This window comes from Colwellia sp. RSH04, from assembly GCF_003545765.1.
In the GTDB taxonomy this organism is placed as follows: domain Bacteria; phylum Pseudomonadota; class Gammaproteobacteria; order Enterobacterales; family Alteromonadaceae; genus Colwellia.
The window spans coordinates 1-57,671 of the sequence record NZ_QXIO01000015.1; the positions used below are offsets into that span (position 1 = coordinate 1).

The window sequence follows — 57,671 nt, forward strand, 5'->3', positions numbered from 1 at the left end:
TAACATAAAATATACTATTGATATCCAGCGCTATTAGCGCTTGGCCATTTGGAGAAAACTTCAAATCGAAGTAGTGATTTTGGTTATCAAAGTTAGTTAGCTTTAAGCGCTTTTCTGTCACAACATCATAAAGCCATATTTGTTCACTGCCTGTAGCTTCACTTATATAAGCTACTGCTTTACCGTTTGGAGAAAATGCTGGTAGCCTGTCACTAACACTAGCATTTGCAATAGTTTTGCTGTTCCCATTAATTAGATCTACAAGTTTAATATCTTTGTTATGCCTACCTGCAACATATAAATAGTCCTTGCCGTTACTATGTCTGTAGGGTCTTACGATTTGTTCACTGGCAGAAAAAATAATTTCTTTTTCCTTACCTGATAAATCATAGCTAGCCAATTGATATGATGGGAAACCATCCATAAGGACCATTCTGTCTCCTTGATGAGACCATATTCCGCAGCAAATATAAGCATTTTGCTTGAACAGTAAATTAAGTTTTTCACTATCTAAATCAAGAGAGTAAAACCCTACCCACTGCTTTTCATCAGGCGATGAAATGAGAAGCTTGTTTTTTGTTTGGTGGAGATCAAATTGACTATTTCCTGCAAGATGAACACTCGGCTGATTTAATCGTGTTTTTATTTTGTGTGTAAAGCACGAAAATCACCCTAACCATTTAATAAGTTATTTTTTTGCCAATGCCTAGGTTCTTTGAGCATTTAAATACAGTATTCAAATTTTATAGTCTGACTTATGATGTTAATTATCAAAAAAAGGAAAATATGAAACTTTTGACTCCCTTAAAGTCATATTGGTGGAAGTTACTAGCATTTCTATTTACCTCTTCGCCTTCTATAGCCTCAGAAAAAGTAAAAGTTAAAATTGCTGCCGTTGATTGGTGTCCTCAATTATGTCCAAGAGGGAACGTATCTGGTTATATAAATGAGATATTGTCATCAATATATCCTTCGGAGCTGTTTACTTTAGATATTGATTACCTCCCTTGGTCACGAGCGATTAAGCTTGTAAATAAAGGTGATTACCAAATGTTGTTAGCTCCTACAAAAGAAGAAGCGCCTGATTTGAAATACCCTTTATACCCTATCGGCATTCAACAAATGTGTTTCTTTACACTAACCGATTCTAATTGGAGTTATATAAATACCGACTCATTAAAAGGTTTAAGTGAACCAAGTAAACATATTGATTTTAATCTTTAAATAATAATATACTGTTATGTGCCTATTGTCTGAGGTCTAATCTAACAAAGGCAATATTATAATGAGGATCATATGAAAATTTTTGAATGGGATGACAATAGAAAAACGCTTTTATCGATGCTTTGGGTTTTTCTTACTGTTAACTATATTTTCTGCGATGTTTTTACTCTTCATCATGCTGAATCACTGCAATCATTTTTAACGGGTGAAGCTGGGGGGATGAAAATAACAGAAGAGTTTCTTTTGTATTTTGCATTTATCATGCAAATTCCGATGATTATGATTCTTCTTTCTAGATATTTAGTATATCGACCAAATAAATATCTAAATATCATCGCAGCAATCATAACCGGTACAATCCAAAGCGTTACACTCTATATGGGGGGTACTCTGCACTACATTTTTTTTAGCATGATTGAGATAAGTGTCGCAGTATTAATAATTTACATCGCAGTTACTTGGAAGGAAAAAATTGTTTCCTCGCAATAGTCCAGCACATAACAAGTCACTCAAAAGGACAAAAAACAGTTGGTTTTTGCTCCTTCGTCGCTTATTTTAACCAACTATTTCTTGCCTCTTAGTGAGGCGTTGAGGCTGTATAATTACTCATTTTTAAGAAAAACAGCCTGTTTTATGGGTTCCAAATACATTACCTAATGCTTTAAAAACGCTTAGAGTTAATTACAGGAGCTCGTTTTTTAATTGAATTTGGCTGTTAGAGTTATTCTACAGTCTCGTTATATGCAATTCAGATTTATGAGTATTATTCAAAGGTTCGTATGGAAAATTTAGTTGTCATTAGGGAAGCGAAAAAAAGTGATCACCCATTTATTTTTGAACTTTCACCTTACTTAGTTGAAGTTGCTCAGCTAGATTGGCATAGTGACGAAGCTATTCAAAAAATGCAAGATGATTACATTTCTAAAATGCTTGAAGAAACACCGAAACCAAACATCACCTTTATCGCTGAGATCAATAATATTTCATTGGGTTTTATTCATGTACGAACACAAAAGGATGGAATTTCAGGTGAAACTTGTGGAACTATACCGCTTCTTGCCGTATCACCTAAATCGCAAGGTTTGGGCTTAGGTAAACTTTTAATTGAACACGGTGAAAAGTGGGCTAAAAACTTAGGCTGTAGGTTGTTACATCTAGAGGTCTTTGCAAATAATAAGAAAGCGGATAGCTTTTATCAAAATATAGGTTTTAAGCCTGAAACTGTTCATATGATAAAACCAATATAGAGTAATTTGCATATAAGCATTTAAAGCGGGACTGCTAACAGTTTGCTCGGTTTCGCTTCGCTACACATTTTAGCAAACAATTATCAGCCCCTTAAATGGGCTACATGGACTCCCCTTTGTCAAGCAATAGCATCTCTTACAACAAGAAGATCTGACAGCAGCTCTACATTCGGCGTTTATTAGCTTTGTTACGCTATCGCCCTGATGATTTGCGCTTGAGCAATGCCTCATTCGTTAAACAGAGTCTTCTCTTTAGAGAAACTCTTCCCGATTAAACAGGCTTTCTTGCTCTCGGTCTGACCGTGTTATCGTCAATTGCTAATGCACAGACTCGGTGGGGTTAACCGTTTGGTTTAACCTCTTACTTCATAAGAAATTATTTTACATAATCTACCTGATATTCTTTTTCTGAGTGTAACAGTGCCCAAATTAGTCGGGCGTTTTTAGCCGCTAATGCGACCGTTGCTCGTTTAAAACCTCGTCGCTGTACAAGATCTTTTACCCAAAGGCTAGTGCGGTCAGTTTTATTTTTACAGTTAGCAATAACGGCTCTTGCACCATGAATGAGTGAGGTACGAATATGTTTCTCGCCTCGCTTGCTAATTCTGCCTAAGCGAGCAACCCCGCCAGTTGAGTACTACCTTGGTACTAAGCCTATCCATGCGGCAAAGGAACGACTACTGTCAAAATGTTTTGCATCATTGACGGTAGCAACGACAGCGGTTGCTGTGATTTCACCAATACCCGGAATACTCATTAAGCGTTTAGCGTCTTTCATTTTATTCGCTAGCGCGTATAGTTTTCTATCATATTTGAGTACTTCTTCATTCAAGGCTTTAATGCTTTGCCATAAATCATTGAGTAATTCACGAGCAAGGAAGGGTAAATTGTTTTCAGCATCTTCCAAAATACCTACAATGGCTTTTTGTGCAGGATAACGGCCTTTAGGCATGATAATGCCAAATTCGGCGAGTAGGCCTCGCAAACGGTTTATCCGTGCGGTTCTATCTTTGATAGCGCCTTGGCGAATACGATGCAAACATAATACGGCTTGTTGCTCTTCGCTTTTGATACTGACAAAACGTGTCTTTGGTCTGGTGGCTGCTTCACAAATAGCTTCGGCATCATTGGCGTCATTCTTTTCGTTTTGACGATAAGGAATAACAAATTTAGATGCTATGATGCGAACATCATGGCCAAGTTTCTTGAATTCCCTTGCCCAGTAATGTGCTCCCGAGCATGCTTCCATGGCAATAATGCACTTTGGTAGCTTTGCTATTTCTGCTAACAGTTTGTTTCTTTTGACAGTTTTTCTTAATTTACACTTGCCATGTTGGTCAACACCATGAATACTAAAAACAAGTTTGGCTAAATCGATGCCAACGACTTTAATTAAGGACATATGGACTCTCCTTTATTGAATGTATTTAACACCTTTCAATATGGCACATAGATGCCGATTAGTAGGGGAGTCCATATCATTCGTTAGGCAACTATCATGATTTCCGAGCCAGATTGGTCACAACATGCGATAAGTTCGGCAATTTCGCCAAAGTTTTTACAACTTTTCGCATCAATAATTATGCAGCAGACTATCAATGAATATGAATTACAAATGTGTATAGCTATGCTACTCAAGCTGGATTACGAAAAGGTTCAAATTCTTACAGCAGAGTTGTCATATCGTCAACTTATAGCATTATTGTCGTCGTCAATGCTGAAGCTAAGCGATTCAGAAAGTGAGAACTTTAAAGAGTTTAAATACGCATTAAAAAAGGTAGATGAATTCGAACAACTCAGAAATAATTTAGCGCACTCGATTTGGATGCACTCTCCAGAAGGTATTGCTAAGCCGGGAGCAAAAAGAATGAAAACCACCTCAAAGAGAAAAGCAGGGTTAAAGCTTATTGAAGAGGAGTTTTCAGAAGAACATATAGAACTGCAATGGAAAAAAGGTAACTTTTTCATTAAAGAGTTAAAGAAAAGAGTGGTAGCAGTAGTTGCCTAACACATATGAGCCTTATTCCCGTCAATAGGCAATAGGGTTTTATTTAGCTGCCGTTAGGCAGCTAATTGTTCAGTCAATTCACAAGTTCATCTACTTCGCTATGTCAATTAGCCATTAAACAACGGTTTACGGCAAACACATATAGAGGCTCTCTTATTGTGATCTCATCACTGCCTACTCTGTCTATCCATAGGTTAAGTAGGGGCACTAGACATTTATCGGTTAACCTTACGCTGGTACTATTCAAGCATGATGACTCAGTGCCTTTGGGCGCAGTTCAGTTAGTTTAAGACTCAGTTAAGGTGTAAACGCGCTTGCTCATTGCAACTTTTAACGTTAATGCGCACCAATGGCGAGTCTAATCAAGCGAAGTGGCTTGGACTACTCGGCATAATAATCATCAACTTTCAGTTAACGGACGCGATGATTAATCAGATGCTCTTACTCATCCAGTTAGGTGTTCAGCTCTCGCCATTGTGCGACTTAACGGTTTAAAAACTTATCTTCATCAAAAACCTGCCTATCTCGAAGCATGAAGTAAACACAGCGACCAATTTTATAACGCTTTACCTTTACTCATGCGTTTTTGTAATTTAGCTAAATAGCGTTTAGCGTTGTCATTACCGCGAAGATAAAGCACTGCGGCTTCACTAAAAGCCCATTTCAGATAACCATTACCAATTTTATTACCGCTAGTACCATAGGTTTTCCCAGCTGACTCTGCTTTGCATTTCACTAATCGTGAATAAGAGGCAAACTGTTGAACGGTGGGAAAACGGTTGATATCACCAATTTCATATAAAATGGTTAATGCTAAAGTTTGACCAATACCCGGGAATGTTCGGACGATATTGAGTAGTGCACCATAATGTTCTTTGGCTTTTCCTTCGATAAATGACTCAACATGCTTTAGCTCTCGGATGTAGCAATCTAGGATGTTCATGTCGAGTGCTATCATCCGTTGTACAACAGGATCATCATAATAATGTCGCAGTCCGTCACGGGCACTGACATTTTTTAAATTAAGTGATTGAGCGGGTAAGTTATATTGACTGTCTGTGTTAACAACGTGAGCTTTTAATTCACTTCCATGTCGCATAACGTAGGTGCGCCTTCTGAGTAAATCTCTGGTTGCACGAGTCTCTGCTGGGTAATTGTAGGCGAGTGGAAAATTTCCCCCACGCATTAGGCTAGCAATTTTATAGGAGTCTATCTTATCGTTTTTAGCTTTTCCGCCATGGATAGCCTTCATATAAAGCGCATGACCTAAAATAAACTCAACATTCATTTCACGACAAAAGTCACTGACCCAATACCAGCAATGCATACACTCAACCCCAACCACCACCTGTCCAATATAGGGTTTGAGTAGCTTGTGTAACTGATGAGGATCGGCTTTTATTTTCTGATGAACGACTTTATTACCATGTTCATCAAGTATGCAAACATATAAAAGTCGTGCATGTAGATCGATTCCGCAATAATATTTATGTAAAGTAGTATAGAATTTCATTGAGCTTTCTCCTTTTGGTTTGGTCGCCTTGAAGTTTAGCTCAGTGCTAGACTTCGGGGAGAAGGCTCAATTAGTATCAAGGCGCTGCTGTCGGACAAATTTGCTGCAGAGCGCGGCGTTATCGATACAAAAACTAATCTGAATTCAATTCTAGCCAGTAAGTGCAGATGTCCGCTTTGTGGCAAAAGTAGAATTTACAAATGCACTAATATTGACGCTTGGTCTTTCTTGGTCATTTTACTCACCACCAAGTTAAATGAGTTACCGGTCATGCGTTCAATTTCACCTTAGGGAATTGAACCATCTAAAATAACGATATTTCATTGTGTTTTAAGCATATAACATTAATGCTACTGAAATAATTATGGGTAGAATTTCAGACCTTAGCGACTAGTCGTTCTTTAGGTCAATTGATAGCCCAGCCTGTGTTAAAACTCCCAAAGTAAAATTTTTATGCGACGCTACGTAAATTAATAGGTAGCTTTAAATCAAATGTAATACAGAATTTAATATAAAGAACATTTTTCGTTGGTTTTAACCAATTGCTCAAGTTTGAAATAGTTTTCACACAGCCTGAGCCAATAGCTGACGTTAGCTTTTGTGCACATTTCATAAATAATGATCTGAAATTTTTAGTGTTTATCTAAGTCATCTCTATATCCCTGAGTTGAGCTAAACATTTCGACAGGTGAGTCAAATATCTTCGACTTAGCTGATATTGATTAAATCGTTTTTTAGACTGACTTCATATAATCATATAATCATATAATCATATTGATGATTGATGATTGATGATTGATGATTGATGATTGATACCCCCTTAGAATTAAAAACATGATCCTATTTATTTTATTGTCAGGCTTACTTGACAGTGTCATTATTTGTCGACATAATGTAATGGCAACCTTACACTAAGTCAGGTTTTCAAGTCATCAATTCACTGGCCTCGCCAATTGCCGGGTTAGTATTTTTAGGAAAATATTATGAAAATGTCTAAGCAAGAAGTTTTTTTCGTGAAACGTTTTATGTCCGCAATGTTTTTATTTCTCATCTTGATTGCAGTACAAACGTTTTCTATAGAATTGTTAGAACTGTCAACTTGGCAAAAAGTTATTTTCACTCTTCTACCAGTATTGCCACTAATATGGGCATTTCTAATTTATAGAGCTAAATATAGAGCGCTGGATGAATACATGAAAGCACTAACCGGAGAAGCGTTTTTATGGATGATTGGCCTTCTTTGTTTTTCATCATTTATTTACGGCATGTTAGCGATGAAATTCCCAATGCCTCCGGTAGAACTAGCATTGGTAATGCCAATTGTATTTGGTGGTCACGTTCTGATACTGCAACTACTAATATGGAAAGATAATGAATAATCGAATTAAGGTATTACGCGCTGAACAAGACTTGTCACAACAAAAACTTGCAGAAAGAATAGGAGTTTCTCGACAAGCTATTAATGCTGTAGAGAGGGGTAAACATGATCCTTCATTGCAGTTGGCATTTGATATCGCCAACCAGTTTAATAAGCGCATTGAAGAGGTTTTTTTCCCTGAGAAAAAATCAGAGTTTAAAGATAACGAATGAAATAGATAATTTAATTAGGAAGTATTATGAGTTATAAATGTTGCATTAGTTTGTTATTAAGCATTACCCTTTATTCTGTGATTTGTGCGCCAAGCGGAAGCTATCTGTGACGAAATTAGTACTTCCGCTTACACCAAAACCTGAAATTATTGACTGAGTGGAAAGTTAACTGCGTTCACAAACAAACAAACAATAAAATCTAATTGATTATTTGTCCGCTAACTTTGTTAACACGAACCAAAGAACATAAGAGTACTTAAATAATCATTTAAGGATTATTTAATATTGATAATATATTTGCCAAATTTTTATCAAATGACATACTATTTTTTTAAATCATTTTTGTTTTTTATTTAAAGGATTAATATGAAAATAGAGGAATTTAAAAAGAAAGCTAAAGCACTAGGTTAAAGTAGTTTTGAAGGGGTTCCAATGTTTAAAGGTGAGATTGTACCCAAAGGTAAACTAGCCTTCGATTTTAGTTATAATGTGCTCACAACTTGTTTTGATAGATTAGTTGATATAGAAAACACTTCTGGTTTATATCAAATATTTACTTTAGATGGTCTACCTCTCAAGGTTGGGATTGCTAAAAGTTTACGCAGCAGACTAAATCAACATTTAAAATCCTCACAAAAAAGACTGAAATCTACTATTGACGGTGAAGTACTTGAACCAAGCCATCTTCAATCTACACAATCTATCTTAGCAAAGCATTTGTATTTCGATAGCTCACTAACAAATGACAACGATTTAAAAACAGAATGTGGAAGACGTAACTTTCTAATAAAAGAAACCTACTTGCTTATTACCTATACGTGCGACAGAGAAGAAGCCAAACGTTTAGAAAAAATCGCTGAAAGTTCAGATATGTGGCGTTACAAAGGAATGGTAAAGATAATTTAAATCAGAGGTATAACAATACTTTTACTTAATAAATTTATTTTATCATAGTGATTCATGTTTTGCGGATTCGGATACTAAAAAAGATCAAAAACTATGAATGTAATTGATTACAATGTCGGAATACTTGCTGCTAGATAAAGCTAAGCTAACTTCAGCTTCCGTATCTTAGTTAACATCGAGCCAGTTAGAATTTGAATATTCTCCAGCTAGCCAAAAGCAGAAATTGCCGCTAAGACCCAAACAATCACTTTAACCCTGTTGATTCTAAGCAGGCTTATTGACCGTCATATTTGGCCTTGAATAACCTATTGTCGACACTTGATGCTCATTAAAGCTGAATATTTAATTATCAAAGCAACTGTAACTACATATTGTCGACAATATGTGTTTTAATAGCCTCACTTAGATATTGGAGGTAACTATGAGTGTTTATGATTTTTTTGGAACTGTTAATACTGTTTTTATTTTTGTAAGTTTGTATGGTGTCTTGTCGCAAGTAAGAACTATTTGGCGTAGAAAGAAAGAAGAGGTAGGCACTGGTTCTACAGAGTTATTATCTATTAATCAGTTTACTGTTAGTTACTTAGCGTACTTTTCGTTTTTTATTTATGGTTACTCTATAGAGCCTTTTAATCATTATATTGTGTGGCCTCGTTTAATCGCAACATTACTGGTAGGCGTTATTTTGTATGAAATATGGCTTGATAGAAAAACAAAGGAATCTACTTATGTTCTCCTAATTGCTTTATTTTCTTTGATATTAGGAATAGTGGGGCTGCTTTATGGTGATACATTTGTTGATGAAGGACGTAATGTGTCGACAGCTATTATTCTCGTTATATCTCTATTAATCGCGCAAGGTTATTACCATCAAATAATGTTAATTATAAGATCTGGTGCTACAGGTGCAATCGACTTAAAAATGAGTCAATTTATTTTTATGATGGATATTTCAACTATCGCTTTTGCTTTGAGTATGGGAATTGAAAGCGGCTGGCCACTAATGGTACTTGCTATAACGAGTGGTATAACAAAAATAATCATAATGTATTTGTTTAAATGGGTTAAGTTAAGCCCTGTGGCTATAGAACGTAGAAAAGAATACAACAGTTAATATGATAAATCGTAATGATTTACCGTGTGTTCATTTAATGAACACACGGTAAATTCTTTTTATAGGGGGTATTTTCCACCTGCAATGTCAATGAACGAGCCAGTGACATAAGAGGCTTCATCAGATAATAACCATACTATTGAGTTCGCAACTTCTTCGGGAGTTTCGCCACGTTGTAATAGTATTTGTGAACTTAACCGAAGGCTAAGGTCAACTTTCATATCTTAACAGTCCATTCTGATGTCTTTTTTTTCGTTCAGAAAATGGTCGGTTTTGTCGTAAAAATGATCCTAAGTTATATCTCGGAAAGAGGCACAAACCGAGATAAGAAAAATGTCCGATCTGTTCGCAAAATGGAAGTTTCCCGTGACTTAATCTATATTTCAGCTCCTAACCAATAGCGGATATTGAACTTCTTTGTTACCAACGGCAGCTTAAAGCGAAAAGCGGAAGTTTACTCGAACACACTTTTGGACAAAAATGCGTTAGTACGAATACGTGCTTTGTGCCAATAAGAGACGTTTTACTCCAAATCAAAACTCTAAAATAAAGCTTTAAAGTTTAAGGTCTTTCAGTTTCAAATTAACTCGTTTCGCTAATTTTTTTATGCTTTCTTGATGCTCCAGTAATACAGTAGTAAATTCAGCTTGATGCTGAATAGGCTTCAATAAGTGATCGTCTTGCAAAGTCCACCATTCTCGATCAAAGGTTTCAAGCCAGCCATGATTTAATGCCTTACGCAAATGCTCTGTAGCCTTGCTAGGTAGATTCAATTGGGCATTTACTTGAGCTAATGCCATTTCTGCTTGTGCTTTGTCATGAACCTTATCCAAAAGAAGAAATTGCCCTACATTATTTAATACAACATTGGCATATTCTTGTTCATTCAACTTCAATTTGGTTGCGCCATAAAGTATCAACGCTAAATAGTTGTCAGTTGTCACGTCAACTACGCCGGCATTATGCCAATCTGGATAAAGGTGTAACAATGAAGTTTGGGCTTGCTCATACAGAGCTGCTCTATATTGCGCAATAGCTAAACTGTAATTGTACTTATAGCTATTTGGTCGAGTGTCACTTAGTTGCTTTAATAAGGAAACTGCGTTAATTAGCTCACCTTTTAGGCCGTAATCTATTAGCTTTAGAGAGTTTTTAAAATGTTCGTGTTTTGATGCCATGCGAGCCAATATTTTATTGGCTTCTTTATCCTGCCCAATACTTAAGTACGAAAAAATAACCTGCTCACAATATTCGTCACTAGAGCAATATTCAAGCAGTTCGCTATTGTTTAAGTGCCATTCAGCGATGGCTATAATTGCGTTTGCTGTGTTGCGAAATAAATGGGTGGATTCAATAATACTGGCATTTTTATCCGGCTCCAAAATTTGGGCTCTATTAAACAATTTTTGTGCTGTATCTAGTTTACCTCTGATTGCTAAATACTGGCTGTATATGATTTTTAGTGACGCAGAGAGTGGATTCAAAGCAATGGCATGCTCCATATGCTTAATGACTAACGCATCTTTTCCCATCTTATTTAGTAATGAACTGTACCAATGGTGAGTCGTTGCATTGTCTTCTAACGCTAAGGAACGTTCAAACTTTTCTTGTGCTTCATTCAAGATAGTTAAAGGGGCTTCGGCGTAACTTGCATTGAGAGTCAATAGCACCCCTTTAGTTGCAAGTGCAGTTGGCGAGTCTGGCTCTAAAGCTAATGCTTGCTCTATATGAGGAAGTCCTTTATTTACCGATTTTTTCGCACTCCAATTCGCGTAATAATGAAATTGGCTGTAAGTGATGGCTAGTCCAACGTGTGCGTTCACGTAATAAGGCTCTAATTCGAGACTATGTTTAAAATAGGTCTCTGCCTTTGATAATGAGGTTGGCGTTCTTTGTCGCCAATGATATTGACCCATTAAGAACCATTCGTATGCTTGGCTGTCGACTTTCTTTTTAGTCGCAATTTGGGCCTGTGAGCTTGGCTGAATAGCTTGCCTAATTTCACGGCTTATTTTATCCTGCAAACTGAATAAGTTTGATTTTTGACTGTCAAAACTTTTTGCCCAAAGCAATCGTCCATCAAATGTTCTAATTATTTGAACATTTACTCTTACTTGATCAGCTGATTTTTGGACGCTACCGTCTAATAAAGCTTCTACCTTAAGGGCGTTACCAATTATGGATGGGTCCCTATTTTCTCTGAAGTTGAAAGAAGACTCACGAGAAATTACCTTTAAAGGTTTTGATTGTGAAAGTTGGTTAATGATTGCGTCAGAAAGTCCCTCTGTAAAATGTACATTGTCTTCATTATCATTTAGGTCTTCGAAGGGTAATACGGCAATTGAGCTAATAGCTACATAATTGTCATCCTCAGGCTCTTGATATATTCGAAAGAAAATAACGAGAATAATGACGGCAATTAATAACAATAAGAGCGAACTTCCGATAAAATTAGGTTTACGATAGTTCGTTTGTAAATTAAGCGTATTTGAAGGCGCTTCTATTAGTTGCGTGTTTTCTACTAGTGGTTTTACGGCTGCAACTAAATAATAGCCAACATTAGGTATCGTTTTGATAAATGTTGGTTGGCGAGCGTTGTCTCCTAATGCTTTTCTAATTTTACTAATAGCTACTGATAATATCTCCTCATTGACAATACTCTCTTGCCAAACATGCTCAATAATTTGTTTTTTGGTTACACTTTGCTCTGCATTTTGAATGAGAAATAAAAGCACTTGCATACTCTTATTATCAATTGACTTTTGTTCGTCAGTGTCTTGAAACGTATTAGTGATTGGACAGACAATCCATCGTCCTAATTGATATTTTTGACTGTTTTGCAAAGACATATCCGAAAAGTAATTTCTTCTGAAGTGTATTATAACTGAACAATGCTGATTAACCTTTACTTTTTATCTTATGTAAACGACGCCTTGTCTTATTTCGATTTAAAAAATAAAGCCTAATAAATTCAGATCTTTAACGATTAATTTCAGAACATTTAATATAATTTAAGTTGGATAAGGTGCAGTTCAAATATACCTTATGTGTACTTAATTTACGTTTTGGTAACGAGGATTTTAAGTCATTTATGACTGCCAAAACGAGAGACGATTTACTATTTAATAGGAGTTAACATGTTCGCAAATTATCGTACCAAGTTACTAACTGCATTGGTTCTACTTATTTCGTTTGAGGGGTTTTCAAAAGAAACTGAGCTTAAGGCACCAAGAGCCTCAGCAGAAGAGGTTAAAATAGACTTTTGGGACATGGCTCCACTAGAAAAGGCCTTTATCAACATTGCACCAGAAAAGTTAACAGACAATTTAAAAGTAGGAAAACTAGGTATTGATGGAGGTAACAAACCCTCTATTTTAACGTTAGCTAAAGCGTTAGCTGAAAATAAGTATGGGAAATATGACAGTTTACTTATCAGCCACAAAGATAAATTATTGTTTGAGTCTTATTATAAGCGTGGACGAATCGATTTACCTCATTTCCAGTTTTCTGCCACCAAAGGATACACTAGTTTAATTATAGCTAGAGCCGTTCAATTAGGTTATATCACAATGGCTGACTTGAATAAGCCTTTGGTGAGTTTTTTCAAAGAACTAGATAACAATAAGTTGGCAGATGGTATAGAAAAAGTCACTTTACATCACGTGCTTTCAATGAATTCTGGCCTTAGATTTACTGATGAACAACTTAAAGACTTTAGAGGAAACCGTGAGAAGTATTCAGGCGTTGCTGAAGTGCAAGCTTTTCTGGAATTCACTAAGCCAATAACCAAAGAGTCTCAGGTTTACAAATACCAAGCACCCGATCCCATTTTGGTAATGCACGTTTTAAACGCGGTTGTGCCAGGAACAGCTAAAGACTTTGTTGAGAAAGAGTTCTTAAACAAAATGGGGATATATAACTATAAGTGGAAGCTAGACCCTAAAGCACTTCCAAAGGCAGAAAGTGGCCTGAATTTAACCCCTCGTGACATGCTCAAAATAGGAGAAATGGTTATCAATAAAGGGAGGTGGGAAAATGAGCAACTTATATCAGAAAACTATTTAATGGCTGCTTTTAAAGCAGTTACCAAGCCAACCCAAAGTTGGATACCAGAGAGTTTTAATTATGGCTATTTATGGTACCAGACTGATATCGCTTTAAATAATAAAAACTACAACGTTAATTTTGCTTGGGGAGCGGGTGGAAACCGAATAATTGTAGTTAATGAGCTTGATTTAGTAATAGTCGTTACCGGTCATGACGAAGAAGATGTCGTTTTTGAGCCGCTAATTAAAGCAATATTGCCTGCATTCATTAAGAGCTAAAACTAAATGGCAGCTAACCAAGTATAGCTGTGGTTAGTTGCCTGCAATCAATTGTCAGAAAGAAATCAGATCAATATCAGGTTTTTTTATGACTCATATTTCCCTTCCTTGCAAAAGTGGCAATAGATAGCTTTTCTATTGGGTGATATAACGAGTTTAAATTAAGGCTTTTAAGGAGTAACTAATGAAAAAGTATTAATTTCGACGGTATTTTTATAGTTACAGCATTCCAGCATACATTTGAATTTCCGATGTGCTATTGAATCGTCTACGGTTTCCCCCTATGCCTAATAGTAATCTAGACGCTAAAAACGGGCCAGTAACAAGTAAAGGTTTGTAAAGCTCTACGTCAGGAAAAGCATTAAACAACTCACTAATTTCTCTATCAAAGACCTTAATAACCTTCACCGCAACAACTTAAAAGGCTATTCTAAAAATACTGATACTGCTTTTGAATTGCTACGCAAAAGGCGTCAGTTAGCAAAACTTTACATTAAAGACAGGCACTTGTATTACCTGAGTTTGGATATCAGAGGTATTCATGAAAATTGTTCAAATCATTTTTACATCAGAAAGTACTAGTTTTTAGCTATTGTACTTTTAAAGGTTGCGTTAGAATGACTAATAATCAGTTTGTAAACGGCCTAAACATAGGGGGTAAGTAGTTTGTCTAACCAATTACTATTTTTTTTTAGTACATTAGGTGCATTTAATGGCCTGCTATTAACAGGATATATACTCTTTTCAAAACCAGCTAGCCTCGAACGTCACCTGCTAGCATTCCTTTTATTTGCTATCAGTATTCGTATATCTAAGTCTATTTGGTTTTATTTTGATCCTGGTGTCGGTAAGCAGTTTTTGCAACTTGGCTTATCAGCTTGTTTCTTTGTTGGTCCACTATTGTACTTTTACATTGCGAGTGCTTTTGGGGTGCTCGATAAATTACGTATTAAGTGGTCATGGCATCTTGGATCACTACTATTGCTTGCGGTAGGTATTGGAATTGTTTACCCCTATCAATTTAATCCAGAACTTTGGGGGATATTTTATCGTATTATAAACTATAGTTGGGCGCTCTATATTATCAGTGCAGCCTTTATAATGTTCCCTAAATTAGTCGTTTGGGTGGGTGATCAGGCGCAATTGTCATTAAAAGAAAAATTAGCAGTGAATGTATTTTCCGGTACCGCACTGATATGGCTCGCCTATTTTACCGCTTCATATACCTCTTATATTGTTGGCGCTTTGTCGTTTACTTTTATTCTCTATTTATCTGTTTTACATTGGCAAATAGCTAAACATAGTAAAAAAGAAGATTTACCCGTTAAAACCAATCCGTCCTATGTCGCTAATAAAATAGAGGAAAATAAAGCAGCTGGTTTAATACAAAAACTGACAAATTTAGTGCAGCAAGAGCGGCTCTATACCAATGCTAATTTGACGCTGCCGCAATTAGCAAAGAAATTACAACTGTCGGTACCGCAACTATCTCAGTTACTAAACGACAATATGAAAAAGTCATTCTCAGTCTTTATCAACGAGTTTCGAATTAATGAAGCAAAGCGGCTTTTAATTGAGTCACCTAAGATGACGGTCGATGTTGTGGCTGAGGAATCAGGCTACAATTCACAATCAACTTTTTATACTGCCTTTAAACAATTTGAGCACACAACTCCTGCAAAATACCGTCAAAGCCAGTTAAATAGTTAATATTATTTTCCTATATTATAATTTCGGTATTCGGAATTATTGTATTGCAATGTTTTTAAAAGCTTTTTCTCTTATCTTAGTGTTGTTCTAAAATATAGGAGAATAAGTATGAAAGAACTACTATGTGCTTTTCTTGTACTCACGAGTTTGTGTGCACAAGGCCAAGAGCAAACAATAGAAAACATTACTAAAACATTACATCAATATATTCAAGGCACATCATCTAACGATCCCTCTTTGATAAAAAGTGCGTTTGCAGATGATGCTCAGTTATTTCTTGATAAAAAAGGACAAGACCTTTGGCAAGTAAGTATTAATGAGTACGCGTCTTGGTTTAATAATAAAGGCCAGTCCAGTGGGCGAATAGGAGAAGTGATATCGATTGATGTTGAGGACAATATCGCAACAGCCAAAGTCGAAATAGTGCAACCCACCAAAGGAAAGCGTTATATCGATATGTTTCTACTGAAAAAGCTATCGAATGGTTGGAAAGTTATCAGTAAAAGTGCGACGAGTGAAGAAGCCAATAATAGCGGTAAACGTATTTTATTTATCGTGTCTAATGTCCACTTTCACGGTGATTCTACTTTGCCTACAGGAGTGAGCTTTTCAGAGATAGTTAAAGCTTATGATACCTTCAAAAAGGCTGGCTATACCGTTGATTTTGTCAGCCCTAAAGGGGGAGCTATTCCGTTAGCTTATATTAATACCTCTGAAACTATTCATAAACAGTATTTATATAACAATGACTTTATGTATGCGATAAAGCATACAAAAACGCCAAATCAGATAAAGCCTGAGAACTATCTGGCTGTTCATTATGTTGGTGGTGGAAATGCTATGTATGGCGTTTCCGAAAATCAAGACATTCAACATATCGCCATGACGATATATGAAAAACATAATGGCATTATTTCTTCCGTTTGCCATGGAACTGCAGGAATTGTTAACTTAAAAACTAAAGATGGAAAGTACTTAGTTGATGGTAAACGTATTTCGGGTTACCCAGATTCCTATGAAAATCAAACCAAAGCTTATTTTAAAGAATTTCCCTTTTTAATTCAGAAAACCATTGAGCGCCATGGTGGAAGTTTCCATTTCGCAAAACGAAATCAGCCCCATGTTGAGGTAGATGGACGAATTATCACAGGCCAAAACCATTTATCTTCTCCTTTGGTGGCGGAAAAAATGGTAGAACTATTAAACCAATATTAATTAAATCGAAGCGAGCGGTTAGCTCGCTTCTTTCTTGTTAGACACGCCTTAGACGGTTCTTCAGTTGAGCTAAATTGTCGTGTACCATTTTTCTTACTGTATACGCCTATTCCCTTAGTGCAATATCATTCTATATTTCTTTTTTTATTCATTTTAAATTAATTGTTATAAGGTTAGAAAGCTATGAAACCATCTTCAGAGGGAAAGGTTAAATTGAATTGTGCTTAAATTAGCGCGAGTTATTCATTCATTTATCGCACATTAATTTATTAATCAATCAAGGGATCTCATGTACAAGAAGTATAATTATTTGTGTCAAACCTTTTGGGTTTTATTTTTGCTAACTTGTGCATATCAGATAAGAGCTGAGTCTACATATCAAATAGCAGAGATAGACTGGTGCCCACAAATTTGCTCCAATAATAATACTCAAAGTGGCTATGTGTCAGAAATTATCGAGCTGATTACTGCTGAAGTTCCAGGAAATTTTAAACGAATGGATTTTCCTTGGTCTCATGCAATAAAATTGGTTCATGAAGGCCGAGCTTTTGCTTTATCAGCTCCCGCCAAAAAAGAAGCGCCAGAGTTATTTTATCCTAATATTCCTGTAGGTATTCAAAAAATGTGCTTCTTTGTTAGAAAGGATTCTCAATGGTTTTATAAAGGTCCGTTATCATTAACAAACTTACAAATAGGTGTAGCGAAAGATGCATCTTTAGAAGAGTTAAATGGTTATATGCATGAGCATCCGGAGCAGTTTCAGCTACAGCCTTATCATGGCAGGTTTTTAAAGCAGAACATCAATAAACTGATAAAAAGGCGTTATGACGCTTTTGTTTTTTCTATAAATTCGACATTGCTTGAATTAAAGCGGCTTAATTTATTAGGCAAAATAAAGTCGGCCGGTTGTATATCTGAAGCGCCAGTATATGTTGCTTGTTCCTCAGCGGTTAATTATCTACAAACCGCCAAATATATATCTAAAAAATTTGATATTGAGATGCTTAAGTTAGCAGAATCTGGCCAACTCGATACTATTTTGAATAAATACAATGCAGGCTTTACTGCAGCTGAACTCATCGATTATGGCAACATGAAGGTTGAAATTCATTAATAGTAAAAAACTAGCACTTATCGACATTATCGCTTAATAGCTGGTAATGTGTATTTTATTACTTGTCATTTAACCGGACGGATCGCTAAACCTATTAAGATCAGAACATTATAGTGAAGTTTTTTGGTACACTGTTTAATTCACTATAGCCAACTCAACTTAATCAAATTTAGGTAATTCCAAGGATTAAATATCTTTATAGACGCTTGAGTGTTTTTTTAGACTCCCTAAACGGTTAGAGGTAAAGGAAATATGCTTTACATTCTACAACTGAAATAACGAGTTATTACTATCTGCGTACCCTTCCTAGTATTTGTTTTGATGGTTAGAACAACATTTATTGCTACTACATTAAAGGGGCAGTTTAAATCAAGAGTGCTGTTTACAGTGAAAAAGTACATCACGTCTTAACAAATACCGATGAGCTTACGCAATGGTACATTCATTATGCTTTTCAAAAAATATAGATATATTCTTATGTCAAAATGGAAAAAAATTACACTTAAAGCACTAATTGCATTGTCACTGACGACTGTCAGTATTTATTATTTTTCCCCGTGGGAGTATGGTCTTTATTATTTAAAACCTATCCCTAATAGTATAGAAAAAGAAATACAGCAGGCTAATGATTATGGCCTAGTTGGCATGATTGTATACGTTGATGGTGCTAACAAAGTCTCGCAATTATATGCAAGCGGCTGGCACAATAGGGAACAAAAGCGACCAGCATATGGAAAGGCATTATTCAAAATAGCGAGTATAGCTAAACTATATGAGGCAAGCGCTGTGGCTAAGCTGACAGCAGCAAAGGTACTGAATTTAGATAATACGCTTGCAAGCTATTTGCCTGAGTTGTCATCTCGTATCGCTTATGCAGATAAAATAACATTACGAATGATGGTGCAGCATCGTAGCGGCATACCAAGTTTCACTGACCAAGCAGGTTTTGATTGGGCTTCAGATTCATTGGATGGCATTAGATTAGTGTTAGATAAACCTGCGGACTTTTTGCCAGGCGAAGACTACGCGTATTCAAATACTAATTATCTCTTGTTGCAAAAAGTGATGACGAGAACATTAGGGTATGATTATACGGACTACATCAAAAATGAAATTTTAATACCTTTAGGCTTGCACGACACCTACTTTTCTATCCACGAAGCGCCAACTAATGAAATCATGAGCGGCTATTATGTCGGTTATAAGGAAGACTTCAAACATCTAGACCAAGGTTATGTGGCTAGTGCGCATAACGTAGGAGTATTTCTGCGGGCTCTAAACAATGGGACTTTATTTACTGAGCAAGAAAGGCAAATATACAGTAGCATTTATGAATACAACCATACTGGTTGGGTGTTGGGTTACTCCAGCATCGCCTGTTATCATAAAGACATCGATACTGTTGTTGTTCAACTTACCAATATTACGGGCAACGATAAAGTCCTACTTACGCAAATTGTATATGCACGTATTATGAGTATTTTGCGTAATGAGTAAGCAAGTAGGAGAAGTTAGAGTCTACCGTTAGCTTTTCCTATGGCTATATTTGGGTTGATTACCTAATTAAAGTCTATTAAATACAAGTGTCCACTTCAGTTTTAATGGACAGTTTCGGACAAAAGCGCTGTCCGAACGGACACTTGCTTAAATTTTTGGAATATAAATCCTTTTAAATACAGTTGGTTAAAATAAAGTTGAACTTGGCATCATAGCTGCTCTATAACGATTAAGAATCAGTTTAGAGAATAAATTTATGATTGAAGGAACACAAAGCCAAGATGAAAGTATTAATGTGGTTAAAAAGGCTATGCCTAAACAGCTTATTGTTATTATCGTCGTTTTAGCTTTCATTACATACGCTACGCTGCCCTCTATAAAACAATGGTACTCTTCTACCCCCTCCGTTGAGAGTAATACTATAACGTTATCTCCTGTGATACGCGCTGACCTTATAAGAGATGTATCAGTTTCAGGGAAAGCTGTCGCCGCAAATGCACCACAACTTTATAGCACTGAAGTAGGGAAAATTACTTTAATAGCTCGACCGGGAGAGGCTGTTGAAAAAGGTCAAGTTGTCGCACAACTGATTAGCCCTGAACTTGATGCGCTGATAAAACAGCAAGAGTCGACTTTGGACCAGCTAACGATCAACGCTAACAGAGGTGGCTTGGAGGACAAAGAGGCTCAACTTGACTTAGAAAGTAATATGAACAATGCGCAGTCACTGTTAAACGTGGCTAAGCGTGAAAGGCAGCGTGCTGAAATAGCCTATGAAAAAGAAATTATTAGTGAAGTCGATTGGCTAAAAAGCCAAGATGCTTTGCTTGACGCAGAACGTTTCTATCAGCATGCGACAAAGCGAGTTGAATTGGCCAAGGAACGTCTAACATTTGAAAAACAGCATCGTCAATTTTTAGTCCAGAAACAGCAACTAATTTTGGACGAACTAATGCGTCGTCATGAGGCATTAGAGATCAAAGCACCTGTAACTGGTGTTGTTGGTAACTGGTTAGTTGCACAAAAAAATTCAATTGTAGCGAATACCGCAATCATGACGATTGTCGACTTATCAGAATATGAAGCCGAACTCAGTGTTCCAGAATTTTACGCTGATGAATTAGGTTTAGGTCTAAACGTTGCCATGAAGATTTCGGGTGTTGAAGTCAGTGGTGAAATTATTGCAATTTCACCCGAAATTAAAGGTAATCAAGTGAAGGTTAGGGCCAAGCTAACATCACAAACTAGTATTCAATTGAGACAAAATCAACGAATTAATGCCCGTATTGAGTTTGAAACTAAACCTAATGTTTTGATGGTTAAACGTGGACCATTTATTGGCTCATTAGCTGGAAAATTTGCTTTCAAAAAAATTGATGAGAATACAGCGGAAAAAGTTGCTATTGCTACAGGCGTGAGCAACGTTGATTACATTGAACTAATCCAAGGCGTTATCGAAGGTGATCAAATTATCACTTCCGACTACCAAGACTTTAACAATGCTGAACAAATAAATATTACAGACTAACTTCGTCCAATTTATAAAAATTATATAGCCTAAGTTTTTACTGTGGGCTCAAAGGAATAAAGGAATAAATTTATGTTAATTATGAACAATGTTTCACGTATCTACCGTAGCGACACCATTCAAACACACGCGTTACGGGATTTTTCATTGGAAGTTAAAGCCGGTGAGTTTGTTGCAGTTACTGGCCCCTCAGGATCAGGCAAGTCAACATTCCTTAATGTTGCAGGCCTACTAGATAGCTTCGATCAAGGCGAATATAAACTCGATGGAGTGAGTGTTCATGGTCTACAAGATGATGAATTATCGAGGCTGAGAAATGAAAAAATAGGCTTTATTTTTCAAAGTTATAATTTGATTCCGGACTATAGTATTTTCGACAATATTGATATGCCGCTCCGTTATCGCGGTTTTAATGCTGCAGAGAGAAAGAGACGTGTAGATCATGCTTTAGAAAAAGTAGGTTTAGCTTCGCGTGCGGATTACTTACCTAGCCAACTATCTGGTGGGCAACAACAACGCGTGGCCATAGCAAGAGCTTTGGCTGGTGAACCTAAAATACTATTAGCCGATGAGCCTACCGGTAACTTAGATTCGCTGATGGCACGCCAAGTAATGGAGCTATTACATAACCTTAATCAAGAAGGCACTACAATTATTATGGTGACACATGATCCCGATCAGGCACGAGAAGTAAGCCGAAATATTCAAATAATTGATGGTCAAATTTCTGATTTTAAAATTTACGCCCCTTTACATTCAGATGTTCCAAAAGATAACACAAATGTTAAGGAGGTATTAGATGTTTAGTTACAACCTTAAGTTGGCGTTGCTTAGTTTTAAGCGCGCTCCATCTTTATACTTTTTGGTGCTACTAACATTATCAATTGGTGTTGGTTTGCTCTGTGCAAATTTAGCATTAGTTAACTCAATGGCTGGCGATCCTATTCCAGAAAAAAGCGACCAATTATTTCATGTCAGTATGAATACGTGGCCAAATGATACACCGCAAGCTGAGCCATTTCATATCTTGCGATATCGTGAAGCAATGAAAATCATGGCTTCGGATATTCCTAAAAATGCTACGGTTTTTTATGCATCTAATGTTTACGCTAGAGATTCACAATCAAAGAGTTTACAGCGTTTTGATTCAGCTGTTAGGGCTACTACTCCTGGCTTTTTCGCCTTAACCAAAGCCCCTTTTGCTTACGGTAATGGTTTTGCTAAAAGCTCGGGCATGGAAGTGGTTATTGGCGATGAATTGAACAAAAAAATATTTGCGGGAAAGAACAGTGTCGGTCAAACACTTGAACTTGACGGCGAGTTACTCACTATCGTTGGTGTATTAAAACCTTGGTCTCTCAGACCGTTGTTTTATCACGCTACAGAAGGTCGGGCGTTTAACTTAACTGATGATATTTATGCGCCACTAGAAACAGCGATTGATTTAGGTTGGTCAATTCATGCGAGAAGTGCTTCCACCGTTAGGTACAAAGGCGTTCAATATACCCGAGACCGAGACGTGTTCTACCTTCAGGCATGGGTAGAATTAGAAAATAAAAACCAACAGCAAGCTTTTCAACAGTATTTAGACGCTTATAGCCAAACACTGAAAGATGCAGGTGAGCATCCGCTTGATATTCGTAATGAATTGCGTGATGTCAATGCATGGCTATTGGAGCAAAAAATCGTCGACCAAAAAGTATTGGCTTTTACCTTAGCGTCAATATTGTTTTTATGTGTATGTGTGTTTAACGCCAGTAGTTTACTGTTATCACGTTTTCATTCAGCCAAATTTGAATTTGGCTTGCGTCGAGCGGTTGGTGCAAGTAACAAACAGATGTTAATGCAAGGTCTTACTGAAAGTGTCTTATTAGGGGCGATTGCAGGTTTAATATCCTTGATACTAAGTTGGTTGTTTTTAAAACTTTCAACTGAGTTTTTACCTGATTTGGCTAACATTGCTGTGCTTGACAGTAAACTTTTAGTGTTAGGTATGTTATTAGCACTGATTACTTCAGTATCAAGTGCTTTATATCCGTTGTATCGAGCGAGTCGCTACACCATCTCAGCCGAACTTAAATAATCAAAACATTAGGGTAATACCACAAGGAAAACTCATGAACATTAAAGCACTATTTAAGTCCTTATTGTTGCGAAAATTTACAACAGGACTGTTAATTCTACAATTAGCAATAACGTTAGGCTTGCTAGTTAACAGCACTATTTTAGCATTCGATACCAGCGAAAAAGTATCACAGTCGACCGGACTTGATACCGATAATATTCTGGTGATGTCGACTCACCCAACCTCAGGTAACTATCGAGATCTCGATTATTTCCGCTCAATTGTTACCGAAGATATGGCAAAGCTGAAACTGTTATCAGGCGTAAATAGCGTATCAGTTACCAATCAATTACCAATTGCATCTCGCGGTATGCTCAGCAATATGTATGATTTAGATAACCCTGAGCAAGAAAGAACCGATAAATATTTACAGGACGTAAAATACATTTTAGCTCAAGAAGATTTAATGGATGCGATGGGACTGTCGTTAATTGAAGGGCGATTTCTTAATAAAAGTGATCAGTTAGATTTCGGGAGTGATGAAACGCGCAATGTTGTTATTACAGAATCATTGAAAAAAGCGCTTTATGGGGATAAGTCTGCAATCGGGCAAGAAACTAATAATGGATTCATTGTCGGTGTGATTAAAGATATTATTCTCGACCCAACAATCCCTGAAAACAAACAATATGGTATGTTTATTAACACCGTCATGGAATATATTTTTGCAGGCCGTTATTACGTCATCAATGTAGAGCCGGGACAAATGGACAATGTTCGTAGCAAAGTGAGCGATACTATTTTAGCTGTTCAACCTGAACGAGATATTTTCGGTATATTCACGATGACAGAGCACTTAAAGCAATTTTATAGAGATGACCAAGGTTTGGCTGATTTATTTATGTTGCTGTGCGGCTTAATGCTTTTTGTTACGGCAATTAGTAGTTATGCTTATTCACAGTTCCATATTTCAAGACAGAAGAAATATATTGGCATTCGCCGAGCGTTAGGTGCGCGTAAAAAAGATATTTTGCTGTATGTGTTAACCGAAAATTGGTTAGTTTATGGTATCGGATGTTTACTCGGTATACTGGTCGCTTTTGGTTTTAATATTATGCTAAGTCAACATGTTGCTTTGAGTAAACCTGATACATTATTATTTTTGTTTGCTATTGGTATCGTTTTTATTTCTGGTACAGTAGCGACGTGGTTACCGGCAAATAGTACCAGTAATATATCTCCCGTTGTTGCAACAAAAACAGTATAACAACAGCTTGACAAGGAACGATATGATCCAAGTTTTAGTGATTGATGACAACCCAGATATTTTAGAAGCGCTTGATTTATTGCTTAGCTTACATGGCTACAAAGTACAAAAAGCGATCAATAGAAAGGAAGCCGTGTTGGCGGCTTCACGATATCGCATAGATCTTGTGATTCAAGACATGAACTTTGATCATGGCATCACGTCTGGAAGTGAAGGTAAGTCACTTTTTAAGGAATTAAAAGCACTAAAACCGAATGTACCAATAATACTAATCACTGCATGGACGCAGTTAGAGACAGCAATAGAATTGGTTAAATTAGGCGCGACTGATTATTTACAAAAACCATGGGATGATAGCAAACTGCTAAAGTTGGTTGCTGAACACACGAATAAAAATAGTGAACAACTAGATAGCTCAAGTAAGCAGCCTCCAGACTCGATGATTTATCACAGTGAGGAAATGCACGCATTAATGGCTGATGCAAAAAAAGTTGCTTCATCAGATGTAAACGTCTTGATTACTGGCGCAAATGGTTCTGGTAAGGAAAAGTTAGCTGACTATGTTCATCAGCACTCATCGCGTCAAACGGCTCCTTTTATCAAAGTTAATATGGGCGCTTTGCCTCACGAACTGATGGAAGCTGAGCTATTCGGGGCAGAAAAAGGAGCTTTTACCGGAGCGAACCAATCAAGAGAAGGTCGATTTGAGGCGGCAGATGGTGGTACGTTATTTCTTGATGAAATAGGTAACTTGTCTCTGACGGGCCAAATGAAGTTGTTACGCGTATTACAAACAGGTGAATTCGAGCGTTTAGGTTCTAACCAAACGATAAAAGTGGATGTGCGTGTGCTAAGCGCAACTAACGCTGATTTAACCAAAGCAGTAACACAAGGAAGCTTTCGCGAAGATTTATACTATCGCCTTAACGTGATTGAATTACATTTGCCTACTTTAAATGCGCGTAAAGCAGACATAATCCCATTGGCAATGCATTTCATTGGCAGCGAATATTCATTGAGTGATGAAGCGAAACAATTCTTAATGTCACATTCATGGCAAGGTAACGTGCGCGAACTTGAAAATGCCTGTAAACGAGCCATGGTGTTTGCTTCAGATAATCACATTACAGAAAGTAGCTTTGATCATTCACCAAAAAATAATCCGACACTTAATGAGCAACAACGTATAGAAGCCGCATTGACTAAACATGCTGGCGTAATAAAACATGCAGCGAATGAGTTAGGTTTAAGCAGACAAGCACTGTACCGACGTATTGATAAATATCAAATAGATGTAGAAGCACTATGCAAATAGTAAAATTGTTACTGCTTAATGTTCTTTTTCTCGTCAGTTATATGCTTTTACTCCCGCTGCATATTGGCTTGTTTGCATGTAATAGTATCTTGATTATTGTACTTGCTGTGATGTATTTGAAGCGAGAAAAACAACAGAAAACACGAACCTTTCAAGCGTTACTTGATGGTTTAAGAAATTTACAAGATGGTGATTTTTCTTTCAGCCTGACAGAAAATCATCAGCAATATAATGATGAACAACAACACCAACTGATCACTCTGTTTAATCAAGTCACTGAAAAGCTGCGTGAAGAAAAACAATCGTTATACCAACGAGAGTTGTTATTAGATAAAGTTGTCAATGCCTCTGATGTGGTTACTGTGCTAGTTAATCATAGAGGTACTATAATTTTTGCTAATCTGGCTGCTCAACAGTTTTTAGAGTCAAGTATGCTACTTGGTAAATTATGGATACAAGTGCTTGAACAGCAAATGCCTGATTTATTGCAACATAACGATAAACATAACGGCATTATACAACTACTCATAAAAGAAGAACTTGATGGTGTTAACCGTTCGGCTGACGCCGTTAATGATAAAACAGAGCAAAGTTGGCATTTGTCTCGCCATCAATTGAAACTGCACGCATCAAGCCATGAACTTATCTTACTCAAGCCAATTACTAAAGAGCTTCATCAGCAAGAGTTGCAAACATGGAAAAAAATCATAAAAGTTATTAATCATGAACTTAATAACTCGATTGCGCCAATTAGCTCGATGTGTCATAGCGGACTTGTGTTAGCAGATAGATTGAATGAGCCACAATTAAATAGGGTGTTTAATACGATTTCAGGTCGTATTAAAAAATTGTCTGAATTTATTCAAAGTTATAGTCAATTGGCGCGACTTTCTATTCCTCAAAAAACAAACTTCAATATCGTAAAAACCATCGAACAATTTAAAGAAGCTTATCAACTGGAAATAATATCTTCGAAGCCATCTATTGAAATCAATGCTGACGAAGGGCAAGTTGAACAACTTCTGATCAATGTATTTAAAAACGCCAAAGAGCTCTCTCCTAATAAGCCTATCCAAGTAAATTTGAGTATCGATGAGTCTGCACTACACATTAATATTCGTGATCAAGGACCAGGTATGGCTTTAGATGTGATGAAGAAAGCATTTTTACCTTATTACTCCACTAAAAAAGAGGGGAGCGGCATAGGGTTAAGCATCTGTCGCGAAGTTATTGATGCGCATCACGGAAAGATAGCATTAAACAATCACCCTGAAGGTGGCCTGCAAGTAATGCTTAGCTTACCATTAGCGAAAGAATAGTCGATTTATCAACTCTGGTTTAATTCCCTATATTCACTATTATTTGAATCAAAATCTTTATGTGTACAAGAATACTATTGTCCGATTTTTAGGTTAAGTAGATCATTAAACACAATTTCCAGTCGATATTATGTTCTAAAAATGTCGAAATATTTAAAATTAAAATGGTAGTTATCGTCTCATAATTTACATTACTCAATGCCTGATAAAGCTTTTCTGTTGGCAAATACCAGAAGAAGGGGACGAAGGGCATTGAGAACAGAGTTATCTGATAGTCTAAGAGGCAAAAATTCTCCCTTGAAAGGCAAAAACTTGCCATAATTATATTTTTTTTCAATTGCTTGATATAAAACTGCTGCTTTCAGTTTTGGTCTATTATTTGCTAATAGCTTGTAGGTTTACAAATATCTTATAGTGACGATGACTTCAATTTCTTTCAATTCATATAGCAATATTAATTTCTCTAGTAGTAATAAAGAGATAGTGGCTTATACGACGACAAATAAAGAACAAACGTTAAGTAATAATGACTACCAAGATAAAGTTTCTATATCAATACAAGCTCGTGAACAAGCCGATATGGAGAAGCAAGTAACATTAAATAAAGATGAAGGTAATCTGTATACACTAAAGTATGGCGATTTAAATGCTTATGACAACATGACCATGCTTGAAAAAGCTCGTCAGGTTATTTTGGACAAACGAATGGGGCTTGATAGAGAGAAAATTGAAGAAATAAACGACAAAATGGAAGCCATCATAAATGATGAAAGTATTCCAGATGATATCAAAGATAAACTATTAGAAAACTTATCAAAAGAAAAAGAAGCTGAATATAAAAAAGCTGCCGAACGAACGGAAGAACAAGAAAAGTCAAAAGTTAGAGATAGAACAGTTGAAACTTAACAATAAAATTTCAACTTACATTCAGCCACATTATCAATTTTTATCATTCATTAAAATAAATGAGTAAGTAACTATGTATATAACAAGTGATACAAACTTAGCTAATCAAAGTTTATTAGAAACAAATAAAACCTCGGTAAACCGTTCAAACGGTGCTACGTTTGAGGATTATATGGAAGCTATTCAATCGACAGGGTCAAAAAAAGATAGCGGCATTGATGAAGCCTCTAATAAAGCTACTGTGGCGATGGATACCAACAAAGGCTCATTAAAACTTAACCTTGATGACTATTTTACCCGTAAACCATCTTCAGAAACGCCAGTTAACTTAATGGATGTTCCGTTATTATTACCATCTGCACATAATGTTGATACGTTAGCTAAATATTCAGAGCAAAAAATTAAAGACTTAATGCAACAATATGACATCCCTAAACCGCCAGCTACAATTGAGTTTGATCAACAAGGGCAGTTAGTTTTACCTCTGGATTATGCTTACACTAATCAACTCAAGCATGCTTTTAATGAAAATCCTCAAGTTGAGGAAGCGTTAAGAACAACCGGAGCGCTTGCCAGCCATTATGCAGGTATAATGGAAGGACAACCTTTTAGGGATGAAATGTCAACCGCTAGAACACAAGCAGATCGGGACAGAATTGTAGAAAAATATAGCTACTTATTCGATGATAATCGTCCGCCTATCCACATAGTATTTTCTTTTCTTGATGATGGCAGCATGCTTGTGGGGGGAAGAGGTGGCTCAGCAAACAGTAATACAATGGTAAAAGTTTCATCTTAAGTCTATTGTGGTTATGTAAGGCTGTATTGCGACGTTCTACTTTTTAACTTTAATACTTTTACGAATTGCTGTGAGAGACTTTATAACAAATTCAAGCAGTTCAATTGAGTCATTCAAATCATTTTTCAGGTTTGTGCGAATAATGCTCATTGCCACATAAAGCTCTCTTGGGTCTTGCTCTACTAAATCAGAATCAAAAGTAATTTTATTTCCTTCAATAGGTTTTATGTATTTCGCCATAACAGGAAAGGTATTGCTTCGTAGCAGGTTTCTGATCTCGTTGATTTGTGAAATAGCCATTCTCTTTTGCCAAACATTACCTAAGTTATCTCTTATTTCAGTCGATTCGATAAGCCGCATATAACCAGTGTCTTTTAATTCTTCAAAAGTACCTAAAAAAACCGAAAAATTGCCTGTTATCGAGGAACCTTGAAGCGCATCAAAGACTTTCTGGTAGTCATCGTCGTTGCGTTTGTCTTTAGTCAAAATGGTTAAGCCAAAAGCTAGCTTCTCTAATGAGGATTCAATTCGTTGAATATTGTCCACTAGCGCTTCATGGCTTTTTGTGAAATCGTTCTCCAGTCGCTCTAGATATTGTAATTCTAATGATCGATTCTCTCGATTTATTTGCCATTCATTGACCTGCAAACTCAGATAAACACCAAGCACCAGTAAGCAAAATTCTAACAAGAATGAGCCATAGTTTTTATTCAAAATGTATTGCCTGAGTCGAGTAAATAGCATGTCTAAAGCTCTTTGAACAGTGTGTTAAAATGCTGTCGTTGTTCTGAGTATCCACATCATTGTACTAGCGGAGTATACACCCAACGTAGTAAGTAAAGCGAGTAACGTTACTCCGATTGCTCCAAATAAAGTCGGTAGTGATGACCTGCATCTTTCTGCCCTGAATGCTAATTCAGCAATAGCCATAGGGGGTAAACAAGAGGAAAATGAAATGGCGATATCAGCAGGCCCATCAATAAATCTAGTATTGCCAAGCCCACCTTGATTGATCATGAACCAAGCCATTAAATATAAACTAACGCTCCAAACCCTGTTGATTAATATAAATGTGTGAACGGCTAAACGGCGGTGTAACTTAACGTTTTTTTATATGTAGCTGTGCGCCAAACGAGTATCGAAAAGCAATGTTTCAGTGAGTTAAGCTTTTGCGAGAAAGTTTAAATGGAATCAACAGGCTACCTGTTTAATGAAACTCTCCGAAATATCGAATAACTAGGCGAGCGATCGAAAGATACTTTTCCACACGTTTGACTATTCAAATTTTTCCTTAAACTCACAAAAATCTTCAATAATACATGAGCAGCATTAAGACTTACGGGCAATGCAGGTGGAACGGTCGTGCAGAATTAGCCAATGGTGCAAGTCTACTTTAAATTTTTTTGGCTCGACTTTTATTAGCTTTCTTCAACTTTTTCAATCGTTCACCCCATGGCGAGCTTAATCCGATTAGACACGCGAATATGTGGGTGTCTACCGCTATAGTCGGCCAGCAAAAATATAATAAAGCTAGATAAAGTGCTTGGTTTACTTCCTGTATGGTTTTCGACTTAAAGTGCTTTTGGTGATAACAAGGAAAATAGGTACTTTAATGATGGGGAACAAGTTAATTACAAAAAATTTTATCCAATGTGACACAATCGTGTTTTATTACCGACTAATTAAATATCTAACCAATTGGCAATATGCAGATACAGATGCGTAAAGAATTTGAACAAATGATTATCAACAACCAAGGGCGCATACGTTATATCGCGTCTCGATATAGTCATGACGGAGAGTTTGACGACATGTATCAAGAAATATTGTTGCAGCTTTGGAGAAGTTTTGAGTCGTTTAATGGCGAGTCGAAACAAGAAACTTGGGTTTTTAAAGTAGCACTGAATACGGCCTGCACATTTGTACGGGCAGCGGTGAAGCAAAAAGAGATTAAACAGTCTCCATTACACCAATCAATGCAAGAGCTTCAGCCTACGCAGGAAAGCTGCCAAGCAGATATTCTTAACCGCTTTATGGATGGGCTAAATGATACAGATGCGAGCTTGCTAATGATGTACTTAGATGGTTTATCTTCGGATGACAGCGCCACAGTGCTTGGTATTAGTTCCAATGCCGTTAGGTCGCGTATTAAGCGCATTAAAAATGAATTTGAAACCAATTACATAGGAGATTGATGTGAAGCTAGATGATTTAAAGCAAGACTGGCAACAAGCCATTGAAACCGAATCAACTCCTGATAATTTAACTGAGGTGATAGACATGATTGAGCAACAAACCACTAAGATTGATAAAGAGATTAAACGTCGCGATTTTCTCGAAATTGGAATCGCAGTATTTCTTATCCCAGTTTGGATATGGGGTTTATTAAATTCGGCAAGCACGATGCAAAGCATTGGTTTAATCATTGCGATTGTCGCTTGCATGTACATACCCTATCGACTGATATCTGCGAAAAAAGTAGACGCCAAGAAAAGCGGTAGTGTTAAGGACTTTTTAGTCCAAGAAAAACAAAAGATTCAGCAACAAAAGCAAATGTTGGAGTCGGTTGTATGGTGGTACATAACTCCGCTGACGGCGGCAATTTTACTCATCACGTTAGGGGCAAAGGTGAACGAACAAGGTATTCCTCAAATATCGTCGGGCATGTATTGGTATTACGCTTGTGTTGGTTTGCTGGTTGTAGGTGTGTACTTCTTAAATAAACGCGCTGCCAAAAATAAGTTTGCCCCATTGCTAAATAACATTGAGCAACGATTGGCAGAAATGAGCTAACTCACCACAGACAGCCCTTACGTCTCTAACCTCCCTTATTTACCCCCCTTTTAAGGGTGCTTTAAGCGACTTGTTGAGCAAGTTGCTTCGGGCAAATACGGCCAAAATTTACTAAGGAATTTCGACCATGAACAACAAAAAAACAAACAGCAAACAACAAAGTAATAAGAAAGCTTCTTCTTCGGCGATTATTGTCGTCTTGATCACATTAATGATTGCGATAGCCTCTGGTAACTCACAAGCAGCTGCAGCAAGTGCCGAACTGGAAAAGGTGCTTAAACACAAAGTAGAAACTGAAAAACTGAGTGTTGGGGTCGCCGTTGCCATCATCGAAAGCGGTCAAGTGAGCTTTATTAACGTTGGCGTTGCAAACAAGGAAATGGTTCAAAAAATCGACCAGAACACCTTGTTTGAAATTGGCTCTGTTAGCAAAGTAATGACATCTACAGCACTTGCGACCTTTGTCGACGAAGGAAAGTTAAAACTGTCCGAACTCGTTCAAAACTACTTGCCTAAGTCAGTCAGATTGCCAATGAAAAATGACAAAGCCATCACTTTTGAGTCTTTGGCAAACCACCGTTCGGGTTTGCCTAGACTTCCAAGCAATATGCCGTTTGGCGACCCGTTAAACCCTTATGTCGATTACACGACAGAAATGATGTACGAGTTTCTTAATCAATACACCTTGCCTCGTGAGGTAGGTGAATCACCGGAATACTCAAACCTTGCAGTTGGTTTATTGGGACACACACTCGCTAAAATTGATAATATGAATTACGAACAAATGTTGATGCAACGCGTTCTAAAACCATTAAAGATGAACGATACCTTTGTTGACGTGCCTAAATCTGCGCTGACAAGAAGAAGCAAAGGGCACAACGGAAATCTTGAGACTACCGACTATTGGCAACTACCAGCAATGGCTGGCGCAGGTGCTGTTGTTTCAGATGTTTCTGACATGGCACTTTTTTTAAAAGCCAATATGCAACAAAACGAGTTAGCGTCGGCAATCAAATTGACCCACCAGCCTACAGCCGAATTTGGAAATTCACATACTAAAGTGGGGTTAGGGTGGATCATCCAAGGTACAGCAGATGGTGATGTTTATATGCACAATGGTCAAACAGGTGGATTCGCTTCGTTTATTGGCTTTAATCCTACTTTGCATAAAGGCATCGTAATTTTATCGAACACTTCTATATTGATGGATGAAATAGGGTACAGTTATTTGACGAATTCTTTGGCATCTTTAAAGCTAACGACTCCTGTAAAAGTGGCTGAAGTAGAGTTAGCAAAATTGATTGGGAGGTATGAACTGGTACCTGGTTTTATATTGTCGATAACTCACGATGAGAATAAGTTATTTGTCCAAGGTACAGGACAACCAAGGTTGCCTCTAACCGCTAACTCAATCAACGAGTTTGTTAATAACGCAGTAAAAGCGAGGATACAGTTTGAGCTTGATGCAGATGGTATAGCAACGTCACTTACTATGTATCAAGGTGGTCAAACACTACCTGGCAAGAAGCTGAAATAGAAAGATATTTATTTGCTGCTCAGAACTCTTCATTTTGCGCCTTTTTACAAGGCGTTTCTTTCTTACTCGGTTTTATCCTTGAACTCACACAAGTCTTCAATAATACACGACCCACATTTTTGCTTACGAGCTGTACATGCATAGCGGCCGTGCAAAATGAGCCAGTGATGCACATCAACTTTAAATCCAGCTGTTATCACTTCTAGAAGCTTTTGCTCTACTAGATCAACGTTTTTGCCCATGGCGAAATTAGTGCGGTTTGATACGCGATCGATATGGGTGTCCACCGCTATAGCCGGCCAGCTAAAAGATAGCAAAAGTAGATTGTGAAATGCTCGTGTTTGGTGGTTTTAAATGAACTCCAGTTACTCATATTCACCCAATCGAATTATTTTAGCAATAGGACTTTGTGCAATCATTAACATGGCTTGGCATCAATCGATTGGATAAACAATAAAGTGGTCTGTAACCACCCGTGATGGTGACTTTCTGCTCTGCATAATTTCATTTAGCAGGCTAAGGTCTTTAACGGACATAGGTAGCGCTGCTTCTTCTGGCTGATAGGTCGTTGCCATTTCATAATCTTGTCCTGCCGTATTCTTCATTTCAATATGCGTACCCATTAGTGCCGATATGACATTATTTTGCGCAAAATCAGTTAGCCGAGCTATGCTATTACGGAATGCTTCCCAGTCTTTCACATACAAGCGACCCGGATAAAGACTATCGCCTGTAAGAAGCCACTTGGTTTCACTGTCATATACTGCTATTGTATCTGATTTGTGTCCTGGTAGTGCAATAATAGTGAGATTGCGATTCCCTAATTCAACATTAGCGTGAACGTTCGGCCATTTCTCGTCGTGCAATCTAAATGCTTGTTGGACCGACTCCAAGTTCGGCTTGATCAGCAATACATCAGGTTGATTTAGAAACTGACTATCACCTGCAATGTGATCTCCGTGCCCATGTGAATGAGCAACTAACCAAGATAAATTGTCGTAAATCGGCCTTCTTCGTTCAGCCAACTTATTGACGATGGATTCAATGGTTCGAAACAATGGAAATGTAACTGGATCTGATGTCGCTCCAGTATCGAGTACAAAAACCTTGTTTTTACCGAATAATAGGTAAATAAAGGGGGCTTCGTAGTGGCTACATTTGCTTTGCCTGAGTATATAGGTTGTATCTGAAAACTGATAAACTTCTATGGACGGATCACTATTACTCTCACAAATTGGTGAACCGTGAATCCAAGTGTGTTGTGAAAGTTTAGCCATTCGTTTATCAAAATCGCTCTCTCTTGCTAATGAATTGTCCGAAGAAAATAAAGCAATTGAAAGCAGTACAAGTATTAGCTTCATTTGGCAAAATCCCTTATTTCAAAGTACAACACTTCCATCGACTGACATTGCTTTATTTTAGAATACAACGTGCCAATGTCAGGCACTGATTCGGACTGATTCACTAAGTTATTAGCAAGGCATTGATGACCAAACACGATTGCGTCAAACGATGGCGCAGTTTGAATAAGATGGATAAGCAGTTGCTTGTTATCTGGTCCTGTATCCAAAACATGCCACTCTATTGGATTTGGTTTTCCAGCGGTACGCAAAGTTGTTAGTGGCCGCTTGTATATTTGACGGACAAATGTGAAGTTTTTGTCCTTCAGCCATTTCTCACCACCTCGCTCAAAGTGACCAAGGTAAAACTGAGTTTCTATCTCAAAAGATTGACCGTCGATAAGTGTGTTTAAGTCAAACGTTGCTGGCAGCAGCGTTATCATGTTTTCCGCATAGTGCGCGTGTGTCGTTTTATTTGTTTGCGTTAAGTGTTCCAGCAATTGCTGCCGATGTGTACTTTCTACTTCATAAACAAGTTGGTAATCGTGAGGCGCTTGATATAAAGGTAAGTGACTGGCAAAGAGACGCTTGCCATTAGTAAACAACACCATGCCATGAAAACCTACTCGTGTATGTTTTTTATGTAGGTCATGTTTATTAAGGGAAGTTTGTGCATCTAAAGTCATGCTTGTTAATATTAACAATGTGAAAAGGATGTACGTTATGTTTTTCATGGCTGGTACACTTAATACGTTATTATACAACACGAACTATTGCCTTTCCGATGTTTTGCCCTTCAAATAATCCAGCCAATGTATCGGGCAGATATTCAAAACCGCAGACTTCTGTGGACTTGAACTCTATTTCACCCGCTTTGACCCAAGGGGCAACATGCTCGATCATTTCTGCCATGCGGTGAGTAAAATCACGTGCCAATATTCCATGCACAGAAACTCGTTTATACAAAAGCTGATGTAAAAAGCGAGGGCCCACTTCTGGGGTATCCAGACCGCCGTTGTATTGTGAAATTTGGCCGCAAATAACAACACGTGCCCTCAGATTCAGACTGGTCAACGCTGCATCTGTTATCATGCCTCCGACATTATCAAAATACACGTCGACACCCAATGTTTTTAACCATTCACATTTTTCTTCAGATCCCGCAATACCGACCACACGGCATCCAGCTTTTATAGCAAACTGAGTTACGAGCGAGCCAACGGCGCCTGCGGCACCAGATACGAGTACAGTTTCACCGGGTTTGGGTTTGCCAGCCTCCATTAATCCAAACCACGCAGTTCTGCCTGGCATACCCAAGATCCCCAGTGCAGTTTTTATATCTGCTTGCTCGGGATCGAGAGTTTGTAATTCATTGCCGTGCACAACAGCATGAGTTTGCCAGCCAATATATCCGGTTACCCAGTCTCCGGGTTGGAAGTTGTCATTGTTTGATTCAAGTACTTTAGCTACAACCACAGCACCCTGCACAGTGTTTAAAGGGTGAGGTGGTTCCCATGAGTGTGTTGCTGCTTGCTGGATCCGCATGTAAGGGTCAACAGAAATGTATTCAGATTTTATCAGTACCTCATTTTTGGACAATTGGGGACTAAAATCAGACTCTCTGAGTTCATAGTGCTCTCTGCCTACAAATTCATTAGGTCGTTTTACGTAAAACCATTGCTTCAACTGATAACTGCACATTTCTATCGCACCTCTTGTATTTAATGTGCGAAATTGTTGCATGTAACTTATGTCCTGATAAGTTATAGTTTTTCCATTTATGATTCCAATTTGGAAATAAAGAGTTGAAAATGGATACCGAAGATTTAAAGAAATTTCTAATTGTTGCTGAGACATCAAATTTACAAACAGCATCTGAACAGCTCAACATTACAGCAGGAGCGCTTTCAAAAACTATTAAGCGCATCGAAACCAAGCTCAACATACGACTTTTTGACAGGATTGGCCGAAACATTCGGCTCAATCAACACGGTGAGAAATTCCGACACTATGCATCACATTTGGTGCATGAAGCAGAGCAGGCTATTAGTGAGTTTAGTGGCGATAGGAATAAAACATTGGTGAAGATGGCCGGGCCTTCGTTATTACTACAGCACTATATTCCCAAACTTACCCTTGGGTTAAACAAAGAACATTATGATTACAGTTTAGAGTCGGTTTGGGAAGGCCGTGCCATTGCGCAGGTAAATACGGGGCAGGCACATTTAGCTTTGGTAACTAGGTTTGCACTAGAAGAAAGTTCCCACAGTGAGGACCTTTCGAGCATTCACCTTGGTACTTCTAAGTTTAAAGTCGTGGCAGCAGTTCAGCACCCTTTACTCAAACGCTTTCCCGATGGAGAGGTCACTGTTGATCAGTTGCGTGAATTCGGTTTTGCTTGTCCGAGTGTATCGCCCTTTTGTGGTATCAAAAGAGGCATTGGCTCAGACGGCTGGCGCGACGATAAAGTTCCTCGTACTATCAGCTATCGGTGTTCCGAGTTTAGTGTGCTTATGTCTCTGGTTAACAATGGGGTTGCACTTGCGTATGTGCCAGACTTTGTTGCCCGTAATGCAGGTTTAGTGATTATCGATGTGGTGGGGTGTGATCACATGTGTGAAGAGCAAATAGAATTGATCTATAAACCAAGCCTAGCAGATGGTTGGTTACACCGGTTTACAGGTTCTATCGCGATTGACGAGCAATAAGTAGGGTTATTCAGTCTTTTCTTTAAATTCACGCAAGTCTACACTTATACAACTACCATACTTTGGCTTCCTTGCTGTGCATACATAACGACCGTGAAGGATAAGCCAATGGTGAACACCCACTTTAAACTCTTTAGGCACTATTTTTTAGAGCTTTTTTCTACTTCAAAAACGTTCTTACCCATGGCAAATTTAGTGTGGTTTGATTGGCGATCGATATGGGTGTCCACGGCTATTGTCGGTCAGCCAAAAGATAAATAAAGTAGATTTGCAAAACTAAATAAGTGTTACACATCAACTATGGAGTAATAAACATTTGAGTGTATTTTTCTTATAGATACTGATGGATATTTAAATCCAATAAAGTGGAATGATTACTGTAAGCGTCCGGGCAAAAACACATTCTTCTAACTAATTTTCCATCGTAAAGTTGCTCCAAGTTAATTGATAGGAGCAACATATGATCCGTAAAACATTTGATGATTGGAAAACCTTGGTTGAAAAACAAATAGCCAGCGGTTTGTCTGTGCCTCAGTTTTGTAACCAGCATAACTTAAACCCTAAGTATTTTTATGCTCGAAAATCGAAGGTTGTTCATGCAACGGAGCATACGGGGTTTATTCAGGCCCAAGTTATTACCCAACAATCAACACGCCTTGAAACGATGCCTGCGCAAAACATTACACTCATCACCGATTCGGGAAAATTGTCACTCCCTAGGGACACATCAGCTCAGTTTATTGTTGAATTACTTAGTGGCTTAGCTTCATGAAGATGTTTTCTTCAGTACCAGCGGTGTTTCTTTATCGTGACTTTGTCGATTTTAGAAAGTCGATAAACGGTTTAGCGACCATCGTTGAGCAACAAATGGAACGCTCGCCTTTATCCGGCAGTGTCTTTGTGTTTTGCAATAAAGGCCGCGACAAACTGAAAGTATTGTACTGGGATAACACCGGTTTTGCCTTGTGGTATAAACGTCTGGAAAAAGACAAATTCAAGTGGCCAACAACCTTGAATAGACAATCGATGAACTTACCCGAGCAACAACTGCATTGGCTATTTGACGGCTTTGATGTGCTTGGCCATCAAGCCATTAGCTATCAATCGGTCGCCTTATAACGGGTGATCATAAGCAGCATTTATCGATCACCAAATAATCTAAGTCAGACCAACAAGTTAGCCAATATTTTTGATAAAATAACGGCATGATTGAAGATGTTAACTCGCTACCGGATGATCCGGCCTTATTGAAAAAATTGCTTGCTAAGCAAGCAGCTCGACTGATGTTTTTAGAGGAGCAATTTCGCCTTGCCCAGCAGCAACGCTTTGGCGCGAGCAGTGAAAATCATCCAGCACAGGGAGATTTATTTAATGAAGCCGAAGCTGAGCTTGATGTTGTTGAAGAAGCGCGTGAGCCGCCGGTCACCACAGCAAAGAAAAAGCCCGTTCGAAAAAAACTGCCCGCAGACTTACAGCGTGAAACTAGCATTCATGATATTGAAGACAAAACCTGTGGATGCTGTGGTCATGAATTACATCAGATGGGCGATGAGCGCAGCGAAAAATTGGAGTTCATTCCAGCTCAAGTCAAAGTGATTGAACATGTACGCTTAAAGTACAGTTGTCGTACGTGTGAAAAGAAAGGCACGTCAACTCAGATAAAAATAGCCTCTGTACCACCAAGTCCTATTCCCAAAGGGATCGCAACCGCAACATTGCTCAGTCAAATCATCACCAGTAAATATCAGTATGCACTACCACTTTACCGCCAAGAGAGCCTATTTAAGCAATATGGCATTGAGCTGAGCCGTAAAACCATGGCGGACTGGGTGATGAAAAGTGCGGATTTATTCAAACCGCTTTATGCACGATTGCAGACTATATTATTGCAACAAGGCGTTATTCAAGCGGATGAAACGACGCTGAAAGTGATTAATGAAGATAAAGTAAAAAGCTATATGTGGCTGTATTGCACAGGGACAGATTCGCCGAATAAAAGTGATACCCCAAATATTGTTTTGTACGACTACCAAGCTGGTAGGGCTGGGCAGTGCGCGGTTGATTATCTCGATGGTTTTACGGGATACCTGCAAGTGGATGGTTATGCCGGTTATGAAAAAACATCAGCCACCCTTGTGGGTTGTTGGGCGCATGCACGCCGCAAATTTATCGAGGCACAAACCGCGCAAGCCAAAGGTAAAATAGGCAAAGCCGATATGGCGCTCAGCATGATACAAAAGCTATACCGGATAGAAATCAGCCTTAAAGATAAAGACGCCAGTGAAAAGTATCAGCTACGTCAGGTAAAGGCTAAAGCGCAGCTTGAACAGTTTTATAAGTGGATAGAAAAAGCCAACGTACCACCGAAAAGTGCGCTAGGAAAAGCCATACAATATTGTATAAACCAATGGCATAAACTGACCCGCTACGTTGAAGATGGCAACCTAGCCATTGATAATAATCGTGCAGAGCGCGCGGTAAAGCCCTTCGTAATTGGCCGAAAAAACTGGTTGTTCTCAAACACAGCTAATGGCGCGCGCGCCAGTGCAATGCTGTACTCGTTAATTGAAACCGCGAAGGCTAATGGCTTAACGCCATTTGACTATATTGCTCATTGTCTTGAGCAGCTAAGCCATGAACAAACGGATGTAAAAAAACTACTTCCTTGGAATATTAAACTTAGCTAAGTGTCGATTGCCGGACGCTTACTGATTACTCATAATCTATCCATAGGTTTTTTATAAACGTAAGAATAAAGTTGCTGTTTTTAAATCATGTAACCATAAATCTTTAATGACAGGTGTTATTGAGAGAATCAGAAGGAGCGCCATAATCATGTTAACTCTTTTAATATATTTACTACGGGTAAAATGTTTTTTTAAAAAGGCCCCAAAAAACACCCAAATACCAACACATATTGGTCCCGCTATCAAAAATGTAGAGGTAAGCAGCAGTATTTGACTAATGTATGAATTGCCAACTGTAGTATATGTTGACACTGCACTTACGCATATTATCCATGCTTTTGCATTTACCCATTGAAGTAGTAGGCCTTTAGAAAAACTTAATGGTTTATCGTATTTGAAATTTTTGTTCCCCTCCCCACTGTTGGCTACGACAAACGCTAAATAGAGTAAATAAACGATACCGATAATTTTTATGCAAATTGTCAGTTGAGGGAACAAAGAAAATACTTGTCCAAATCCAAGACCAACGATAAACAGCATAATGGAAAAGCCGATGCTAATTCCCCATAACAAAGGCAAACTCTTTCTTGCGCCAAAACTAACAGCAGAAGCCATTGCCATAATAGTATTTGGTCCAGGTGTAACAGATGCAGAGATTGAAAAGATAACCACGGAGATTAAATATTCCATAAAAGCTTCTATTAGTCCTATATTATCAATTACATGTTATATCTGAGGTTAGAAACGGGTTAGGTGATTTTTCCATCACTAACATAATAAGCGATGAGGCCTAGGGAGTTGATCAATCCATGAGCAATGATCAATGGGAATAATTTTCGACCACAATATAGATATACCAATGCGAAAATTACAGCCACAATGCCAGTGCTAATAATCCCTGGTATACCTTGGGATATATGAAGCATGCCGAAAATAGTAGCGTGAACTAGAACCGCTGAAATGACACCGGCTTTTCTTTCTCCAAATAACGACATCAGGCTATTCAATAAAAAACCGCGCATTAATAGCTCCTCACCTATCGCTGCACCAATCCAAATTACAACCAGCAAATATATAGCTAAATACAAAGGATTACCTAATAAGAACTCAAACCTATCAGTAGAGCTTTTGGGGATAGTGACATCAAGGGCACTTGAGATAATTGGTACCACCGTAGCCATAAATATTAGCACTAGCACCACGACTAGAATTGAAATGCCTATAGATTTGAACCAATTTTTTCCATCAGAAGGTAAGTTAAAGCCGCGGCTTTTCCACGTGATGTTTTGTTTCTTCATAAAGAACGTTGCGACAAATATTCCACACCACATAGCGATTGAACCCGCACCAATAGCACCTAATCTGTCAGCGATGTCTTTAACGAGTAACATTGCGCCTAATACAACAACCACTTCAAAAATTGTTTGTTGTTTCGAAGTTAATTTTATCATTATTTAATTTTTCCTAATATTGCCGAGTTTTAGCTTTTCGATGGTATTTTATTGGCCTATTAAAATAATGGTTTTGTCTTTATTTTTTAAATGATAATATTTCATTTATTTATTAATAAAAGAGATAAATAGTTTCCTATGGCATTACATCCATCAACGTTAACTTGTCTTCAAGTGTTTAGCGCAATAGTTGAAGAAGGAGGTTTCAGTAAAGCATCCAAGCGATTAGGTTTGACGCAAAGTGCAGTAAGTCATCGAATAAAGCAATTGGAAGAAATCACAGGTGTAAGTCTTATTAATAGAACAACAAGATATATGAAAGTGACAGATGTTGGCCAACGTTTATATAATCAGTCTCGATTAAATCTAGTTGAACTAGAGCGAACATTATCCAGTCTGAAGAGCATATCTGAGGCTCCGTTAAGTTTAACCACTATATCGTCATTAGCGACCAAGTGGTTGTTACCTAAACTCAGTGAGTACAACCAAAAACACCCTAATCAGCCATTATCGGTACTGACTGACGACAAAATTATCGACTTAGATTATGAAGGCATCGATGCCGCAATACGACTAACCGATATTAACGACCCTACTCTGCATATGTCCTTTATTTGTGATGAATGGGTTTTTCCTGTAGCAAGTAATGCTATAGCTAAAGATGAAAATATTATTGCTCATCCAAAGCAGTTATTCGATTTTCCTTGGCTACTAGATGTTATAGCTGAAAAAGGAAGTGATGAAAGCTCTTGGAAAGGTTGGCTCAGCAACCAAGCACTTAGTTTTCCTGATAATCATAAAAAGCAAAGCTTTAACCGATCTGACATTGCACTTCAGGCTGCGGCGGCGGGGCAAGGGGTTGCCATCGCTAGAGCGAGTTTAGTTGAAACAGATATGCTGGAAATGAAACTTTTTAAACAAGTAGGACGTGCAGTAAAGATGAAATATTCATATTATTTTGTATGTTCTCATGAAAAGGCAGATCATCCTGTGATAGTCAACCTGAGAGATTGGATATCAAAAGAACTAAAGGCATCTGTTAGCAGAGTTAAGCAGCAACTTATTTATTAAAAACATTGCACGTGAACTAAAGTGTCTAATGAACTAGGGGGAGGTAATTGGCATGAGTGTAAATGAGATAGCATTTAATCGTCAAATAAGTTGGCATTATAACTTAATTAAAGTTAACTTGTGCTTAGGCTGATATTTGAAATAAAAGGGTTTCCCCAAAAGATCCCTGATGAAAACACTTAAGAATATGAGGCTTGTCGATTACTAACAAAAATAAATACTTTAAATATCTATGTCATTTATTCTACAAATAGTCCTAGCACTTCTCATTTTATCTTGGTTATCCATTTATTTAGCTGAAAAACGTAATATTTTTCGAATTTGGATAACTCCCGTTAAACAACGATTGAATGAATTTTATTTCGGGTTCGTGTTAATGGGAACACTTAGCCTGTTGACTCAGCTTTTATTTACTCTTATTCATGGCACTAATTGGACAATTTCTGATGAGCTGACAATCAGTAAATTCTTATATTCAAGCGCTTATGATTTTAGCTCAGTAGTCTTTGAAGAATTATTGTTTCGCGGTGTTTTACTCTACCTTTTGATTGCATACTTAAATGAGCACAAGGCTATAGCTATTTCTGCAATAGCATTTGGTATTTATCATTGGTTTACCTATGGCATTTGGGGCAATCTCTTAGGAATGACTCTCGTAATCATCACAACAGGGTTTATGGGATACGTTTTTGCCAAAGCTTACAGTAAAACTAACTCAGTCATGCTCCCAATAGGGCTGCACATTGGCTGGAATTGGATTAATAATAGCGTATTTTCAAATGGCCCCAATGGGAATGTATTTTTATTACCAAATCAAACTTTCGCGATGGAAGGATATATAGGCCTTTTTTCATTTCTGTGGTTTTTAATTATTCCAGCAACGGTTTTGTTCTTATTAAACATGAATGTACTGGGCGCATTTAGGTCAAAAATTTAATTTAATACAGCAAGGTGACTTCACAATAATAAGTGTTTCAATACAATAAAATAAAAACTATAACTTGAGCTTTCAAACTAATGCCCACAGTCAAAGCGCTGGCTTTCAAACTTCCGTTGAGCGCTCAAAACAAACCTACGACTAGTCTGTTTTCTCTTTAAACTCTGCTAGTACCACTTTCATCAGCTTTTGTTCTACCTCAACCACGTTTTTACCCATGGCAAGCTTAGTATGATTGGAAATACGGTAAATATGCGTATCTACGGCGATGGTAGGCCAGCCAAATGATGAGAAAAGTAGATATTGTAGGTGTTATTAATGTATCGTTTGTGCAGTGCCATAATTTGACTGTGACTATGACTATTGCATCTGTGTCGATTCAGTGAGTTCAAGCGGTTTTTCGCACTCAAAATTCAATTAAGATTCATTTTGTTTATGATATTTAAAATCTTGACTAGCGTCTATGGATGTTAACTTGCCTATCAGTAAAAGGCAAAATACATCTATGGGTCGATCAAATTTTGGTGTATTTCTGTGTAGTCTTAGATTACCCATAAGTCATCCCATAAGATATAACCTAAACGCCCTAATTCCATTGTAACAATAAAGGGATGCAGAAACACTTTACGTCATAAGAACAAGTACCCCAAAAATAGTATATTTTTAAGTTTATGGAATATTATTGTACGTCGAATTTCGAATTCGACGCATAAATACCTTTCTTATCTGCCAATATACGGCTTTTACTGTGTATTGTAGTATTAAGGGATCACATATGAATTTAAATACTAAAGGCAGATTGGCAGGCATTTTATATTTGCTACTCGTAATAACAGGCATATTCAACTTGAAGTATGTACCAACTGAATTAATAGTTTGGAGCGATGCAGCTTTAACGCTGAGCAATATCTCATCATCGGAGTTTCTTTATCGATCAGGTATTGTTGCCGGAATTCTAAGTTATGTTATTTATCTATTATTACCGCTCATTTTTTTCGATATTTTTAAAGATGTCAATCGACGCCTCGCGTTATTAATGGTTGCCTTTTCTGTAGTAAGCGTTCCTATTTCTCTATTTAACATGGTGGATAAAGTAAATGTTTTAACTTTACTAAGTGACGCTAATTTTTTGAGTTCGTTAAGTACCGAACAAATTCAAACGAAAGTCATGCTTTTACTTAGATCCTATAACAATGGAATATCTGTCGTTCAAATTTTCTGGGGGTTATGGTTATTCCCCTTAGGATATTTAATTTTTAAATCTGCGTACATCCCAAAACTTTTGGGTGTTTTACTTATGTTTGGATGCTTTGGTTATTTGACTCTATTTTTCCAGCATTTTCTCTTTCCTGAGGTTGAACTCCCAGCATTTGTTTCATTGCCTGCTTCTTTAGGCGAACTTGGTACTTGTTTGTGGCTTTTAATCATGGGGATAACAGATCGTTCTGTTCAACCAAGGTCTCAAATTCTGAAATAAATTCACTAGCAGTTTTCATGTTAAACTTGATGGATTGCTGAAAACAATATTATAATTAAATTAAGCTGAAATTGGAGATGCACAATCCTTTGCTAAAACTGGCTTTTAGATTGGGTTGTTCTTAATTGAGGGGGCTATTTTTGAGTCAACTCTATGAAAGTCTGGCTTTTCTTTCAACAGCTATTGATTGAATAAGCTATTAAATTTCCAACTGTTGCTTACGATACTGACCGGGTGTAAAGCCAGTAAACTCTTTAAATGCTCGTGTGAATGGAGCGGCGGAAGCAAAACCACTTTCAATTCCAACGACAAGTACAGGCCAGTCAACTTTATCAGGTGCAATCAATATGGTTTTAGCATGTTCAATACGCATTTGGTTTACGTAGTGGTTAAAGTTTTTAGCATTAAAATGGTTGAGCATTACAGATCGGATACGATATTCGGGGACGTTCAATTCACGAGCGATGTCAGCAACTCGTAAACTCGATTCCAAATAACGTTTTTCATCAACCAGAATCGTGTGGATTTTTTGGGCAAGTTCGGGTTCCTCTTGTGCAGAGGGGGCTGTGTTCTGTTCTTTTTGATCAAGTTGCTGTTGGCGGAAGAGAATTAATCCATGAGTACTGATTAGCATGACTAAAAATGCGAAAGCCGATAGCCAGTCTCGCCCAGCGTCAGCTAATAGAGTAGTTGGAAGTGACGCTCCTATTAACATCACGCTGATAACGCAAAAAATGAATGAGGATAGGTAAATAGAAGCTATTTTCCGTTGTATTGAAGTTGTACTATGTAAAACTCTATAACCTTCCCAGAAAATAAGAATGAGCATGCCAGGATACAATATTGCAATTATTTCAGTTAAAACGTCTGATAGCACCGGTAGCCAAACTGAATTGACTAACCATGTTTTTTTAGAAAAGAGTAAAAGATGATGTAATATCAAGCATGCTGAAAGTAAGCCTACCAAAAGCAGGTGATGCTTATTAATAGGATTGTTTTTTCGAAAAAATGAACGCGCAAATAACCAGTATCCACTAGAAATGCCAACCCCCAATAGGCCTATTAAATGGTGATAAGGATCCCAATAGTGACTGGTTGCTTTATGTACAAGATACATGGAGGTGGATGCACAAAAAATCGCAAACATGAAGTGCAACAGATGCCTTTCTTTTAGGCGAAAATGAAAGATGGCTAATGTAAGACTTAGCAAGACTATAATTAATTGGGCTAGATGTAACAGTTCCAACTTTTACTCCCTTTGTTTCTGACGCTATTTTACAGTAACTCAGTTCTTTTTCTATAATCTTCTTGTTTTTGTTCATTTTCGTGTATCGATTTTGAAATTTGATGCTCCTTAAGCCCCTAGACATGCGAGTATTGAAGCGAAATTTGAACAATAAGGTTATTGCTATGAACAGTAAATCGGTCACAAATAACGACAGTGTTATTGCAAGTGAAAGTATTAATAACGAAGACAATTTAACGCAAAATAACGCGCCATTAGTACCACTATGGCAAACTTGGGGACTTCGAGTATTTTTTGCGGGATTAGTGTTTGTCATTGGTAAATGGCAGTTGATGTCTATTTTACAGGGGCCTTTTGAGTGGACATCATGGCGAGGTGTGGGGCATTCACTTTTATTTACACTTGCTTTATTGGCTATCGGCGGCATGTTTCGCCCAATAGCGTTTCTACCTATTATGCTATTTGAAATCGTTTGGAAAGTAGTTTGGTTGGCTGCTGTCGCACTGCCACTATGGATGGCAGGTGAGCCAATTCCGGGTGTTGTAAGTGTAAAAGGATCGCTAATCGGGGTTGGTTTAATCATTATTTGTGTCCCTTGGAAATACGTTTGGTGGAGATATTTTTCACAACCTATTGAGCCATGGAGACGCAAAAAACAGGTGAGTAATAAAAAGTAAAAATTAAACAGTGATTAAGGCTGAGTAGGAGAGTCCATTGTTGTCAAGTGGATTACTTACTTTGTCCGCCCCCCCTTAGAGTGAAGTTCGCTTATTGCTTGAAGTAGCATAACGAAAATATAATGCCTTAAATCCGTCTATTGTTGTTCCAACAACTCTGAACGGACTTAAGGCTGCTCTGTTTTATCCTTGAACTCACACAAGTCTTTAATAATACATCACCACAGCGTGGTTTACGTGCAACACAAGTATAGCGACCGTGAAGAATAAGCCAGTGGTGTACGTCTACTTTAAATTTTTTTGGCACGATTTTTTTGTATAGGGACATACTTATATCTGCTGGTACATAGAACATTGCGTCTATTTTTCCGACTTGCTCTAAATTTGGTGAACCGTTACTACCTAAATAATAACCATTAAAATATACCGAACCTGCTGCCTTGCCCGAAATATAGACACTATGAGGTTTTGTGTTTTTTTACGTACTTTCAGGAACATTAACCGTCATCTTTATCCAAAAAGCGGTATTTTGAGGATCTATTTGTGCTGCGTTTATTGTTTTACAATCTGGCTCCATAAAACTAGGCATTTCACTTGAAGGTGAAGTTATAGGACAGATTATAACTGGGTCGATTTAATAGACACGCAGAGACTGCGAAAAACTGTATCCTGAATACATGTACAGGATGAAACAGAGTTGAGATAGAAGAATACCTATAGTTATGGCAAATACTTTATTAAAAATTAATCACTCTTGCCCAACCGTATATTGATTATTTTAGACCGTTAAACGAAATAGAATGAAAATAACACGCCGTTCATAGAATTTTACGTGTGCTTATTGTCAGCCTAGATAACAATGGCGACATTGAAACTTGAAGGAAGAGACATGAATATTAAAAAGCTCACTATTTATTTGATGTCGTTAATAACAACATTAATTTCATTTAGTACAATCGCAGCCAAGAGCTTTGGCGATGAAAAAGAAATTCAATTTAAAGTGGTCATCCAGAGCGGCGTCACGACGATTTTACCGTTCAGCGCGACTTCGATTCTGGGTCATAGCGCACTACACACGTGTTCTTTGACCCTATCGATTTCATTGGCAAACTAGCTGTTCTCATTCCGCCGCCAAGACTATACATTGCTGACCTTATTCATCTTTACCTCAGAGAAAGCATACTCAAAAGCTTTGAAATCGACACTAATTCGCCTTCGCTCCAATGTGCAAAAATTTGGTCACATTTTTGCGATACTGTCAGATGTGCATTGTTAAAAATCTCCATACCAGAGTCAGTTAGTTTTACCAAACTGACTCTGGCATCTTTGAGATTACTCTGTTTAACAATTAAGCCTGATTTTTCCATTGGAAGAAGAATTCTAGTTATACCTGATGCTGATTTACCTAACGAATCAGCAAGATCAATTCTTCTCACGGTATATTCGTGTGCATTCGATAAGTCATTGAGCACCATATACTCCGTTAGACCAATTCCGTGTATTGCTCCAAGGGTGCCGTCTAGCTTCTTAGAGAGCAACGAGTTTGCCGTATTAATTGATAACAACAGACTTACTCTGTGTTCGTTTATTTCCATAGTGTTATTTTCCGTAGTGACTTTTGCAAGTGGTCTCTTAATATTTTCCATCAGAAAGCATTATACTTCCACAATGCTTGATATATCAAGTATTGTGGAAGTATAATGCTTGAATGTAAAGGATACTGAAAAGACCTAAATGAAAATTATCTTAATTACCGGACCAATAGCCGCCGGAAAAACAACTTATGCGATCCGGCTAGCAAGTGAGCTTAGCGCAATACGGTTTTCTATTGATGCCTGGATGACTACCTTATTCAGCGAAGATAACCTTGAAAACGATTTTTTGGCAATCATGGCTAGAGTCGACAGGTGTCATAATCAAATATGGAGCGTTGCGCTGCAGGCGCTAGATAAAAATCTGAGCGTTATATTGGATTTGGGGTTTACTACCGTTGAACAACGTTCAAAATTTATAAACTTAGCTTTGTCACTTGGCATAACACCTGAGCTTCACTATCTGCAACTTTCGCCAAAGGCAAGGTGGCAAAGGGTTGTGCAGCGAAATAACGATAAACATCCAGACGTGTTCTTTTTTGAAATATCTCAAGAAATGTTTGATTTTATGGAGCCAAAGTTTGAACCGCCTATTCTGACTGAGTGTGACAATTTTAAAATCATTGATGCAAGCAGCTGTTAATTTTTACAATTCACTGTTTGAAAAAGCCAAGCCATTACAATTACTGGAAACAGACCGTATGACTTTTTGGTAATTCGACCACTTTGATGAAGAAGAAGCGACCAATGGTAATGACACTATTATTGGCTTTGATGTCGGCTCAGCTGAGGCTGCAAAACAGTTCTGTAACAAGCTATTGCCTTAGATGGCACTTGTGAAGGAGAGCTGAGTCAAAAGGTCCGCGCTTCACAGGATATGTGAGAGGTTTAGATAATAATAAATTGTGCTTTTTGTATAAAATTCAACAACTATAAAGGAGTACGCTTTGGTGGGCCCCGAACTAAATGATTAAAAAACCGTTTACTTAATTGAGCTTTCAGTATTTATAAAAGATTACTGAATTGCTATTATTTTTTATATATTTTATCCCGAATTATTAACCATGCCGCCAATTATCAATTTCAACTCTCTTCTGTTATTCCTTGCTGCTGGGCAGGGAGTAATATTTGCTATTTTGCTATATTTTCGCAGCAAAAAAAGTAGAGAAATTAACATTCACTTATCTATTATATTAATTGCTTTTAGTATTGAGGTTTTTCAAAAGTTTTTAATAGACACCAACTATATATTTCAATTTCCGCTATTGGTAGGTGCTAACCTCCCATTTGATGCTTGTATTGGTATCGCGCTTTATTGGTATGTAAGACAATTGACTCACCCTGAAAGAAATAATCACCAGCAAACTGTATTTAAGCATTACGCTATATTCTTTCTCTGTTTCACCTTATCCATTCCATATTGGTTGATGGACTTCGATGCCAAACTTGCGTTAATGGAAAATGGCGTAATCTCCACACAATGGTCAAACATGGTTTTTTATAGTTTGGGTGCTCAAACATTTATTAAAATTATCAGTTTCTCTGCCTATGTCTTTCTAAGTATCAAAATGCTAGTCGCACATAAAAAGCGTGTTAAGAACGTATTCTCATATCGAGAACGTGTCACATTAATTTGGCTAACAAACATGTTATGGCTATTCTTATTTGGCTTAGTTAAAGGCGTGTTGGGGTTAGTTTTCTTTCAAGAATCGGAAGACGCGACGTCCATGATGGGCTTTATGGAGTATTTTTCGGTTGTTGTGATTTTTTATATCGGCATCATGGGCATGATGCAACCTAGAATATATCGACGTACTGAACGTTCTTACATCAATGAATTAAAAGCTAATGAAATAAATAATGAGTCAGCATCGCTGTCTAACAACCCCAAAAATATATTAACAACAGAAAGCAAAGCCGTCTCGACACCGTCAAAAAATAAGTACCTTAAATCAGCGCTTTCTAATGATGATATGACGCGAATTGCTAAAAAACTTGATTCATTAATGCTTACTACGCCCATGTATTTAGATGCCAATTTAAGTATGCCTCAGTTAGCGGATGCATTATCGGTTTCTCCCAACTATTTATCGCAAACACTAAGTTTTATATATGAGATGAGCTTTTTTGATTTCATTAATATTCAGCGAATTGATTTTGCTAAAAAACAATTACTTGACCCGGCACTCAGTCAAAAAAGTGTTGTTGAAGTAGCGATAGACTCAGCCTTTAATTCACGGTCTGCTTTTTATTCAGCGTTTAAAAAACACGTAGGTAAGACACCACTCCAATATAAAAAGCTCCATAAAAACGCTTTGTCCGCCAATTAGTAAGAAGGTGCTTTATTCTGTAGACAGTATTCTATTGTCCTTTCCTGAAGGAAAAGACAATAATTCGTGAAGAAATAACTTAGTAAAATTAGTTAGGTAGTGAGTTTTAGCTGTAGTGGGTGGCTGTACTTGTCCTCACCTGCTTATCAATACACCTTCATTTTATTTTTTATACATAATGTTTTTAGACTTAAGCGTGTGAGGTTCAAATACTTCAGTATTTTATATTTACCTCAATCAGATTTAGCTAGGAAAATTATTAATTTTAAAAGATTAATCACTACCTCTGTTACAACTTCATTGTTAGTAATACTGCCAAACTCATTTGTTCACGCTGACGACAGTTGGAGCAATAGAGTATCAATTTTGTTTGGTCAGAAACATTTACAAAAGGATATTTTCGATGAGAAAAAACACTCAGCTTTTGGTATTGGATTTGATATAAAAAAGCAAGATTGGCCTGTAAGTATCGCCATTGATTTAGTTGGTTCTGGCAAAGAAACCAATAATGCCAACGGTGGATCAGATGTCGCTACAGGAGAACTACACCTTGGTATACGAAAGCATTGGTTATTTAATAATATCGAACCTTATATTGGCGGCGGGGCAAACCTTTCAGTGACCGAAATCACCAATTTTAGTGGTGATAGCATCGGAAAACAAGACGATGATGGGATAGCTTATTGGGTATCAACAGGTATAAGTTGGAAGTTTGATAATAACATCGTAGTTGGTGCTGATATTCGATACAGTGACGCAAAAGCGGAATTGTTTAATTCTGCTATCAAAACGAGTGGTGTGTATTCTATGGTTACCGTTGGTTATCAGTTTTAGTAAATAAACGGACTGTTACAGTTTTTCAATTCTGGAACCTTTATTAGTAAATGTAGGTTTTTCTCATAACGAGGAAAAGCGTTGAACTAATCTTTGGTGTTGCAAGTATTAATAACTGATTCCGTAAATGTGAATGTGGTGATGTATGGCTAGAGAGAGAATTAAAAGTAAGTATTTCTCAAACAGAGGTTTTTTGGCTAAAAGAGCGCTTGATTTCACTTTTATATGGCTCGCAATATCATTCAATAACTTTTCAAATAAATGCTCTACGTTTGTCACCTGCTATTAATGATTACCGAGATTATTAATCCCGGTAGTAATACATCTTTATAGGGAAATGATATGGGTATAAAAACAAGAATATTTGAACTGTTTGTTGGGTGGGGGCGCTTTCGAGCTAAACTTATGCGCAAAAGCCTTACAACTGATGAAGGAGAAATAGCTTATTTGGAAGGTGGTAATGGCCACTCTTTAGTTCTATTACATGGTTTTGGTGCTGATAAAGACAGCTGGAACCTGCTGGCTAAAAATCTTACTTGTCATTTTCATGTCATTGCTATCGATATACCTGGATTTGGCGAAAGTTTTAGCCCTGTCGTTGGATTTGATATTGACAAGCAGGTTGTTAGGGTGGCTGCTTTTTTAAAACAAAAAAATATACGTAATTTCACTGTGCTAGGAAACTCTTATGGTGGTTACATTTCGGCTATATTAACATCACGTTTTCCTGATATTATTAAAAACTGTATATTAATAAGCCCACTGGGTATCGAAAGTGCGCCCTTGACGACTATGTTTAAAGATGTGGTTAATGGTGCTTCTTCTCTATTATTGCCAACAAACCTAAACGAATTTAGGCGTCTGCTAAATAAATGCTTTTATAAAGCACCATTTATTCCTGAATTTGCTGAAAAGGAAATGTTAGAACGTAATCTTTCAAGAAGCAGCTTGCATCATAAATTATTCTACCAGACGCATTTGATAATTAATGGGCAACTGAATTTCGATTATGCATTGGAGGGGCTTCTTAATGAGATAACAATACCCATTCATGTGATTTGGGGGGATAGTGATGCGGTTTTATCTGATGAAGGTTTGGAAGTACTATTAGGTTTAGATAATAAATTCATTACCTTAGAGCGTCTAGAAAATGTAGGCCATTTGCCTCAATTTGAAGTACCTAACTATTTGTCGGATTTGGTTATAGACACAGTTCAAAGTATCACAATTTCCCGAATTTAAATGGAAAACAGTGTAGCTTAAAAATACAATAGACAGCGTTCAGTTGCGGTTTCATTAAGTTAATCAGGTTGAGACTAAGCATTAAATGTTAACTATAACTCCCTAGGGGATCGTGGGATTTGTATTAAGGGTGCTACTAAGATCTTAAGTCATTGCAATATTGTTCTATTTTTAAATAAGTAGAAATGGGACTATTACTATTAAATATCACTCTGCAATAAAAATATAATAAGACTTTAAACTAGGATAAATAACAGTTGTCAAATTTTAACCAATATATTTTTTGCCTCTTAACGAGTAGTAAGGCTCATAGGAACTATCGGACATGAACCATTATTTGAAATTATTGTTAATAAGTTTTATATCTGTATTAATCTTAAGTTGTACTGCATTTACTAATGAAGAAAATAGCGTTTGGGATAAAGCTTATAACAGCAGAACAAATCAGAGATTCATTCCTGTTGAACTTTTTACCGGAGCAAAATGGGATGGTAAACATGAATTAACCTTAAAGAAGGTTTCTACTGCAGCTTGTGCATCTTCTGGTGGCAAGCAATGCGAAAATTATTACATCACAGGCCCGTATAAAACTAAACAAAATAACACCAAAATTGAATGGGCTGACAATGAAGTTCCCTATTATCGAAGAACATTTAGTACTAGGGGAATGGGAGAGGTTGAATCATTTTTTACCATTAATAATTCTAAAGATGGATTGGTAAGAATTTACGATAAACGAAAACAGTGGGGTGCCAGAAATTATAGTGGACTTGGGAGCAAATTCCCACTTGGTTACTGGAAGCAAGGAGAGGTGCGTATCTATGAGTCACGCAATCCAATAAAAATTGAAATCATAGAGCTTAATGGGTCTGATAATTGCCTTACATTTCGATGGGTAAAAGGTAAAGGTGAACGTAAAAATATGGATAATAATTACACTTTTTGTCCTGAACGCGGCTTTACAAAAATCATTCACAATAATTAGTTTATTGATTTAAAAAAGCGTGAACCAATATAAACTCTGTTACAAGAGCATTACAAGAGCATTACAAGTTGCCAAAGTTCGCCACAAAAACGCACTGGGACAAATACTTACGGGGCTTCGCCAAACAACATCCGTATTTTCCGCTTGGCAAAAACGTTATGCTTCATCAAATTCAACTATCATTTGAGGTATTAAATAATGAAATTAGATTATTGTGTTTTCGGCACAAATAACATGGAAGAATCGATTGAATTTTATGATTCGCTATTCGAACAAACTGAATTAAATAAAGTTTTAACAACCGAAAGAATGACGTTCTGGCAGTGTGAGAACTTTGCATTCGCAATTGCAAAACCATTTAATGGTGAGTCTGCTAGTAATGGCAACGGAACCATGATTGGTTTAAATGTTGGCTCTTCTGAAGAAGTAAAAAGACTTCATAGTAAGGCTTTAGCATTAGGCGGTACTTGTGAGGGAGAGCCCGGTCAACGAGGCCCTAAGTATTCAGCATATGTAAGAGATTTGGATAAAAATAAAATTGTTTTTTCTGTTTAAAAACATAAATATTAGAGGCAGCAGCGCCCCTTGGGGATTATGCCGATGAGAATCCAGTTAGATGCCTGAGCCAGATCCATTTAAAATTATGTCATTTGAAACACCTAAAGCTCTCAGTGAGTGGCTTAAGATAAACCACGCATCTGAAAGTGAACTGTGGGTGAAGATATTTAAGAAAAAAACAGGGATTCAAAGTGTTACTTGGAATGATGTAGTGATTGAGATTTTATGCTGGGGTTGGATTGACGGAATAAAAAAGTCAATTGATGATCAAGCCTATCTGCAGCGTATAACTCCGAGAACTTTACGAAGTAACTGGTCGAAAAGGAATACAGAGCATGTTGAACGTTTGATAAGCGAAGACCGGATGAAGGAAGCTGGGCTAGTGCATGTTCGTGCGGCGAAATCAGATGGACGTTGGGAAAACGCCTATGCGGTGAGTGAAATGGAAGTACCCGCAGATTTTTTAGCCGCACTGGAAGGTAATCTAAATGCAAAGCAGTTTTTTGAAACACTTAATAAGTCAAGCCGTTATGCTATAGCATACGGATTGATAAGTGCCAAAAAATCAGAAACCAGAGAAAAAAGGTTTAAAAAATTTATGGATATGCTTGTTAATGAACAAAAGCCTTAATCGGTGAGATTCGATATAACAAGTGATTATTGCGTCTTATTGGAAAGTATCATGGCTGCACAATTTAGCAACACACAGATTAACCATGTAATAATCTAGATTCGATAAAAAAGTCTTATAATTATTATATGAAAAACCGTTTTCAGCTGTGGGTTCAATGGGGGAATCAATTTAGAAATAACTTTAGCAAAATAGCTTATAGTCTAATGTCCGAAGATGATCTAAACAGTCTTTATAACGAAATTTGAATACTTATAGCCTAGTTTAAATAGGCACTATTTTAAGGTTTATACACTTTTTACTAGTTTTATCCATTGACTAGGTGTAATTCCTACAAAACGTTTAAAGAAACGTGTGAAGTGACTTTGATCCGCGTATTTACATTCAAAAGCTACTTCAGCAATTGGGCATTGATTGCTCAATAATTCTTTCGCTTTAACAATACGACAAGCATGGATATAGCTAAATAAGCTCACACCAAAAAGCAGTTTGAAATTACGAGATAACGACCACTTGTCAACTTTACATTTGGCGGATAGATCTTCTAAATTGAAATTTAAAAACATATTATCAGCAATGCAATTTCGAGCATGAATTAATGACTTAACAAGCTCATAACTGAATTTTTTTCTATTTTTCAATGCAGTATTTAATCCATTTAACAAGTTCAGAAGTAATTCCTCGTAATGAACCTTGTTAATTTCAGATTCAATGTTAGAAAATAAAAACTTGCTAATTGCTGCTGTGAACCTTTTTGTAACAATCAGGTTTTCGATGTCTGGAATTAATTGATCTTTAGAATAGCGATACATCTCTACTGTATCTATATAATGAAAATAAACAATTGAATTCAAATCATTCATCGTTTCAAATGAATATATTTCTCCTGCCGGAATAAGTATTGAATCGCCAGAATTGACTATGTGGCTTCTTTCTCGATATCTAATATTAAATTGACCTTCAGCAATAAAGGCTAAGGTATGGAACTCTCTTTGATGGGGGGTGAATTTAGCCATCAAAAACTGTGCTTTATATCTTCTTGTAGTAAAAGGCTTTATCCAGCTTGCCCTATCATTAAATATCATAATCTTACAACTTCGCTAATATATTTTGATAGTAACAAAACCTCTTCACCATCAACAAATGAATCTTAGTTTATAGCAACAGTATCTATATTATTAGTACCAAAAACCAAGTAATTCATTTTCACATCTAGTCCTCATAATCGGGTTTATTAATGTAAACCTACTTTGGAGTCACATGCGTGATAACCGAATATGAGAGTCTCATGGGGGGGATTTTTATCTATTACCTAAAAAAATCAAATAAAAGTTTAGAAATAAACAGGCGAGGACAATTTGAGCAGTCCATATTGAGATAATAAGGAACTAAGGTGAGGTGTTTGCAATATCGTTCTATTTATTAAATAAGTAAAAATGGGATAATTACCACTTAGACGAAAAACAGGTAATAATCTTTCTATCATTTCATTTTTAGTTTAACAACATGTAGTTAGTAAGAGTGTTCTTAAATATTGTATTTACCGTATAGAAATTAACGTGAAAAAATCATTACTTGTTTTATTATGATTAAGTTGACGTTTTTAATGCCTCGTTTGGGTTTGTTAAAAGGAAAGATAGGTTCAGTACCCATGGATAGTTATAGATAATTAGATTGGCTAAGAGTAGGTTTAATCTTAGCTGTTTTCATGCCATTTTATTTGGCAGGTTACATGTTTAGTCTAAAACTCGTTTGTTGGATGTTTGCTGCTTTGTTGTTTATTTTAGCCAACAATTATTGGCCTCTTAGTGGGGCGTTGAGGCTGTAGAATTACTCATTTTTAAGAAAAACAGCCTGTTTTATGGGTTCCAAATGCATTACCTAATGCTTTAAAAACGCTTAGAGTTAATTACAGGAGCTCGTTTTTTAATTGAATTTGGTTGTTAGAGTTATTCTACAGTCTCGTTATGTTTTTAATTTAGTCAATCAGAGGTCATATTGAAAAATTCTAAAGACACCATTTTAACGTTATCAACTTTTTTTATATTAGTTGTAGCTTTTTATCTTTTAGGGTATTGGTTAATTTATCGAATGGGCCAAGCGACACCACTAATGTTGTCAGTTGGCGCTGCTACATTGGTTACTTGCCTTTTAAGAAAGCGAAAATTATCGAGCCTAGGTTGGCACTGGGGCGAATGGAAACATCAACGAACAAGCTATCTTTTGCCACTTATTATTGCGCTTCTCTCTTATCTAATTATATGGGCGTGTGGTTTCGGTGAACTTTATAATGTTGATTTTCTGTCTAAGCAAAAAGAAAGCTATAACTTAGTTCATTGGAACGATCTTGCTATATTTCTTTTTCATTTCGGATTGATTGCGACGATTAGTTTTATCGTCTCATTACCGTCTATTTTGGGCGAAGAGATTGGTTGGCGAGGCTTTCTAGTACCAGAACTTGCTAAAACGATGTCTTTTACTGGTGTTGGATTAGTAAGTGGATTTCTCTGGGCATTATTTCACTGGCCTCTAATTATTTTAGGGTTATACGGAAATGACGTAACACCATTATATTACCAGCTGTTTGTGTTTTCCGTTTTTATCACTGCTACAGGGGTAATAATGGCTTATTTTCGTATGAAAACTAATAGCCTTTGGCCTGCAGTTATTTATCATGCTAGTTCGAATATATTTATCCAAAAGTTATTCACACCTATAACAATAACAAACACAAACTCTGCTTGGTATATAGATGAATTTGGAGCTGTCATAGCAATTGTAGCAACTTGTGTGGCTTTATACTTTTTAATAAAAGGTAATGCTGAATTTAAATTTGTCAGAACATAACCAGCACATCAAGTACGGGACTGCTAACTGTTTGCTCGGTCCAGCATCTATTCACATTTTAGCAAA

Annotated in this window: 53 protein-coding genes and 9 pseudogenes; 41 read left to right on the forward strand and 21 right to left on the reverse strand. The window is 37.2% G+C overall.

The window, feature by feature from the left end:
• A partial coding sequence (locus tag D1094_RS16995; protein WP_182440232.1) for a PD40 domain-containing protein occupies nt 1-433 on the reverse strand: 433 nt, incomplete at its 3' end.
• Between the two features lie 353 nt (nt 434-786).
• On the opposite strand from D1094_RS16995, the gene D1094_RS17000 reads away from it, so the two are divergent.
• From D1094_RS17000 to D1094_RS17010, 3 genes are all read left to right on the forward strand, one after another.
• On the forward strand, nt 787-1,224 hold the full coding sequence (locus tag D1094_RS17000) for a hypothetical protein (protein WP_118961312.1): 438 nt from the start codon (nt 787-789) through the stop codon (nt 1,222-1,224).
• Nucleotides 1,225-1,296: 72 nt separating this feature from the next.
• A complete protein-coding gene (locus tag D1094_RS17005; protein ID WP_220452570.1) occupies nt 1,297-1,713 on the forward strand; it encodes a DUF6326 family protein in 417 nt (138 codons plus the stop codon).
• Nucleotides 1,714-2,003: 290 nt separating this feature from the next.
• Nucleotides 2,004-2,471, forward strand: a complete 468-nt coding sequence (locus D1094_RS17010; protein ID WP_118961313.1) for an N-acetyltransferase — start codon at nt 2,004-2,006, stop codon at nt 2,469-2,471.
• A gap of 376 nt (nt 2,472-2,847) precedes the next feature.
• Here the strand turns inward: D1094_RS17010 and D1094_RS17015 are convergent.
• Nucleotides 2,848-3,873 (reverse strand): annotated as a pseudogene (locus tag D1094_RS17015) (IS110 family transposase).
• Nucleotides 3,874-3,969: 96 nt separating this feature from the next.
• Here D1094_RS17015 and D1094_RS17020 point away from each other — a divergent pair.
• Nucleotides 3,970-4,479, forward strand: a complete 510-nt coding sequence (locus D1094_RS17020; protein WP_118961314.1) for a hypothetical protein — start codon at nt 3,970-3,972, stop codon at nt 4,477-4,479.
• A gap of 483 nt (nt 4,480-4,962) precedes the next feature.
• Here D1094_RS17020 and D1094_RS17025 read toward each other — a convergent pair.
• Nucleotides 4,963-5,992, reverse strand: a pseudogene (locus tag D1094_RS17025) (IS110 family transposase).
• Between the two features lie 983 nt (nt 5,993-6,975).
• Between D1094_RS17025 and D1094_RS17030 the strand changes: the two are divergent.
• From D1094_RS17030 to D1094_RS17045, 4 genes are all read left to right on the forward strand, one after another.
• A complete protein-coding gene (locus tag D1094_RS17030; protein ID WP_118961315.1) occupies nt 6,976-7,371 on the forward strand; it encodes a hypothetical protein in 396 nt (131 codons plus the stop codon).
• Nucleotides 7,364-7,582 carry a helix-turn-helix transcriptional regulator gene (locus tag D1094_RS17035; RefSeq protein ID WP_118961316.1) on the forward strand — a complete coding sequence of 73 codons (219 nt, stop codon included), beginning with the start codon at nt 7,364-7,366 and terminating at the stop codon, nt 7,580-7,582. The genes D1094_RS17030 and D1094_RS17035 overlap by 8 nt, the downstream gene beginning before the upstream one ends.
• Before the next feature lie 432 nt (nt 7,583-8,014).
• A complete protein-coding gene (locus tag D1094_RS17040; RefSeq protein WP_118961317.1) occupies nt 8,015-8,488 on the forward strand; it encodes a hypothetical protein in 474 nt (157 codons plus the stop codon).
• Between the two features lie 421 nt (nt 8,489-8,909).
• Complete coding sequence (locus tag D1094_RS17045; protein ID WP_118961318.1) at nt 8,910-9,602, forward strand: hypothetical protein; 693 nt, start codon at nt 8,910-8,912, stop codon at nt 9,600-9,602.
• Between the two features lie 59 nt (nt 9,603-9,661).
• Here D1094_RS17045 and D1094_RS17050 read toward each other — a convergent pair.
• Both D1094_RS17050 and D1094_RS17055 read right to left on the reverse strand, forming a co-directional pair.
• A pseudogene (locus D1094_RS17050) lies at nt 9,662-9,802 on the reverse strand (SDR family oxidoreductase); the annotation flags it as partial.
• A gap of 354 nt (nt 9,803-10,156) precedes the next feature.
• A complete protein-coding gene (locus D1094_RS17055; protein WP_118961319.1) occupies nt 10,157-12,451 on the reverse strand; it encodes a winged helix-turn-helix domain-containing protein in 2,295 nt (764 codons plus the stop codon).
• Nucleotides 12,452-12,739: 288 nt separating this feature from the next.
• Between D1094_RS17055 and D1094_RS17060 the strand changes: the two genes are divergently transcribed.
• Nucleotides 12,740-13,927, forward strand: coding sequence for a serine hydrolase (locus D1094_RS17060; protein WP_118961320.1), 1,188 nt, complete (start codon nt 12,740-12,742; stop codon nt 13,925-13,927).
• A 225-nt stretch (nt 13,928-14,152) separates the two neighbouring features.
• On the opposite strand, the pseudogene D1094_RS17065 reads toward D1094_RS17060, so the two are convergent.
• Nucleotides 14,153-14,344 (reverse strand): annotated as a pseudogene (locus D1094_RS17065) (IS110 family transposase); the annotation flags it as partial.
• A gap of 249 nt (nt 14,345-14,593) precedes the next feature.
• Between D1094_RS17065 and D1094_RS17070 the strand changes: the two are divergent.
• The 12 genes from D1094_RS17070 (at nt 14,594) to D1094_RS17125 (ending at nt 28,662) form a co-directional block, all read left to right on the forward strand.
• Nucleotides 14,594-15,637: a helix-turn-helix domain-containing protein gene (locus tag D1094_RS17070; protein WP_118961321.1), complete on the forward strand. Its 1,044-nt coding sequence runs from the start codon at nt 14,594-14,596 to the stop codon at nt 15,635-15,637.
• Nucleotides 15,638-15,745: 108 nt separating this feature from the next.
• The gene (locus D1094_RS17075) at nt 15,746-16,852 is read left to right on the forward strand and encodes a nuclear transport factor 2 family protein (protein ID WP_118961322.1); all 1,107 of its coding nucleotides are present in this window, start codon (nt 15,746-15,748) and stop codon (nt 16,850-16,852) included.
• A gap of 442 nt (nt 16,853-17,294) precedes the next feature.
• Nucleotides 17,295-17,966: an ABC transporter substrate-binding protein gene (locus D1094_RS17080; RefSeq protein ID WP_118961323.1), complete on the forward strand. Its 672-nt coding sequence runs from the start codon at nt 17,295-17,297 to the stop codon at nt 17,964-17,966.
• Nucleotides 17,967-18,443: 477 nt separating this feature from the next.
• Nucleotides 18,444-19,463 carry a serine hydrolase gene (locus D1094_RS17085; RefSeq protein ID WP_118961363.1) on the forward strand — a complete coding sequence of 340 codons (1,020 nt, stop codon included), beginning with the start codon at nt 18,444-18,446 and terminating at the stop codon, nt 19,461-19,463.
• A 256-nt stretch (nt 19,464-19,719) separates the two neighbouring features.
• A complete protein-coding gene (locus D1094_RS17090; RefSeq protein ID WP_118961324.1) occupies nt 19,720-20,991 on the forward strand; it encodes an efflux RND transporter periplasmic adaptor subunit in 1,272 nt (423 codons plus the stop codon).
• 72 nt (nt 20,992-21,063) lie between these two features.
• On the forward strand, nt 21,064-21,798 hold the full coding sequence (locus tag D1094_RS17095) for an ABC transporter ATP-binding protein (RefSeq protein WP_259337997.1): 735 nt from the start codon (nt 21,064-21,066) through the stop codon (nt 21,796-21,798).
• The gene (locus tag D1094_RS17100; RefSeq protein WP_259337998.1) at nt 21,791-23,074 is read left to right on the forward strand and encodes an ABC transporter permease; all 1,284 of its coding nucleotides are present in this window, start codon (nt 21,791-21,793) and stop codon (nt 23,072-23,074) included. The genes D1094_RS17095 and D1094_RS17100 overlap by 8 nt, the downstream gene beginning before the upstream one ends.
• A gap of 34 nt (nt 23,075-23,108) precedes the next feature.
• Nucleotides 23,109-24,323, forward strand: coding sequence for an ABC transporter permease (locus tag D1094_RS17105; RefSeq protein WP_118961325.1), 1,215 nt, complete (start codon nt 23,109-23,111; stop codon nt 24,321-24,323).
• A gap of 22 nt (nt 24,324-24,345) precedes the next feature.
• On the forward strand, nt 24,346-25,638 hold the full coding sequence (locus tag D1094_RS17110; protein WP_118961326.1) for a sigma-54 dependent transcriptional regulator: 1,293 nt from the start codon (nt 24,346-24,348) through the stop codon (nt 25,636-25,638).
• The gene (locus tag D1094_RS17115) at nt 25,629-26,957 is read left to right on the forward strand and encodes a PAS domain-containing sensor histidine kinase (protein ID WP_118961327.1); all 1,329 of its coding nucleotides are present in this window, start codon (nt 25,629-25,631) and stop codon (nt 26,955-26,957) included. Before D1094_RS17110 ends, D1094_RS17115 begins: the two co-directional genes overlap by 10 nt.
• 483 nt (nt 26,958-27,440) lie before the next feature.
• Entirely contained in the window at nt 27,441-27,863 is a 423-nt protein-coding gene (locus D1094_RS17120) for a hypothetical protein (protein ID WP_118961328.1), read from the forward strand.
• Between the two features lie 73 nt (nt 27,864-27,936).
• Nucleotides 27,937-28,662, forward strand: a complete 726-nt coding sequence (locus D1094_RS17125) for a hypothetical protein (RefSeq protein ID WP_118961329.1) — start codon at nt 27,937-27,939, stop codon at nt 28,660-28,662.
• Nucleotides 28,663-28,698: 36 nt separating this feature from the next.
• On the opposite strand, the gene D1094_RS17130 is transcribed toward D1094_RS17125, so the two are convergent.
• From D1094_RS17130 to D1094_RS19010, 3 genes and pseudogenes are all read right to left on the reverse strand, one after another.
• Nucleotides 28,699-29,406 carry a hypothetical protein gene (locus D1094_RS17130; protein ID WP_118961330.1) on the reverse strand — a complete coding sequence of 236 codons (708 nt, stop codon included), beginning with the start codon at nt 29,404-29,406 and terminating at the stop codon, nt 28,699-28,701.
• Nucleotides 29,407-29,430: 24 nt separating this feature from the next.
• Nucleotides 29,431-29,691 carry a hypothetical protein gene (locus D1094_RS17135; protein ID WP_118961331.1) on the reverse strand — a complete coding sequence of 87 codons (261 nt, stop codon included), beginning with the start codon at nt 29,689-29,691 and terminating at the stop codon, nt 29,431-29,433.
• A gap of 300 nt (nt 29,692-29,991) precedes the next feature.
• Nucleotides 29,992-30,181: pseudogene (locus D1094_RS19010) on the reverse strand (endonuclease III); the annotation flags it as partial.
• Between the two features lie 199 nt (nt 30,182-30,380).
• On the opposite strand from D1094_RS19010, the gene D1094_RS17145 reads away from it, so the two are divergent.
• The 3 genes from D1094_RS17145 (at nt 30,381) to D1094_RS17155 (ending at nt 32,992) form a co-directional block, all read left to right on the forward strand.
• Nucleotides 30,381-30,857 (forward strand): RNA polymerase sigma factor, encoded by a 477-nt coding sequence (locus D1094_RS17145; protein WP_118961332.1) that lies wholly within the window; start codon nt 30,381-30,383, stop codon nt 30,855-30,857.
• Nucleotide 30,858: 1 nt separating this feature from the next.
• On the forward strand, nt 30,859-31,455 hold the full coding sequence (locus tag D1094_RS17150) for a hypothetical protein (RefSeq protein WP_118961333.1): 597 nt from the start codon (nt 30,859-30,861) through the stop codon (nt 31,453-31,455).
• A 127-nt stretch (nt 31,456-31,582) separates the two neighbouring features.
• Nucleotides 31,583-32,992, forward strand: coding sequence for a serine hydrolase (locus tag D1094_RS17155; RefSeq protein WP_118961334.1), 1,410 nt, complete (start codon nt 31,583-31,585; stop codon nt 32,990-32,992).
• Between the two features lie 62 nt (nt 32,993-33,054).
• Here D1094_RS17155 and D1094_RS17160 read toward each other — a convergent pair.
• The 4 genes and pseudogenes from D1094_RS17160 to D1094_RS17175 all read right to left on the reverse strand — a co-directional run.
• Nucleotides 33,055-33,303 (reverse strand): annotated as a pseudogene (locus D1094_RS17160) (endonuclease III); the annotation flags it as partial.
• A 123-nt stretch (nt 33,304-33,426) separates the two neighbouring features.
• Nucleotides 33,427-34,353 carry an MBL fold metallo-hydrolase gene (locus D1094_RS17165; protein ID WP_118961335.1) on the reverse strand — a complete coding sequence of 309 codons (927 nt, stop codon included), beginning with the start codon at nt 34,351-34,353 and terminating at the stop codon, nt 33,427-33,429.
• Entirely contained in the window at nt 34,350-35,066 is a 717-nt protein-coding gene (locus D1094_RS17170; RefSeq protein ID WP_147361098.1) for a hypothetical protein, read from the reverse strand. The genes D1094_RS17165 and D1094_RS17170 overlap by 4 nt, the downstream gene beginning before the upstream one ends.
• Before the next feature lie 22 nt (nt 35,067-35,088).
• Nucleotides 35,089-36,075, reverse strand: coding sequence for an NADP-dependent oxidoreductase (locus D1094_RS17175; RefSeq protein WP_220452571.1), 987 nt, complete (start codon nt 36,073-36,075; stop codon nt 35,089-35,091).
• A 68-nt stretch (nt 36,076-36,143) separates the two neighbouring features.
• On the opposite strand from D1094_RS17175, the gene D1094_RS17180 reads away from it, so the two are divergent.
• Nucleotides 36,144-37,040, forward strand: coding sequence for a LysR family transcriptional regulator (locus D1094_RS17180; protein ID WP_118961337.1), 897 nt, complete (start codon nt 36,144-36,146; stop codon nt 37,038-37,040).
• Nucleotides 37,041-37,046: 6 nt separating this feature from the next.
• Here D1094_RS17180 and D1094_RS19015 read toward each other — a convergent pair.
• Nucleotides 37,047-37,282: pseudogene (locus D1094_RS19015) on the reverse strand (endonuclease III); the annotation flags it as partial.
• A 218-nt stretch (nt 37,283-37,500) separates the two neighbouring features.
• On the opposite strand from D1094_RS19015, the gene tnpA reads away from it, so the two are divergent.
• The 3 genes from tnpA (at nt 37,501) to tnpC (ending at nt 39,727) form a co-directional block, all read left to right on the forward strand.
• Nucleotides 37,501-37,812, forward strand: coding sequence for an IS66 family insertion sequence element accessory protein TnpA (tnpA, locus tag D1094_RS17190; protein ID WP_118961338.1), 312 nt, complete (start codon nt 37,501-37,503; stop codon nt 37,810-37,812).
• Entirely contained in the window at nt 37,809-38,159 is a 351-nt protein-coding gene (tnpB, locus tag D1094_RS17195; protein ID WP_118961339.1) for an IS66 family insertion sequence element accessory protein TnpB, read from the forward strand. The genes tnpA and tnpB overlap by 4 nt, the downstream gene beginning before the upstream one ends.
• 86 nt (nt 38,160-38,245) lie before the next feature.
• Complete coding sequence (tnpC, locus tag D1094_RS17200) at nt 38,246-39,727, forward strand: IS66 family transposase (RefSeq protein WP_118961340.1); 1,482 nt, start codon at nt 38,246-38,248, stop codon at nt 39,725-39,727.
• Nucleotides 39,728-39,778: 51 nt separating this feature from the next.
• Here tnpC and D1094_RS17205 read toward each other — a convergent pair whose 3' ends face one another.
• Both D1094_RS17205 and D1094_RS17210 read right to left on the reverse strand, forming a co-directional pair.
• Nucleotides 39,779-40,417, reverse strand: a complete 639-nt coding sequence (locus tag D1094_RS17205) for a LysE family translocator (RefSeq protein WP_118961341.1) — start codon at nt 40,415-40,417, stop codon at nt 39,779-39,781.
• A gap of 59 nt (nt 40,418-40,476) precedes the next feature.
• Complete coding sequence (locus tag D1094_RS17210; protein WP_118961342.1) at nt 40,477-41,178, reverse strand: CPBP family intramembrane glutamic endopeptidase; 702 nt, start codon at nt 41,176-41,178, stop codon at nt 40,477-40,479.
• A gap of 138 nt (nt 41,179-41,316) precedes the next feature.
• Between D1094_RS17210 and D1094_RS17215 the strand changes: the two genes are divergently transcribed.
• Nucleotides 41,317-42,249, forward strand: coding sequence for a LysR substrate-binding domain-containing protein (locus D1094_RS17215; RefSeq protein WP_118961343.1), 933 nt, complete (start codon nt 41,317-41,319; stop codon nt 42,247-42,249).
• A 376-nt stretch (nt 42,250-42,625) separates the two neighbouring features.
• Nucleotides 42,626-43,186 carry a CPBP family intramembrane glutamic endopeptidase gene (locus D1094_RS17220; RefSeq protein WP_182440233.1) on the forward strand — a complete coding sequence of 187 codons (561 nt, stop codon included), beginning with the start codon at nt 42,626-42,628 and terminating at the stop codon, nt 43,184-43,186.
• 156 nt (nt 43,187-43,342) lie between these two features.
• Here the strand turns inward: D1094_RS17220 and D1094_RS19020 are convergent.
• Nucleotides 43,343-43,486: pseudogene (locus tag D1094_RS19020) on the reverse strand (endonuclease III); the annotation flags it as partial.
• A 475-nt stretch (nt 43,487-43,961) separates the two neighbouring features.
• Between D1094_RS19020 and D1094_RS17230 the strand changes: the two are divergent.
• Nucleotides 43,962-44,663, forward strand: a complete 702-nt coding sequence (locus tag D1094_RS17230) for a DUF4386 domain-containing protein (RefSeq protein ID WP_118961345.1) — start codon at nt 43,962-43,964, stop codon at nt 44,661-44,663.
• 199 nt (nt 44,664-44,862) lie between these two features.
• On the opposite strand, the gene D1094_RS17235 is transcribed toward D1094_RS17230, so the two are convergent.
• Nucleotides 44,863-45,909, reverse strand: coding sequence for an AraC family transcriptional regulator (locus D1094_RS17235; RefSeq protein WP_147361099.1), 1,047 nt, complete (start codon nt 45,907-45,909; stop codon nt 44,863-44,865).
• Between the two features lie 164 nt (nt 45,910-46,073).
• Between D1094_RS17235 and D1094_RS17240 the strand changes: the two genes are divergently transcribed.
• Nucleotides 46,074-46,586, forward strand: a complete 513-nt coding sequence (locus D1094_RS17240; protein ID WP_118961347.1) for a hypothetical protein — start codon at nt 46,074-46,076, stop codon at nt 46,584-46,586.
• A gap of 167 nt (nt 46,587-46,753) precedes the next feature.
• Here the strand turns inward: D1094_RS17240 and D1094_RS19025 are convergent.
• A pseudogene (locus D1094_RS19025) lies at nt 46,754-46,899 on the reverse strand (endonuclease III); the annotation flags it as partial.
• A 576-nt stretch (nt 46,900-47,475) separates the two neighbouring features.
• Between D1094_RS19025 and D1094_RS17250 the strand changes: the two are divergent.
• Nucleotides 47,476-47,700 (forward strand): hypothetical protein, encoded by a 225-nt coding sequence (locus D1094_RS17250; protein ID WP_118961348.1) that lies wholly within the window; start codon nt 47,476-47,478, stop codon nt 47,698-47,700.
• Nucleotides 47,701-47,749: 49 nt separating this feature from the next.
• On the opposite strand, the gene D1094_RS17255 is transcribed toward D1094_RS17250, so the two are convergent.
• Nucleotides 47,750-48,232, reverse strand: coding sequence for a MarR family winged helix-turn-helix transcriptional regulator (locus tag D1094_RS17255; RefSeq protein WP_118961349.1), 483 nt, complete (start codon nt 48,230-48,232; stop codon nt 47,750-47,752).
• An 88-nt stretch (nt 48,233-48,320) separates the two neighbouring features.
• Between D1094_RS17255 and D1094_RS17260 the strand changes: the two genes are divergently transcribed.
• The 7 genes from D1094_RS17260 (at nt 48,321) to D1094_RS17295 (ending at nt 54,758) form a co-directional block, all read left to right on the forward strand.
• Complete coding sequence (locus D1094_RS17260) at nt 48,321-48,821, forward strand: ATP-binding protein (RefSeq protein WP_118961350.1); 501 nt, start codon at nt 48,321-48,323, stop codon at nt 48,819-48,821.
• A gap of 421 nt (nt 48,822-49,242) precedes the next feature.
• Nucleotides 49,243-50,508, forward strand: coding sequence for an AraC family transcriptional regulator (locus tag D1094_RS17270; RefSeq protein WP_118961351.1), 1,266 nt, complete (start codon nt 49,243-49,245; stop codon nt 50,506-50,508).
• Nucleotides 50,509-50,706: 198 nt separating this feature from the next.
• Complete coding sequence (locus D1094_RS17275; protein WP_182440234.1) at nt 50,707-51,342, forward strand: outer membrane protein; 636 nt, start codon at nt 50,707-50,709, stop codon at nt 51,340-51,342.
• A 342-nt stretch (nt 51,343-51,684) separates the two neighbouring features.
• On the forward strand, nt 51,685-52,584 hold the full coding sequence (locus D1094_RS17280) for an alpha/beta fold hydrolase (protein WP_118961353.1): 900 nt from the start codon (nt 51,685-51,687) through the stop codon (nt 52,582-52,584).
• A 325-nt stretch (nt 52,585-52,909) separates the two neighbouring features.
• Nucleotides 52,910-53,569, forward strand: a complete 660-nt coding sequence (locus D1094_RS17285) for a hypothetical protein (RefSeq protein ID WP_118961354.1) — start codon at nt 52,910-52,912, stop codon at nt 53,567-53,569.
• Between the two features lie 198 nt (nt 53,570-53,767).
• Nucleotides 53,768-54,124, forward strand: coding sequence for a VOC family protein (locus D1094_RS17290; protein ID WP_118961355.1), 357 nt, complete (start codon nt 53,768-53,770; stop codon nt 54,122-54,124).
• 61 nt (nt 54,125-54,185) lie between these two features.
• Nucleotides 54,186-54,758 (forward strand): YdeI family protein, encoded by a 573-nt coding sequence (locus D1094_RS17295; protein WP_118961356.1) that lies wholly within the window; start codon nt 54,186-54,188, stop codon nt 54,756-54,758.
• Between the two features lie 287 nt (nt 54,759-55,045).
• Here the strand turns inward: D1094_RS17295 and D1094_RS17300 are convergent, their stop codons facing one another.
• Nucleotides 55,046-55,843 carry an AraC family transcriptional regulator gene (locus D1094_RS17300; protein WP_118961357.1) on the reverse strand — a complete coding sequence of 266 codons (798 nt, stop codon included), beginning with the start codon at nt 55,841-55,843 and terminating at the stop codon, nt 55,046-55,048.
• A gap of 913 nt (nt 55,844-56,756) precedes the next feature.
• Between D1094_RS17300 and D1094_RS17305 the strand changes: the two genes are divergently transcribed.
• Nucleotides 56,757-57,605 carry a CPBP family intramembrane glutamic endopeptidase gene (locus tag D1094_RS17305; RefSeq protein WP_118961358.1) on the forward strand — a complete coding sequence of 283 codons (849 nt, stop codon included), beginning with the start codon at nt 56,757-56,759 and terminating at the stop codon, nt 57,603-57,605.
• Nucleotides 57,606-57,671 lie beyond the last annotated feature (66 nt).

What these genes read in the sequence shown, in the direction of transcription:
- D1094_RS17230 (WP_118961345.1), top strand. Translation starts at nt 43,962, where the DNA reads ATGAATTTAAATACTAAAGGCAGATTGGCAGGCATTTTATATTTGCTA.
- D1094_RS17035 (WP_118961316.1), top strand. Translation starts at nt 7,364, where the DNA reads ATGAATAATCGAATTAAGGTATTACGCGCTGAACAAGACTTGTCACAA.
- tnpB (WP_118961339.1), top strand. Translation starts at nt 37,809, where the DNA reads ATGAAGATGTTTTCTTCAGTACCAGCGGTGTTTCTTTATCGTGACTTT.
- D1094_RS17095 (WP_259337997.1), top strand. Translation starts at nt 21,064, where the DNA reads ATGTTAATTATGAACAATGTTTCACGTATCTACCGTAGCGACACCATT.
- D1094_RS17170 (WP_147361098.1), bottom strand. Translation starts at nt 35,066, where the DNA reads ATGAAAAACATAACGTACATCCTTTTCACATTGTTAATATTAACAAGC.
- D1094_RS17005 (WP_220452570.1), top strand. Translation starts at nt 1,297, where the DNA reads ATGAAAATTTTTGAATGGGATGACAATAGAAAAACGCTTTTATCGATG.
- D1094_RS17060 (WP_118961320.1), top strand. Translation starts at nt 12,740, where the DNA reads ATGTTCGCAAATTATCGTACCAAGTTACTAACTGCATTGGTTCTACTT.
- D1094_RS17290 (WP_118961355.1), top strand. Translation starts at nt 53,768, where the DNA reads ATGAAATTAGATTATTGTGTTTTCGGCACAAATAACATGGAAGAATCG.
- tnpC (WP_118961340.1), top strand. Translation starts at nt 38,246, where the DNA reads ATGATTGAAGATGTTAACTCGCTACCGGATGATCCGGCCTTATTGAAA.
- D1094_RS17250 (WP_118961348.1), top strand. Translation starts at nt 47,476, where the DNA reads ATGAATATTAAAAAGCTCACTATTTATTTGATGTCGTTAATAACAACA.
- D1094_RS17085 (WP_118961363.1), top strand. Translation starts at nt 18,444, where the DNA reads ATGTCAAAATGGAAAAAAATTACACTTAAAGCACTAATTGCATTGTCA.
- D1094_RS17295 (WP_118961356.1), top strand. Translation starts at nt 54,186, where the DNA reads ATGCCTGAGCCAGATCCATTTAAAATTATGTCATTTGAAACACCTAAA.
- D1094_RS17090 (WP_118961324.1), top strand. Translation starts at nt 19,720, where the DNA reads ATGATTGAAGGAACACAAAGCCAAGATGAAAGTATTAATGTGGTTAAA.
- D1094_RS17255 (WP_118961349.1), bottom strand. Translation starts at nt 48,232, where the DNA reads ATGGAAAATATTAAGAGACCACTTGCAAAAGTCACTACGGAAAATAAC.
- D1094_RS17020 (WP_118961314.1), top strand. Translation starts at nt 3,970, where the DNA reads ATGATTTCCGAGCCAGATTGGTCACAACATGCGATAAGTTCGGCAATT.
- D1094_RS17145 (WP_118961332.1), top strand. Translation starts at nt 30,381, where the DNA reads ATGCGTAAAGAATTTGAACAAATGATTATCAACAACCAAGGGCGCATA.
- D1094_RS17105 (WP_118961325.1), top strand. Translation starts at nt 23,109, where the DNA reads ATGAACATTAAAGCACTATTTAAGTCCTTATTGTTGCGAAAATTTACA.
- D1094_RS17075 (WP_118961322.1), top strand. Translation starts at nt 15,746, where the DNA reads ATGAAAGAACTACTATGTGCTTTTCTTGTACTCACGAGTTTGTGTGCA.
- D1094_RS17055 (WP_118961319.1), bottom strand. Translation starts at nt 12,451, where the DNA reads ATGTCTTTGCAAAACAGTCAAAAATATCAATTAGGACGATGGATTGTC.
- D1094_RS17205 (WP_118961341.1), bottom strand. Translation starts at nt 40,417, where the DNA reads ATGGAATATTTAATCTCCGTGGTTATCTTTTCAATCTCTGCATCTGTT.
- D1094_RS17135 (WP_118961331.1), bottom strand. Translation starts at nt 29,691, where the DNA reads ATGGCTTGGTTCATGATCAATCAAGGTGGGCTTGGCAATACTAGATTT.
- D1094_RS17180 (WP_118961337.1), top strand. Translation starts at nt 36,144, where the DNA reads ATGGATACCGAAGATTTAAAGAAATTTCTAATTGTTGCTGAGACATCA.
- D1094_RS17110 (WP_118961326.1), top strand. Translation starts at nt 24,346, where the DNA reads ATGATCCAAGTTTTAGTGATTGATGACAACCCAGATATTTTAGAAGCG.
- D1094_RS17220 (WP_182440233.1), top strand. Translation starts at nt 42,626, where the DNA reads ATGGGAACACTTAGCCTGTTGACTCAGCTTTTATTTACTCTTATTCAT.
- D1094_RS17010 (WP_118961313.1), top strand. Translation starts at nt 2,004, where the DNA reads ATGGAAAATTTAGTTGTCATTAGGGAAGCGAAAAAAAGTGATCACCCA.
- D1094_RS17280 (WP_118961353.1), top strand. Translation starts at nt 51,685, where the DNA reads ATGGGTATAAAAACAAGAATATTTGAACTGTTTGTTGGGTGGGGGCGC.
- D1094_RS17000 (WP_118961312.1), top strand. Translation starts at nt 787, where the DNA reads ATGAAACTTTTGACTCCCTTAAAGTCATATTGGTGGAAGTTACTAGCA.
- tnpA (WP_118961338.1), top strand. Translation starts at nt 37,501, where the DNA reads ATGATCCGTAAAACATTTGATGATTGGAAAACCTTGGTTGAAAAACAA.
- D1094_RS17215 (WP_118961343.1), top strand. Translation starts at nt 41,317, where the DNA reads ATGGCATTACATCCATCAACGTTAACTTGTCTTCAAGTGTTTAGCGCA.
- D1094_RS17175 (WP_220452571.1), bottom strand. Translation starts at nt 36,075, where the DNA reads ATGCAACAATTTCGCACATTAAATACAAGAGGTGCGATAGAAATGTGC.
- D1094_RS17045 (WP_118961318.1), top strand. Translation starts at nt 8,910, where the DNA reads ATGAGTGTTTATGATTTTTTTGGAACTGTTAATACTGTTTTTATTTTT.
- D1094_RS17285 (WP_118961354.1), top strand. Translation starts at nt 52,910, where the DNA reads ATGAACCATTATTTGAAATTATTGTTAATAAGTTTTATATCTGTATTA.
- D1094_RS17040 (WP_118961317.1), top strand. Translation starts at nt 8,015, where the DNA reads ATGTTTAAAGGTGAGATTGTACCCAAAGGTAAACTAGCCTTCGATTTT.
- D1094_RS17155 (WP_118961334.1), top strand. Translation starts at nt 31,583, where the DNA reads ATGAACAACAAAAAAACAAACAGCAAACAACAAAGTAATAAGAAAGCT.
- D1094_RS17125 (WP_118961329.1), top strand. Translation starts at nt 27,937, where the DNA reads ATGTATATAACAAGTGATACAAACTTAGCTAATCAAAGTTTATTAGAA.
- D1094_RS17100 (WP_259337998.1), top strand. Translation starts at nt 21,791, where the DNA reads ATGTTTAGTTACAACCTTAAGTTGGCGTTGCTTAGTTTTAAGCGCGCT.
- D1094_RS17210 (WP_118961342.1), bottom strand. Translation starts at nt 41,178, where the DNA reads ATGATAAAATTAACTTCGAAACAACAAACAATTTTTGAAGTGGTTGTT.
- D1094_RS17165 (WP_118961335.1), bottom strand. Translation starts at nt 34,353, where the DNA reads ATGAAGCTAATACTTGTACTGCTTTCAATTGCTTTATTTTCTTCGGAC.
- D1094_RS17030 (WP_118961315.1), top strand. Translation starts at nt 6,976, where the DNA reads ATGAAAATGTCTAAGCAAGAAGTTTTTTTCGTGAAACGTTTTATGTCC.
- D1094_RS17115 (WP_118961327.1), top strand. Translation starts at nt 25,629, where the DNA reads ATGCAAATAGTAAAATTGTTACTGCTTAATGTTCTTTTTCTCGTCAGT.
- D1094_RS17240 (WP_118961347.1), top strand. Translation starts at nt 46,074, where the DNA reads ATGAACAGTAAATCGGTCACAAATAACGACAGTGTTATTGCAAGTGAA.
- D1094_RS17270 (WP_118961351.1), top strand. Translation starts at nt 49,243, where the DNA reads ATGCCGCCAATTATCAATTTCAACTCTCTTCTGTTATTCCTTGCTGCT.
- D1094_RS17130 (WP_118961330.1), bottom strand. Translation starts at nt 29,406, where the DNA reads ATGCTATTTACTCGACTCAGGCAATACATTTTGAATAAAAACTATGGC.
- D1094_RS17260 (WP_118961350.1), top strand. Translation starts at nt 48,321, where the DNA reads ATGAAAATTATCTTAATTACCGGACCAATAGCCGCCGGAAAAACAACT.
- D1094_RS17300 (WP_118961357.1), bottom strand. Translation starts at nt 55,843, where the DNA reads ATGATATTTAATGATAGGGCAAGCTGGATAAAGCCTTTTACTACAAGA.